Genomic DNA, 57,671 nt, shown 5'->3' with positions numbered 1-57,671 from the left:
GCTCGCCATCGCCGCGTTGGCCATACTGGCTGTCAGTCTGGGGCAACGCAAGAGCCGCCAGAAAGGGGAGCTGCAGCTGACCGATCTCGGTGAACAGTATCGCGAGATGCAGCGTGACATGCGCCTGGCGCGCATGGATGCCGCCGAGCAAAAGGTTTGGCTGAAACAGTTCAAGAAACAGTCCAAGGCCGACGACAAGCTGAAAAAGCAGCGCGCCAAGTCCGGCGCGGTCGAGGTGGCCAAGCCGTGCCTGTATGTGCTGGATTTCAAGGGCAGCATGGACGCGCACGAGGTGACCTCGCTGCGCGAAGAGATCTCGGCGGTGTTGGCGGTAGCGTCGGCGCAGGATGAAGTCCTGCTGCGGCTGGAAAGCCCTGGCGGAGTGGTGCACGGCTACGGCCTTGCGGCCTCGCAGCTGGAGCGCCTGCGTAAAGGCGGCATTCGCCTGACGGTGGCGGTGGATAAAGTGGCGGCCAGCGGCGGCTACATGATGGCCTGCGTCGCGGATCGCATCGTGGCGGCGCCGTTCGCCATCATCGGCTCGATCGGCGTGGTGGCGCAGATCCCGAACTTCCACCGCCTGCTGAAGAAGAACGACATCGACGTGGAGTTGCACACCGCCGGGCAGTTCAAACGCACGCTGACGCTGTTCGGTGAAAACACCGAACAGGGGCGCGAGAAGTTCCGTGAAGATCTGAACGAAACCCACGAGCTGTTCAAGCGCTTTGTGCATGAGCAGCGCCCGTCGCTCGACATCGACAGCGTCGCCACCGGTGAGCACTGGTTCGGTTCACAGGCGAAAGAGAAGGGCCTGATTGACGCTATCGGCACCAGCGATGACTTGCTGATCGCCGAGCTGGATAACCACGAAGTGATCGCCGTGCGCTATTCGCGCCGCAAACGCCTGATGGATCGCTTTACCGGCAGCGCGGCGGAAAGCGTCGATCGCTTGCTGTTACGCTGGTGGCAGCGTGGGGAAAAGCCGCTGCTGTAACGGCGGCGATAGCGTGAATCAGCGGGGGCCGGGCGCCCCCGTTTTCTTTTCTCAATCGACCAGGTGGTATTTTTCCGAAAGCAGATGGGCCAAATGTTTAAACATATTAAATACCGCGGTGGTTTTGGCGGTGGGCAATCCGTCGGCATCCAAAAAGTATTCGCCGCGGAAAACTAAAACGCCGTTTTTTTGTTCAACGTCGGTGGCGATCATGCCGTGCAGATAATCTTCGTGTTGGCGGATGATGTTATTTGCTTCCGCCAGCAGGGCCTCGCGGCCGATAGGGGCAGTATTTGTGCGCATTTATTAGACTCCAAACTAAAAACTCTGCGCATATTCTAACGCCGGTTCGCTTTTATCCGCAAACCGACTAAGGTTTATTTGCCGTCTGGATGGCCATGCGCGGCCGCCGGTTGGCGAAATCGGTCTTTCCGTGCTAATTAGGTTGCGTGACGCTTTTTATCAGGTACAGTGTGGGATTTTGCGGCGTCGGGTGGAAGGTTTTGTTTACGCCATGAATAAAACTCACACAGCCATACTTCTGGGGCATGGGTGAATAGCAGGCAGGATCAACAACTTGCGTTCAGGTTGAGCGGTTGGGCAACCAAAAGGAAAAAATCTGTTGATCTCTTGCCAGACTGCCGCAATATAAAAAAAGAGACACGAATTGCCGCGGCACGGCGAGATAAAAGACTTCTTTTTAGAAGAAATAAATTAGGTAAAGGTAAATATGGGTAAAGCTCTCGTAATAGTTGAGTCCCCGGCAAAAGCCAAAACTATTAATAAATATTTAGGAAGTGACTACGTGGTGAAGTCTAGCGTCGGTCATATCCGTGATTTGCCGACCAGTGGCTCAGCCAGCAAAAAGAGCGCTGACTCAACCGAAGACAAAGCCAAGAAAAAAGTTAAAAAAGATGAGAAGGCGGCGCTGGTAAATCGCATGGGCGTCGACCCTTACCACGGCTGGAAAGCGCATTATGAAATCCTGCCGGGTAAAGAAAAAGTGGTCGCCGAGTTAAAATCGTTGGCGGAAAACGCCGACCACATTTATCTCGCAACCGACCTTGACCGCGAAGGGGAAGCCATCGCCTGGCACCTACGGGAAGTGATCGGTGGGGATGACAAACGCTTTAGCCGCGTGGTGTTTAACGAAATCACCAAAAACGCGATCCAGCAGGCGTTCAAACAGCCGGGCGAGCTGAACATTGACCGCGTCAACGCGCAGCAGGCGCGCCGGTTCATGGACCGCGTGGTGGGCTATATGGTCTCGCCGCTGCTGTGGAAGAAAATCGCCCGCGGCCTGTCCGCCGGCCGCGTGCAGTCGGTGGCGGTGCGCCTGGTGGTTGAGCGCGAGCGCGACATCAAGGCCTTCGTGCCGGAAGAGTACTGGGAGCTGCATGCCGATCTGCTGGCGAAGGGTGAAACCGCGCTGCAGATGGAAGTGACCCACGCGCACGACAAACCGTTCAAACCGGTCAACCGCGAGCAGACTCACGCCGCGGTCAAGCTGCTGGAAAAAGCCCGCTACACGGTGCTGGATCGCGAAGACAAACCGACCAGCAGCAAACCGGGCGCGCCTTTCATTACCTCCACGCTGCAGCAGGCCGCCAGTACCCGCCTGAGCTTCGGCGTGAAAAAAACCATGATGATGGCGCAACGGCTGTATGAAGCCGGCCACATCACCTATATGCGTACCGATTCCACCAACCTGAGCCAGGATGCGCTCAACATGGTGCGTGGCTACATCGGCGACAACTTCGGCGACAAATACCTGCCGAAGGCGCCGAATCAGTACAGCAGCAAAGAGAATTCGCAGGAAGCGCACGAAGCGATCCGTCCTTCGGACGTGAACGTGCTCGCTGAGCAGTTGAAAGACATGGAAGCGGACGCGCAGAAGCTGTATCAGCTGATCTGGCGCCAGTTCGTTGCCTGCCAGATGACGCCGGCGCAATACGATTCCACCACGCTGACGGTGAAGGCCGGCGATTATCAGCTGCGCGCCAAGGGCCGTACGCTGCGCTTTGATGGCTGGACCAAGGTCATGCCGGCGCTGCGCAAGGGCGATGAAGATCGCACCCTGCCATACGTCGAAATCGGCAGCGAACTGGATCTGCAGAAACTGATCCCAAGCCAGCACTTCACCAAGCCGCCGGCGCGCTACAGCGAAGCCTCGCTGGTGAAAGAGCTGGAAAAACGCGGCATCGGCCGCCCGTCCACCTACGCCTCCATCATCTCGACCATTCAGGATCGCGGTTATGTGCGGGTGGAAAGCCGCCGCTTCTATGCCGAGAAAATGGGCGAGATCGTCACCGATCGCCTGGAAGAAAACTTCCGCGAGCTGATGAACTATGACTTCACCGCGCGCATGGAAGATGGCCTCGATGAGGTCGCCAACAACCAGGCCGAGTGGAAAGCGGTGCTGGACGAGTTCTTCGTCGACTTCAGCGAACAGCTGGAAACGGCGGAGAAGGATCCGGAAGAAGGCGGCATGCGGCCTAACCAGATGGTGATGACCAGCATCGACTGCCCGACCTGCGGCCGCAAGATGGGTATCCGTACCGCCAGCACCGGCGTGTTCCTCGGCTGTTCCGGCTACGCGCTGCCGCCGAAGGAGCGCTGCAAAACCACCATCAACCTGGTGCCGGAAGCGGAAGTGCTCAACATCCTTGAAGGGGATGAGGCGGAAACCAACGCGCTGCGCGCCCGCCGCCGCTGCAAGAAATGCGGTACGGCGATGGACAGCTATCTGATCGACAACCAGCGCAAGCTGCACGTCTGCGGTAACAACCCGGCGTGCGACGGTTACGAGATCGAAGAGGGCGAGTTCCGTCTGAAAGGCTACGACGGCCCGGTGGTGGAGTGCGACAAGTGCGGCTCGGAAATGCACCTGAAAATGGGGCGTTTCGGCAAGTACATGGGCTGCACCAACGAGAACTGCAAAAACACCCGCAAGATCCTGCGTAACGGCGACGTCGCGCCGCCGAAGGAAGATCCGGTGCCGTTGCCGGAGCTACCGTGCGAGAAGTCCGACGCCTATTTCGTGCTGCGTGACGGCGCTGCCGGCGTGTTCCTGGCGGCCAACACCTTCCCTAAATCGCGCGAGACCCGCGCGCCGCTGGTGGAAGAGCTGGCTCGCTTCAAGGATCGCCTGCCGGAGAAGCTGCGCTATCTGGCCGATGCGCCGGTGGCGGACGCCGAAGGCAATAAAACGCTGGTGCGTTTCAGCCGCAAAACCAAACAGCAGTACGTCTCTTCTGAAAAAGACGGCAAGGCGACCGGTTGGTCCGCGTTCTACGTGGACGGCAAGTGGGTCGAAGGCAAGAAGTAAGGCCAATGTCCCGCCCGCAAGATGAAAAACCAGCCCTGGCGGCTGGTTTTTTATTGGTGAAAAGGGGGAAACGGATCTATCCTTTGCTGTTTTTACCCCTCCGTCACCGCCGTTTCACGTTGATACCAATGCAAAATAATCGTTATCATAGTGTGACGCGGATCTATACTTGAAGCTGCAACGTGGTATAGTGGTTATATAAAAATTTTTTTTATTATTAAAGCTTATTAACAACGGCGTTTTCTTCACCATCAGGGTAAAACACGGTGTTTATGGCTTGTGAGTTTCAGCATACCGGGGCGACACCGATATACCTGGCTGCGGGTAAGCCGCAGTGTTTAACCTAGGATGGTATAAGATATGAAATTGCAGCAGCTTCGTTACATTGTGGAAGTGGTTAACCACAACCTGAATGTCTCCTCGACGGCAGAAGGGCTCTATACCTCGCAACCCGGCATCAGTAAGCAGGTGCGCATGCTCGAAGATGAGCTGGGCATCCAGATCTTCGCCCGCAGCGGCAAACACCTGACCCAGGTCACCCCGGCCGGCCAGGAAATCATTCGCATCGCGCGTGAAGTGCTGTCCAAGGTGGATGCCATCAAAGCCGTTGCCGGTGAACATACTTACCCGGACAAAGGCTCGCTGTACGTCGCCACCACGCATACCCAGGCTCGCTACGCCTTGCCCAACGTCATCAAGGGCTTTATCGAGCGTTACCCGCGCGTCTCGCTGCACATGCACCAGGGCTCGCCGACGCAGATCGCCGAAGCGGTCTCCAAAGGCACCGCCGATTTCGCCATCGCCACCGAAGCGCTGCACCTGTACGACGATCTCATCATGCTGCCGTGCTACCACTGGAACCGCGCGGTGGTGGTGAAGCCCGATCATCCTTTGGCGGGCAAAAGCAGCATCAGCATTGAAGAGCTGGCGGCTTACCCGATCGTCACTTACACCTTCGGCTTTACCGGCCGCTCGGAGCTGGATACCGCTTTCAACCGCGCCGGCCTGACGCCGCGCATCGTCTTTACCGCCACCGACGCCGACGTGATCAAAACCTATGTGCGTCTGGGATTGGGGGTGGGGGTGATCGCCAGCATGGCGGTGGATCCGGTGCAGGATCCGGATCTGGTGACGGTGGATGCAAGTGATATCTTCACCTACAGCACCACTAAAATCGGCTTCCGCCGCAGCACCTTCCTGCGCAGCTACATGTACGACTTCATTCAGCGCTTCGCGCCGCACCTGACGCGTGACGTGGTCGACAGCGCGGTGGCGCTGCGTTCCAACGAAGAGATCGAGGCGATGTTCAAGGACATCAAGCTGCCGATTAAGTAATCGTTGACGATATCAAATCAAACCCGGAGAGGCGCCTGCCAAACCGGGTTTTTTAGCCCGGAAATCCGCACCTTGCTTGTTGATCATCCTGAAAAGTCGCCGTCCTCCAGGAACACTCTCTATCAGGCATCTGACTTTCATATTCTTCGGGATGTGCTGCTAAGGCGTAGCTAACCCCCGCTAAAGCCGCGAGGTCTTCCTCGCCAAAGCGCCGCCTCGTTGCAGCGTTTTCGTTGGCGCACCGCCTAACCCCTTGGCGGCGTTCGGACTTCCTTTGCGCTGATTGTTCCCGCCTATCGTTGTGATCAAATCGTGTTGTTATCAAAACGTTAACTTATCTTTGTGGTATCTTTAAACAAGACCTCAGTGATTACCCTGTTTTATCACAATAAGAAATGGAGGAGCTATGTCGTCCGATCTTCGTGAAACAAGTATGGATAAGCTGGTTGCGCTGAATAGCGAATATTACTATTACAGTCTGCCGCTGGCGGCGAAGCAGCTGGGTGATATCGACCGGTTGCCGAAATCAATGAAAGTGCTGTTGGAGAACCTGCTGCGCCATGTGGATGGCGATACCGTGCAGGTTGACGACCTCAAGGCCATCGTCGCCTGGCTGCAAACCGGCCATGCCGACCGTGAGATAGCCTACCGCCCGGCGCGAGTGCTGATGCAGGATTTTACCGGCGTTCCGGCGGTGGTGGATCTGGCCGCGATGCGCGAAGCGGTGCGGCGGTTGGGGGGCAACGTCGATCAGGTGAACCCGCTGTCGCCGGTGGATCTGGTGATTGACCACTCGGTCACCGTCGATGAATTTGGCGATGACAACGCCTTTGAAGACAACGTGCGTATCGAAATGCAGCGCAACCACGAGCGCTACACCTTCCTGCGCTGGGGGCAGAAAGCCTTCAACCGCTTCCGCGTGGTGCCGCCGGGCACCGGCATCTGTCACCAGGTCAACCTTGAATACCTTGGCCAAACGGTCTGGCACAGCGACGAAAGCGGCCGCCGCGTGGCTTATCCCGATACGCTGGTGGGCACCGACTCCCACACCACCATGATCAACGGCCTCGGCATCCTCGGCTGGGGCGTCGGCGGCATCGAAGCGGAAGCGGCTATGCTGGGCCAGCCGGTGTCGATGTTGATCCCCGACGTGGTCGGCTTCAAGCTGACCGGCAAGCTCCGCGAGGGCATTACCGCCACTGACCTGGTGCTGACCGTCACCCAAATGCTGCGCAAGCACGGCGTTGTCGGCAAGTTCGTCGAGTTTTACGGCGATGGCCTGGCCGATCTGCCGCTGGCGGACCGGGCAACTATCGCCAACATGTCGCCGGAATTTGGCGCCACCTGCGGCTTCTTCCCGGTAGATGACGTTACGCTCGGCTATATGAAGCTCAGCGGCCGCAGCGCAGAACAAATCGCGCTGGTGGAAGCTTACGCCAAGGCGCAGGGCATGTGGCGCAACCCCGGTGATGAACCGGTCTTCACCAGCTCGCTGGCGCTGGACATGTCGACGGTGGAAGCCAGCCTCGCCGGGCCGAAACGCCCGCAGGATCGCGTTGCGCTGCCAAATGTGCCGCAGGCGTTCAAGGCCGCCACCGAGCTGGATATCGGCGGTCAAAAGGCCAAAGCCGACAGCAAAACCTTTACGCTGGACGGGCAACAGCACGAACTGCGCGACGGCGCGGTGGTGATCGCGGCGATCACCTCCTGCACCAACACCTCCAACCCGAGCGTGATGATGGCGGCCGGCCTGCTGGCGAAAAATGCCGTCAAGAAAGGGCTGCGCAGCAAGCCCTGGGTAAAAACCTCGCTGGCGCCGGGATCCAAAGTGGTGACCGACTACTTCGACAGCGCCAAACTCACCGCCTATCTGGAAGAGCTGGGGTTTAATCTGGTGGGCTATGGCTGTACCACCTGCATCGGTAACTCCGGCCCGCTGCCGGATCCGATCGAGCAGGCGATCAAAGAGGGCGATCTGACCGTGGGCGCGGTGCTGTCGGGCAACCGCAACTTCGAAGGGCGCATCCACCCGCTGGTGAAAACCAACTGGCTGGCCTCGCCGCCGCTGGTGGTGGCTTATGCGCTGGCGGGCAGCATGAAGATTGACCTGACCAAAGAGCCGCTGGGCGAGGGCAACGACGGTCAACCGGTCTATTTGAAGGACATCTGGCCGAGCAGCCAGGACATCGCTCAGGCGGTGGAAGAAGTGCGCACCGAGATGTTCCACAAGGAATATGGCGAAGTGTTCGACGGCGACGCTAACTGGCAGGCGATCCAGGTGACCGGCTCGGCGACTTATCAGTGGCAGGAGGATTCTACTTATATCCGCCATCCGCCGTTCTTCAGCACCATGAAGGTGACGCCGGATCCGGTGCAGGACATCAAAGACGCGCGCATTCTGGCGATTCTGGCCGACTCGGTGACCACCGACCACATCTCGCCGGCGGGTAACATCAAGCGCGACAGCCCGGCGGGGCGTTACCTGAGCGAGCACGGCGTGGCGCCGCAGGATTTCAACTCTTACGGCTCGCGCCGCGGCAACCACGAAGTGATGATGCGCGGCACCTTCGCCAATATTCGCATTCGCAACGAAATGGTGCCGGGCGTGGAAGGCGGCTATACCCGCCATATCCCGTCGCAGCAGCAGCTGTCTATCTACGACGCCGCCATGCAGTATCAGCAGGAAAAGGTGCCGCTGGCGGTGATCGCCGGTAAAGAGTACGGCTCTGGCTCCAGCCGCGACTGGGCGGCGAAAGGGCCGCGCCTGCTGGGCGTACGGGTGGTGATCGCCGAATCCTTCGAACGCATTCACCGCTCCAACCTGATCGGCATGGGGATTTTGCCGCTGGAGTTCCCGCAAGGGGTGACGCGCAAAACCCTGGGGCTGACCGGGGATGAGCAGATCAGCGTCGGCGGCCTGCAGCAGCTGCAGCCGGGCCAGACGGTGCCGGTGCACATCACCTATGCCGACGGGCGCAAGGAAGTGATCGACACCCGTTGCCGCATCGATACCGGCAATGAGCTGACCTACTACGAAAACGACGGCATCCTGCATTATGTGATCAGGAAAATGCTGTAATTAAGCAATAAAAAGGGCGCCGCAAGGCGCCCTGATTGTTTCCGCCGCGGCGGCGATCACTTCTGGTCGAGCAAATGGCCCATTTTGGCGGCCTTGGTCGCCAGATAGTGTTCGTTCTTCGGGTTACGGCCGACGATCAGCGGCACGCGCTCGCTGATGTTGATGCCGGCTTCGGTCAGGATCTCGACCTTTTTCGGGTTGTTGGTCAGCAAACGCACCGCGTCGACGCCCAGCAGTTTGAACATGTCGGCGCACAGGGTAAAGTCGCGCTCGTCGGCGGCGAAGCCGAGCTGGTGGTTGGCTTCCACGGTGTCTGCGCCCTTATCCTGCAGGGCATAGGCGCGGATCTTGTTCAACAGGCCGATATTGCGGCCCTCCTGGCGATGATAAAGCAGAATGCCGCGGCCTTCTTCGGCGATTTGCTCCAGCGCGGCTTCCAGCTGAAAACCGCAGTCGCAGCGCAGGCTGAACAGGGCATCGCCGGTAAGACATTCGGAATGCACGCGCGCGAGCACCGGCGCTTCGCCGGAAATATCACCGAATACCAGCGCCAGATGGTCATGCCCGGTCGCCAGTTCTTCGAATCCTACCATCAGGAAATCGCCCCAAGGTGTCGGCAGTTTAGCCTCTGCCACCCGTTTAAGCTGCATGTCACTCTCCACAAAAACCTACGATTCAATCATTGTCGCGCATCCTAAGTCCGGTTCGGTAAATTGACCAAGACTAAAACGTGCTGCGCCGATCTCTATTTCGTTAATTATCGGCTATTTTGCCACAACTTCTTGCCGGGCGGTGCTCAGCAAACCAGCAGATGGCGTTTTCCGGCTACCTATTATTGCGATAGGTTGCCTATCTGTTTAATTTTTCGCGTGTTATCAAGATTACACTCTTGTTACACTGCAGTCTGATTCACGCAGAGGAAAACGGGAATGTATGAGATAGCAAAACGCACGGCGGGCGGCGCGCTGCTGCTGCTGTTGATGCCGCTGGCGGTCTGGGTATCCGGCTGGCACTGGCAGCCCGGCGGCAATGATCGACTGCTGAAAGCGCTGTACTGGGTGACCGAAACCGTGACCTCGCCGTGGGGCATTTTGACCAGCGCTATCCTTTGCGGTTGGTTTTTGTGGTGTCTGCGCTTTCGGCTCAAGGCGGCCATCGGTCTGGCGATCCTGCTTTCCGCCGCGTTGGTGATTGGGCAGGGGATCAAGTCGCTGATCAAGGATCGGGTGCAAGAACCGCGGCCGTTTGTGGTATGGCTGGAGCAAAACCACGGCGTGGACGGCAAATACTTCTATTCGCTGCATCGCAAAGAGCGCAGCGCGCTGGTGCGCGAGCAATTGCAGGATCAGACCCTGGTGCCGAACTGGCTGCGCAAGCACTGGCAGTTTGAAACCGGCTTCGCTTTCCCGTCGGGGCATACGATGTTCGCCGCCACCTGGGCGCTGTTGGGCGTAGGGCTGCTGTGGCCGCGCCGCCATTATAAAACCGTCGCGCTGCTGATGGTGTGGGCAACGGGGGTGATGGGCAGCCGTTTGCTGCTGGGCATGCACTGGCCACGCGATCTGGCGATGGCCACGCTGATCAGTTGGCTGTTGGTGGTGGTCACCTGCTGGCTGGCGCAGCGCTGGTTTGGCCCGCTGACGCCGCCGCCGCAAGAGCAGCAGGAAATCGCGGCGCGCAAGCCGGAATAAGCATTCTTCTCGCAGGCGCCCGTCAGGCGCCTGCCACCAACACCTTTACTCCCACCTTCTCAAAGGCCTGTATGGCGGTATTGCTGATACCGTCGTCGGTGATCAAATAGTCGATATGCTGCCAGTCACAGGGCAATGCGAACATCGACACCTTATCGATTTTGCTGGAGTCGGCAACCACATACACCGTGTTGGCTGCGTTGATCATCGCCGTTTTCAGTTTGATGTCGGTCTCGCTTGGGAAACTGAGGCCGTGGCGGGGTGAGATGCAGGCCGTTGCGAGGAACAGTTTCTGGGCCAGCACGTTCTCGAAGAAGCCGGCGGCTTTGTCCCCCGAAGTGGAAAGCGTCGGAAATTTGAACGAGCCGCCGGTCAGCAAAATGTTCACGCCCGGTTCGCCGCCCAGCTGCAGCGCGATATTGACGCCGGTGGTGATAACGGACAGTTTCTTGATGTGGCTCAGATGATTGGCGATAGCCGTGGTGGTGGTGCCCGAATCAAGAATGATGGTGTCGCCCGGTTCGATAAAACCGGCGGCGAGCTTGCCGATGCGATCCTTGGCGGTCAGGTTGACCTGGCGTTCCAACAGCATGGCATGGGTGTTTTGCTTGCCATCGACCAGGGTTGCGCCGCCGTGGAAACGCTGCACATAGCCTTGTTGCTGCAGGACCCGCAGGTCGGTGCGAATGGTCGCTTCGGTCAGCTTGAAGGTATCGGTCAGCATTTTGACCGTCGCCGAGCCGTCTTCGCGGATCATGTCGAGGATCTTTTCGCGTCGTTGCTGCATTTCCGCCAGCTGTTCGCTTTTGCTTTTCAATCGAAAGACTCCTGCACCTGTCAGTTCCCGCCGGGCGGTTTCCCACGGCAACTCCTTATTGATGCGCTGAATTTTAGCTCGCGATTATTGATAAAGCTATGGATAAACCCGGTCAATCCCTATTGATTTTTATTCGAAAGTCTATGGTGTCAGCAAAAGTCACCGGGTAAAACGAATTTTAAGTTGTTTGAATGCTTTTATTTAATTGTTATTCATTGCTTTTTGTGAATTGTGATTCCGCCGGCTGCGTGCTTTTGCTTGAAATTTGATCTTGCCCACATTAATTATCGTTTTTGCTGCATATGATTTCCATTCGAAAATCAATGGCGGGTTAGCGGATCGTTTTAGAGGCGATAACGATAATCAATGTGCTCAAGCAGAGGTGACGATGGACTTCCAGGCGATTAAAAACACGGCGCGCCAGGCGCGCCGATATGTGGTGACCATGAACCATAAGGCAGGCAAGGGCCATACCGGCGCCGATCTGTCGGAAATCGACATCATCTGCACCTTGTATATGGCGGTGATGGATCGCGGCAATGCCCGGCCCGATCAGGATCGGTTCATTTTGTCTAAAGGGCACGGCGCCGGCGGTTTTTACTGCAGCTGCGCGGCGATGGGCCTGCTCGATCCGGCGGTGCTCGATCAGTTCATGGGCGACGACACCTTGCTGGCCGGGCATCCGGTGCGGCAGAAGCTGCCGGAGCTGGTGGAGATCAACTCCGGCGGTTTGGGGCATGGCCTGCCGATCGCCGTGGGGCTGGCGCTGGGCAACAAACTGGCCGGGCGCGCACATCGCCGCGCTTTCGTGCTGCTGGGCGACGGCGAGCTGGCGGAGGGATCCAACTGGGAGGCGGCGATGGCGGCCAGCAAATTCAAGCTGGATAACCTGATTGCCATCGTCGATCGCAACCGGCTGCAGCTGGCGGGCAAGACAGAGGCCATCATGCCGCTGGAGCCGCTGGCTGAAAAATGGAGCGCTTTCGGTTTCGAAACCCTGGAGTGCGACGGGCACGATCCGGCGGCGCTGGTGGCGGCGATCCAACGCCCGAGCCAGGACAAGCCGCGGGTGATTTTGGCCAATACCGAAAAGGGGCACGGCGTGTCGTTTATGGCTAACGTTGCCGCCTGGCATCACGCGGTACCGGACGAACAACAGCTGGCGCAGGCGCTGGCAGAACTGGAGGGGTGAACATGCAGGATTTACGCGATGCCGTGGTGACGGCGTTGATCGAAGAGCAGCTGGCGGGGGCAGATCTGAGCGTGATGGTGGCGGACTCCACGTCCACGTCGAAAATCGCGCCCTTTGAGCAGGTTTATCCGGAGCGTGTGGTGAACGTCGGCATCGCCGAACAAAATATGGTGGGCATGGCCGCCGGCATGGCGCTCAGCGGCCGCACGGTCTTTACCGCCAACGCCGCGCCTTTCCTGTTCGCCCGTTCTAACGAGCAGATGAAAAACGATGTTTGCTACACGGAAACCAACGTGAAAATGCTCGGCCTGAATGCCGGATTCGGCTATGGGCCGCTGGGGGCGACGCACCATTGCATGAACGATATCGCCATCGCCCGCACGCTGGGCAATCTCAGCGTCTATGCGCCGGCGGATGCGCGACAAGCGGCAGAGATTGTCCGTTATGTCATCGCGCAACCCGGCCCGGCCTATATCCGTATGGACAGCGACAAGCTGCCGGTGCTGAACGCGAGCTATCACTTCCGCCCCGGAGAGCCGGAGGTACTGCATCAAGGATCTGACAGCCTGGTGTTTTGCCTGGGGACGGTGGCGCATGAGGCGATGAAGGTGCTGGAATTGGGCGATAACCCGACCATCGTCTCGCTGCCTTCGCTCTGGCCACTCAATGAGGCGGCGGTAGTGGCGTTGATGCGTTCGCACCGCCGGGTGCTGACCATGGAGGAGCACGCTCTCAGCGGTGGCCTGGGCACCATCATCGGTGAGCTGTTGCTGCGGCATCAGCTGCCGCGGCCGTTTACCGCGCTGGGCGTGCCGGCTTATGAATTTACCCACAGCAGCAGCCGGGCGGCGCTGCGGCGGCAATACGCCATCGACGCCGCAGGATTGCATGCTCAGTTAACGCCATAGGGGGAATGCGATGGAGCAGAACGAATACGACGTTAATTTACGCTACGGTGTCGATAGCCGGATGTCGCTGGCAGGGAAAGTGGCGGTGATCACCGGCGGTCTGGGCGGCATCGCGATGGCCGCCAATCGCCTGCTGCTGGAGAAGGGCGCGCGCCTGGTATTGATGTATCCGGCCTTTGAACAGGACAAAGCCGCGGCGGTGCTGCGGGAGTTGGGGGAAGAACAGGTGTGCTGCCAGGTGTGCGACGTGACCGAACCCGGCTCGGTGGCCGCCGCCTTCAACGCGGCGCAATCTCGCTTTGGCCGGCTCGATATCCTGGTCAACTGCGCCGGCTACGTCAATCTGCAACCGGCGACGGAAGTGACGCTCGAGGAGTGGCAGCGCCATCTGGCGGTCAACCTCACCGGGCCTTTTTTGTGCTCGCAAGAACTGGCGCGCCGCGCGATAGCCGCCGGCCACGGCGGGAAAATCATCAACATCGCGTCGCAGGCGGCCTCCATCGCCATTGACGATCACTGCGCTTACACCGCCGCCAAGGCAGGGCTGCTGGGCATGACCAAGGTGATGGCCAAAGAGTGGGCACCGCACGGCATTACGGTCAACACGTTATCGCCCACCGTGGTGCTGACGCCTATGGGAGAGAAAGCCTGGCGCGGCGAGAAGGGCGAGGCGATGAAAAAGCTGATCCCGCTGGGGCGTTTTGCTTATACCGACGAAATTGCGGCGGCGATCCTGTTTTTTGCCAGCAACGGCAGCGACATGATCACCGGTGCGGACCTGATGATCGACGGCGGTTTTACCATTTGGTAAGCGGCAACCGCAGCGATCGCCAACACCAGACGATGTTCAACACAACGATAAGAGAACACCATCATGAGAAAAATAGCCACTTACCTTACCCTGCTCACCGGTTTTGCCTGCACCTCTGCCATGGCGGCGGAAAAAGGCACGATCGCCATTCTCGTCAATTCGCTGGACAACCCTTATTACTCCGCAGAGGCCAAGGGGGCCGAGAGCAAGGCCAAGTCGCTCGGCTATCAGACGCTGGTGCTGTCGCACGGCGAAGACGTTAAGCGCCAGGGGGAGCTGATCAGCCTGGTTATCGGCCGCAAAGTACAGGGCATCATTTTGGATAACGCCGATTCCCAGGCCAGCGTCGCCGCCGTGCAGCAGGCGAAAAACGCCGGTATTCCGGTGGTGCTGATCAACCGCGAGATCCCGGTCGATGGCGTAGCGTTGGCGCAGATCACCCATAACAACTTCCAGGCCGGCTCGGACGTCGCCAACCAGTTTGTCGAAAAAATGGGGGAAACCGGCAAATACGCCGAGTTGACCTGCAACCTGGCGGACAATAACTGCGTCACGCGCTCGCAGTCGTTCCACAACGTGATCGACCAATACCCTGAGATGGTCAGCGTGGCGCGTCAGGATGCCAAGGGCAATCTGCTGGAAGGGAAACGCATCATGGACAGCATTCTGCAGGCGCATCCGGACATCAAAGGCGTGATCTGCGGCAACGGCCCGGTGGCGCTGGGCGCAGTGGCGGCGCTGAAGGCCGCCGGCCGGCAGGATGTCACCGTGGTGGGTATCGACGGCAGCAACGATGAACGCGACGCCATTCTCAACGGCAGCCTCTACGCCAGCGTGATGTTGCAGGCGCAGGCGATCGCCGCGCAGGGCATTGAAATCCTCGACGGCTATTTCCAGTCCGGCAGCTATACCGGCAAGGAGCGCGTGATGTTCCGCGGCATCCTGATCGGCAAAGACAATGCGCAACGGGTCAGTGACTTCAACTTCAAACCGTAATCCGCGCTGAGCGGCGTCTTTCACCACCCCGTCCCGGCGGCGGGGTGCGATCGGAGGTGTTGTTATGTCGATGCGCATTGCGCTGGCCGTCACCGTCGTCCTGGCGTTGAGCGGTTGCCGTATCGTTTCGGAGAAAAAGCTGGCGGAGCTTCGCTCCCCGGTGAATCCGCATGTGGCGCAGGCGGCGGAAATTTACCGCGGCCAAATCGCTCCGCAAGCGGTCAAAACGGCGCAGCCGCTGGGCGAGCTGCTCGCCCGGATCGCCCAGGCCAAGGATTTTGACAGCGCCTGCGGTCTGCTGGGGTACCGCGCTCAACCGGAGTTTCCATGTTATTTCAACGTTAAGGTCAGCGGTGAAGTCGCGGCGGTCAACACCCGTTCGCGCAGCGGAAAATTAACGCTCAAGCTGACCGATGCACCGCTCAGCAGCGTGGAGGTGCAGATCGGGCCGGTTTATCGCGGTACGGCATTGCGCGACAGCTATCGCGGGCTGAGCTACAGCGATTTCAATGACCAAGCGCTGTTCGGCGATTTTGCCAGGGCGATTAATCAGGCTTCGATCGACGAACTGGCCGGATCCCCGCCCAAGGTGGGTGACCACATTACCGTGTACGGCGTATTCAGCAGCTGGCAGGCGCCTGCCGAGCCGCTGTTGATCACGCCGGTACGCATTCAACCTAAGGGGGCGTGATGAGCGATCCGGTCATTATTCAAACGCGCAACGTTTCGCGTCTCTATCCTGGCGTCACCGCGTTGGATAGCGTGAGTTATCAAGTGTTTCGCAATCAGGTCAACGTGCTGATCGGCGAAAACGGCGCCGGCAAGTCGACCATGATGAAGCTGCTGGCGGGGGTGGAAACCCCGTCCTCCGGCACCATCGAGCTGGAGGGTAAAGCGGTGACGCTAACTTCCACGCAGCAGGCGGAGCGGCTCGGGATCAGCATTATTTTCCAGGAGCTGAACCTGTTCCCCAACCTGTCGGTGATGGACAACATTTTTATGGCCAACGAGTTCTTCCAGCGTGGCCGCATCAATGTGGACTATCAATATCAGCTGGCCAAATCCTTGCTGCAGCGGCTGGAGTTGGACATCGATCCGCATACGCCGTTGGGCAGTCTCGGCATTGGACATCAGCAGCTGGTGGAAATTGCTCGCGCCTTGGCGAAGGACACCCGGGTGCTGATCATGGATGAGCCGACGTCGGCGCTGAGCCAGGCTGAAGTGCGCACGCTGTTTCGGGTGATCGCCGATCTGAAAAAACGCGGCGTCACCATCATCTACATTTCTCACCGTCTGGAAGAGCTGATGGAGATTGGCGATCGCATCACGGTATTTCGCGATGGGCGTTTTGTTGCCGCCGAGCCGGTCTGCAACGTCAGCATCCCGTGGATCATCGAAAAGATGGTCGGGGAAAAGAGCAAGCACTTTGATTATTGCGCGGCAGAGCAAGGGGATGAAGTGCTGAAGGTTGAGCAGTTGACGCTGCCGCGTGAAAACGGCGGCTATTGCCTTAACGACGTCAGTTTTTCACTGCGTAAAGGGGAAGTGATCGGCATTTATGGCCTGTTGGGCGCCGGCCGCACCGAACTGTTCAAGGTGGTCAACGGCGTGATGCGCCAGACGGCAGGCCGCATTCTGCTCAACGGCAAAAGCGTGGAGCGGTTGGGGTTTCGTCAGCGCATGGCGTTGGGCATGGCGTTGGTGCCGGAAGACAGGCAGGCGGAGGGCTTGGTGCAGATGATGTCGATCAAGGCCAACATGACCCTGGCCAGCCTGGGGCGCAACGCGCTGCGGCCGTTGGCGTCGGCCGGGGAGTGTGCGTTGGTCGACGGCATGATCGAAAAACTGGCGATCAAGGTGAGTGACCGGGAGCTGCCAATCACCAGCCTGAGCGGCGGCAATCAGCAGAAAGTGGTGTTGGGCAAGGCGCTGCTGACCGGGCCGCAGGTAGTGTTTCTCGATGAGCCGACGCGCGGAATCGACGTCGGCGCCAAAACGGACGTTTATCACCTGATTGGCGCGATGGCACGCCAGGGGCTGGCGGTGATGTTCTCTTCGTCGGAGCTGGATGAGGTGGTCTCACTGGCCGACCGGGTGATGGTGATGGCGGACGGGAAACTGACGGCCGATCTGCCGCGCGAACGGGCCGATCGCGAAACGCTGATCCGCGCCTCAACCCCACACGCATAAGGATAAGGCAATGCAAACCAAGTATCGGTTGTATATGTATTTGCTGCAGGCGCGCACCTTCATCGCCCTGTTGCTGGTGGTGCTGTTCTTCAGCAGCATGGTGCCGAATTTTCTGACCGTCTCCAATCTGCTGATCATGACGCAGCACGTGGCGATTACCGGGTTGCTGGCGGTTGGCATGACGCTGGTGATCCTCACCGGCGGCATCGATTTGTCGGTCGGCGCGGTGGCGGGCCTGTGCGGGATGATCGCCGGTGCGCTGTTGACCGTCGGTATCCCGCTGTGGGATGGCAACCGGCTGTTTCTCAACGTTTTCGAAGTGATCGGCGCGGTGGCGCTGTTGGGCGTGTTGTTGGGTTTGGTCAACGGCACGCTGATCACGCGGCTCGGCGTTGCGCCGTTCATCTGCACCCTGGGCGCAATGTACGTGGCGCGCGGAGCGGCGTTGTTGACGGCGGACGGCAAAACCTATCCCAATCTGGTGGGCATGGAAGCGCTGGGCAACACCGGTTTCGCGGCCCTGGGATCCGGCACCTTTCTCGGGATTTACAACCCGATTTGGCTGATGTTGGCCATCGTGTTGTTGGGGATCTATCTCACCAAGAAAACGCCGCTGGGCCGTTATATCTATGCGATTGGCGGCAATGAGCCGGCGGCGCGGCTGTCGGGGGTGCCGATCGTCAAAGTGAAAATGTTCGTCTATGCCTTCTCCGGGCTGTGTGCGGCGCTGGTGGGGCTGGTCATCGCTTCTCAGTTGCAAACCGCGCACCCGATGACCGGCAATATGTTCGAGATGGACGCCATCGGCGCGACGGTGCTGGGCGGTACGGCGCTCAGCGGTGGCCGCGGCAGGGTATTCGGTTCGATCATCGGCGCCTTTGTGATCGTTTTTCTGGCGGACGGTCTGGTGATGATGGGCGTCAGCGAGTTCTGGCAAATGGTGATTAAAGGGCTGGTGATCGTTACCGCCGTGGTGATTGACCAGTTCCAGCAGCGTTTGCAGAGCAAGGTCATTTTGATGCAGCGGCAGGATAAAAAAGCGGTGCAGCCGCTGGCTGAGGTGAGCCATGGTTAAAGCGGATTGCATTGTCGCGTTGGACGAAGGCACCAGCAACGCCAAGGCTGTGGTGGTGGATGCGCAGGGGGCGATCGTCGCCAGAGCCAGCAGGCCGTTGACGCTGCAGACGCCGCAGCCCGGTTGGGTGGAACAGCGGGGCGAGGCCTTACTGGCAGCCTCTCTGGCGGTGCTGCGGGAAGCGATTGCGTTGGCCGGCGCATCCCGTATTGCCGGTATCGCCATCAGCAACCAGCGTGAAACCGCCATTGGTTGGCGGCGTTCCGACGGCCAGCCGATCGGTCCGGCCCTAACCTGGCAATGCGCGCGCGCCGCCGATTTCTGTGAACGGCTGCGGCACGATCGGCAGGCCGAAGTGGTGCGTCGCGCCACCGGTCTTCCGCTTTCACCGCTGTTCTCGGCGGCGAAAATGCGCTGGTTGCTCGATCGCTGCGAAGGGGGGCAACGGATGGCGGAGAACGGAGAAATCTGCCTTGGCACCATCGATGCCTGGCTGCTTTGGCAGTTGAGCGGAGGACAGGCATTCGGCTGCGATACCTCCAATGCCGCTCGCACCCAGCTGTTGAACCTTGCCTCCGGCGATTGGGACGAGCGGATGCTGGCGCTGTTCAACATTCCCCGCCAGGCGCGGCCGAAGATCTCCCCCTCCAGCCATGTGTTCGGCGCGACGTTGGGATTGGAAGGCATTGCCGACGGCATTCCGATTGGCGCGATGGTCGGTGATTCGCATGCGGCGCTGTACGGCCATGCGCTCGGCCAGGCGGGGCAGGTTAAGGCCACCTATGGCACCGGTTCATCGGTGATGGCGCCGATCGCCGAAGCGCAATGCGACACGAGCGCTCTGGCAACGACCGTCGCCTGGCACGATGGCGAGCGTATGCAGTATGCGCTGGAGGGCAATATTCCCCACACCGGCGACGCCATTGCCTGGATGCTGGATATCACCGCCATGCCGGCGGGGGGCGAGACGCCGTTAAGTGAACTGCCTGTTTGCGTGGCCGACAGCGGTGGCGTCTATTTTGTGCCGGCACTGACCGGGGTCGGCGCACCCTGGTGGGATGAGCAGGCGCGCGGCGTGATCTGCGGCCTCAGCCGCGGCACGCGGCGGGAACATTTGGTGCGGGCCGCATTTGAGTCGGTGGCTTATCAAATCGCCGATGTGATCGGCGTATTGCGGCAACAGCCGGGTTTTGCATTGCAGGGGTTAATGGCCGATGGCGGCCCCAGCCGCAATGACTGGCTGATGCAGTTTCAGGCCGATCTGCTGGGTTGCCCGGTGTGGCGCAGCAACACGGCGGAACTCTCGGCGCTGGGGGCGGCGCTGATGGCGATGCGCAGCCTGTGGGGGACTACCGATCGGCAACTGGCGGCATTGTTGCCCCAACATGATGAATTTAAACCCGATATGCAGCGCCACCGGCAGCTGCAGGAAAACTACAGCGCCTGGCGGCAGGCGGTGCAACGCACCTTGTGGCGGCCGCAGGCGAGCTCATTGATGACAGGAGAACAACCATGAATCGTGATTTCACGGGGAAAACCGTGGTGATTACCGGCGCATGCCGCGGCATTGGGGCCGGCATCGCCGAGCGCTTCGCCCGTTTGGGCGCCAATCTGGTGATTGCATCGAATGCGGAACGCATTCTGACCACGGCGGAAACGCTGCGCCAGCGTTATGGTGTGGAGATTCTGCCGGTGATCCTCGACGTCACCGATGAGGCGCAGGTGGTTGATTTTTATCGTCAGGCTTGGGAGCGATTCGGCGCGATCGACGTTTCCATTCAAAACGCCGGGGTGATCACTATCGATCGTTTTGACCAGATGCCCAAAAGCGATTTTGAGAAAGTGTTGGCGGTAAATACCACTGCAGTGTGGCTCTGCTGCAGGGAAGCGGCTAAATATATGGTCGGCCAGCGCAAGGGGCGGCTGATCAACACCTCTTCCGGTCAGGGGCGTAACGGATTCATTTACACACCGCATTACGCCGCCAGCAAAATGGGCGTGATCGGCATTACGCAAAGTTTAGCGCTCGAGCTGGCACCGTATGGCATTACCGTCAATGCATTCTGCCCCGGCATCATTGAAAGCGAGATGTGGGAATATAACGACCGCGTTTGGGGAGAAATTCTCAGCGGGCCGGAAAAAACCTACGGCAAAGGGGAGTTGATGGCCGAGTGGGTGGCGGGCATTCCGCTCAAGCGCGCCGGTCAGCCCGAGGACGTGGCGGGTCTCGTGGCCTTTCTTGCCTCGGACGATGCCGACTACATCACTGGCCAAACCATCAATGTGGACGGCGGGTTAATCATGTCATGACGTGACTGTGTCACAAAAACGCGGCGTCGGATCGGCGCCGCATTAACCGCTTACATTTTCCCGCCATTGCAATCCGCGCCGTCGCCCCCATATCCTTATAAATTCGACGTTTTGAGAAGCTTTCTCATCAATTTGTTCGCTAAGGCCGTTTACTGCCGAATATGCCAGCAGATATGTGGTTTTATCGTGCCGCAGGGTTTCCCTGCCGCAGTGGGAAATGCTAACTTAAGGGTTAGGGACGCCACGTTTTGGCATCGTTCATCCGATTCACTCGGCATCGCGGGAAAGAATGTGAAATATTTGCTGATTTTTTTGTTGGTTCTGGTGATCTTCGTGATTTCCGTCACCTTGGGTGCGCATAACGATCAGGTGGTCAATTTCAACTATCTGGTTGCGCAGGGGGACTATCGCGTATCGACCCTGTTGGCCACGCTGTTTGGTGCCGGTTTTGTTCTCGGCTGGATCATTTGCGGCCTGTTCTACCTGCGCACGCGCATTGCGTTGGGCCGCGCCGAGCGCAAGATCAAAAGGCTGGAGCTGCAGCTTGAGCAGCCCGCTGAACCGGCGGCTCAGCCCGTTGTCAGCAAGGAATAATCCTCTATGTTAGAACTGCTGTTTCTGTTGCTGCCCGTGGCTGCCGCGTACGGTTGGTACATGGGGCGCAGAAGCGCTCAGCAGGATAAACAGCAAGAAGCCAACCGCCTGTCGCGTGAATACGTGGCAGGGGTGAACTTTCTGCTTTCCAACCAGCAGGACAAGGCGGTCGATCTGTTCCTCGACATGTTGAAAGAGGACAGCAACACCGTTGAAGCCCACCTGACGCTGGGTAACCTGTTCCGTTCGCGCGGCGAAGTCGACCGCGCCATCCGCATCCACCAGGCCTTGATGGAAAGCGCCTCTCTGACCTTTGAACAGCGCCTGCTGGCGGTACAGCAGCTGGGCCGCGACTATATGGCGGCCGGGCTGTACGATCGCGCGGAAGACATGTTCAGCCAGTTGACTGACGAAGCGGATTTTCGCGTATCGGCGCTGCAGCAACTGCTGGTGATCCATCAGGCCACCAGCGATTGGCAAAAAGCGATCGACGTGGCGGAAAAGCTGGTCAAGCTGGGTAAAGAGAAACAGCGCGTCGAGATCGCGCACTTCTATTGCGAACTGGCGCTGCAGGCGATGGGCAGCGACGATCTCGATCGGGCGATGAGCCTGCTCAAACGAGCGGACGCAGCCGATAAACAGTGTGCGCGCGTGTCCATCATGTTCGGGCGCATCTACATGGCGCAAAACGACTACGCCAAAGCGGCAGAGTCGCTGCAACGCGTGCTGAGCCAGGATAAAGAGTTGGTCAGCGAAACGCTGCCGATGCTGCAGGAATGCTACACGCATCTGCCGGAACAACAGCACAACTGGGTTGAATTCCTGAAACGCTGCGTGGAAGAGAACACCGGCGCCACCGCCGATCTGATGCTGGCCGAGATCATCGAACAGCACGAAGGGCGCGACGTGGTGCAGGTCTATATCAACCGCCAGCTTCAGCGCCATCCGACCATGCGCGTGTTTTATCGGCTGATGGATTATCACCTGGCGGACGCCGAAGACGGCCGGGCGAAAGAGAGCCTGCTGCTATTGCGCGATATGGTCGGCGAGCAAATTCGCACCAAGCCGCGTTACCGCTGCCACAAATGCGGCTTCACTGCGCACTCGCTCTATTGGCATTGCCCGTCGTGCCGAGCCTGGTCATCGGTCAAACCGATCCGCGGTCTGGACGGGCAATAACGTGGCGGCGCGGCAAAAAAAACGGGGCGATTTATCGCCCCGTTTTTTTTCGTTTGCCGCTTACTTTTTCTTGCCGCCTTTGGCGCCGGTTTTCAACAGCTGGCGCAGTTTCTTCAGTTCTTTCTGGCTCAGCGGCTGTTCAACCTCTTCTTCGGTGCTTTGATTGTCGATCTCTCCGTGGTGCAGCTCATCCGCCTTTTTGGCCGCTTTTTCTACCTTGGCGGCGGGCGCGTTGAAGCTGTTTTCCAGGCGCTGGCATACTTCCACGCTCAACGAAAATTCGTTTTCAGCGGCGGCGGCGCGGATTTTTTCCTTCAGTTCCAGAGGAATTTTGATGGTAAGTGTCGATATCTCGCTCATTTTGAAAGCCTTTCTGCAGGAAGATGCCTTCAAGCTAAGCCACTGGCGATCGGGTGTCTAGTGTGTAATAAAAATTTAATATTTATGTAACAAAGAAGGGTGAGGCAAACGCGGGTTTTTTAGGCGAGAAACAGAGGCAGGGCCCGAGCGTGCGGGCCCTGTACCGGAAACATTATTTATAGATGATCGCGGTGCCGCTCAGCATGTTGTTACCGCCGGCGGAGATGATGCGGTAGCTGCCGGCGCCTTGGGCATCGGCTTTAGCGGCCAGTTTTTTCTCCAGGCTGCTGAGGGTGGTCGCATGGCCCGCGGAAACGATGCCGGTGGCGGTCAGGCTGTCAGCCTGTTGGCTGTTGACCGGCTCAGCGGCGAAGGTAGCGAAAGAGGTCAGTGCGATAGCGGTAGCGGCTGCAAAATATTTGATGGTTTTCATGGGTGACTCCAGTCTGTTTATTTAGGAAGGAAGCCATTTGCTTCCGATGTGGTGAATAATAAAGCATCTGCGCCGTTTGAAAATCTGATAATGCTGAGCAAGTTGTTCAAAATGTTTGATTGATAATTTACGCATCTTTACGACGTTTTACGCTGCGTGGTTTATCGCTGACGCGCTTTCGTTGACGCGCCATGACAAAGGTGAGAGGTAACATGACAGAGCGGCGGTACGCGCTGCGGCTGGGATTTCTGGCCCCCGGCATGTAGAATGCGGCGGTCAGTTTCGCGGGTGAGTACCTGATTATGTCCATTTTACAGAAGGTAGAAGAAATGAAGTCTGAAAATAACACTAATAACAATGACTTAAGATCATCTCCAATCGTTGTGGCGTTAGATTACGCCGATAAGAACGCTGCGCTGGCGTTCGCCGACCGTATCGATCCGCAAGACTGCCGGCTGAAAGTGGGCAAAGAAATGTTCACGCTGTTTGGGCCGCAGCTGGTGCGCGATCTGCACGGGCGCGGTTTCGACGTGTTTCTAGACCTGAAATTCCACGATATTCCCAATACCACCGCGCATGCGGTTGCGGCGGCGGCCGAGCTGGGCGTTTGGATGGTCAACGTCCATGCCAGCGGCGGCGCGCGCATGATGACCGCCGCTAAAGAAGCGCTGCTGCCTTACGGAGCGGATGCGCCGCTGCTGATCGCCGTGACGGTGCTCACCAGCATGGAAGCGGAAGACCTGCGCGGCATTGGCATCGAGGCCAGCCCGGCGGAACACGCCGAGCGCCTGGCGCGCCTGGCCCGCGACTGCGGGCTGGACGGCGTGGTCTGTTCGGCACACGAAGCGCAGCGCCTGAAGGCCGCCTGCGGGCAGGCTTTCCAGCTGGTTACGCCGGGGATCCGCCCTGAAGGCAGCGCGGCGGGCGATCAGCGCCGTATCATGACCCCGGTGCAGGCCCAGGCCGCCGGCGTGGACTACATGGTGATTGGGCGTCCGATCACCCAATCTGCGGATCCGGCCGCGACGCTGCGCGCGATCCGCGCCTCTTTGGCCTGAGGAGGCAATGATGAATGACGATAACAGCCGCCTGGTGTATTCCACGGACACCGGCCGCATCAAGCAGGAAGACGTTAAACCGCAACGCGCCAAGGGCGACGGCATCGTGCGCATCCAGCGTCAGACCAGCGGCCGCAAGGGGAAGGGGGTATGCCTGATCGCCGGCGTCGATCTGGATGATGCCGCGCTCGACAAACTGGCGGCCGAGCTGAAAAAGAAATGCGGTTGCGGCGGTTCTGTGAAAGACGGGATTATCGAGATCCAGGGCGATAAACGCGATCTGCTCAAACAGCTGCTGGAAGCCAAAGGCATGAAGGTCAAACTGGCGGGCGGTTGAGGTGAATCGCCATGCCGCGGTGCAATACTGCGGCATGGCTTGAGGTTGTTGCTGCCGGGGGTTAGCCCGTTAACGGCAAAAGAACCATAGACTTAAAGTAAAACAGACCTGAAATCATCGTTATTCTGGTTAATACGTCAAAGCGCCGAGGCGCTTTTGCCAGCCTGTCGGCCGAGGTCTCTCGGTCAGGTTATTTGCCAACCTGGTGACCGATGATGCCCCCTACCGCAGCCCCACCCAGCGTGCCCAGCGCGCTGCCGTCTGTCAGCACTGCGCCGCCGACTGCACCGGCGCCGGCACCGATAGCGGTGTTGCGATCGCGTTTGGACATGTTGGAACAGGCGCTGAGTGAAAACGCCAGAGTCAGTGCCAGCGCGGCGGTGGCGAAACGTTTATTGATAATCATCATAATGACTTCTCCTTAGCATTGGCTATATGGAAGTGCCCTATAAGTATAGGCGTTAACCATAAATCAGGCCTGCCGTTGATTCCCGTACAGTATCGATATAAAAAAATGGCATTTTTTGTTAACGGCCGAATAATTAGCAAGTTACGGCCCAAAAGGCGCCGAAACTGAGTATAGGTTTCTCGGGAAGGATAAACAGGTAAATAGTCTTAAAATCCCGCTGCGCAAGGGGAAGGCGCGCGGTGTAGCCCGCGCGGTGCGGCAGTGACCTGCGTTATTCGTTGACCAGCTCCACCTGTACGCCCTGGCGTTTCAGCTGATGCTGATACTCCAGCGCCAAGCGCGAATCGGTGATCACCCGGCTGATCTGGCCGGGCTGCGCCAGCGGGTTGGGCTGGATCTGGCCGAATTTGCTCGAGTCCGTCAGCACAATATTCTCCACGCCCTTGGCCAGCACCGCGCTGACCACGTCGGCGCGCATCATGTCGCGGCCGGTAAAGCCGGTTTCGGCCTGAAAGCCGTCAATGCCGATAAACGCCTTGTTGAAATGCACCTGCTGAATGCACAGCCGCGTAAGCGGGCCGACCACGGTCTCGCTTTTCTTCTGGTACATGCCGCCCAGCACAATCACGTCGCAGTCGGTTTCTTTCAGCAGGTTGGCGATGTAGTGGCTGACGGTGATCAGCGTAATGCGCTTGCGTTCGGCGATGTAGCGCGCCAGCAGGGCATTGGCGCTGCCGCTCTCGATGAAGATCGTCTCGCCGTCGTTGACCTGCGCGGCGGCATATTGCGCCAACCGTTGTTTGAGGGTGAAATTGGACATCATGCGGGCGTCGACGTCGTCGCTCTCCAGCGCCACGGCGGAACCGTGTACCCGCTTCAGATAACTGCGCTTTTCCAGCAGGTTGAGATCCTGCCGGATGGTGACTTCCGAGACGCCCGAGGCGCGCGCCAGCTCATTGACGCTGATCCGCCGGCGATCGTTAACCAACTGCAATATGGTCTGTTGTCGTAAATTCATATCGGCCTGATGATGCGGCCGCCAAGGTGCGGCCGCTAAGAGTCAAAGGTTTAAAGAGTATGTTCTGTGCGCGCAATAATATCATCCTGCGCCTCAGGGGATAATGCGGTAAAGAAGGCGGAATAGCCAGCTACGCGAACCACTAAATCACGATATTGGTCAGGGTGTTGCTTCGCCGCCAGCAGCGTTTCGCGCGACACGATGTTGTACTGTACATGCCAGCCGCGATAGCTCTCGAAGAAGGTGCGCAACATCAGCATCAGCTTTTCCCGATCGCGCGGGTTGTCCAGCGTCGCCGGGTTCAGCTTTTGGTTGAGCAGCACGCCGCCGAGGATTGCCTCGGTAGGCAACTTGGCGAGCGAATTGAACACCGCGGTCGGCCCCAGGTGGTCGGTGCCGGACGCCGGGCTGGCGCCTTCCGCCAGCGGCTGGTGCGCTTTACGGCCATCCGGGGTCGCCAGGGTGGCGGCGCCGAAGGGCACGTTGGCCGAAATAGACGAGGTGCCGGCGTAGTAGCCGCCGCCGATCGGCCCGCGGCCGAAGCGGGTGTTGCGATACTGCTTCAGTTCCTCGATGTAGGTTTGGTAGGCGCGCACCAGCAGCCGATCGACCTCGTCCACGTCGTTGCCGTATTTGGGCGCGGCGTTGAGCAGCCGCTGGCGCAGCTGTTCGCCATCCAGCCCGGCGAAGTCGTCGGCCAGCGCCGCCGCCAACTGCTGCTGGCCGATTGCCCCTTGCTCGAATACCAGTTTGCGCACCGCCGCCAGGCTGTTGCCGAGGTTGGCGATGCCGACCTGCAGGCCGGAAACCCAGTCGTACTTGGCGCCGCCTTGCTTGATGCTTTTGCCGCGTTCGATGCAGTCATCCACCAGCGCGGAGCAGAGAATATCGTGGGCGTTCTCCTCCAGCACGCTGTCCACCACGCATTCGATCTCAATTGACTTGCGTGTGTAGTAACGGATTTGCCGATCCCAGGCGGCCATCACCTGCTCGAAATCGGCGAAGTTTCCTTTGGACAGCGCCTGTTCCTGCGGCAGGAAAATCTGCCCGGAGGTGGCGTCGCGGCCCTGTTCCAGCGCCGCCAGCATCACGCGGGCAAAGTTGATGAAGCTCATGCCGGTGCAGCGATAGCCCCATTTGCCGCCGACGGCGGTCTCGATGCAGCCGATGGCGGCATAGTCGTAGGCGTCCTGCGGTTCAACCCCCAGCTTGATGAACTCGGGAATGACGATTTCGTCGTTGTTGAACGCCGGCATGCCGAAGCCGCAGCGGATCACCTGTACGCAGGCGTCGAGGAAATCGGCGCTCATTCCTGCGTGGTAACGCACGCTGAGGTTGGGTTGGGTGGAGCGCAGGCGGCCGCAAGATTCGAGGATGGCGTAGGACAGCGGGTTGACCGCGTCGCACGGCCGGCCGTCGAGCAGCTTTTGGCCGCCGATGGTGACGTTCTGGTACAGCGGGCTGCCGGCGGAGGCCTTGGAGTGCGTGCCGGAGCGGATCTTGTTGACCTCCAGCAGCTTCAGCCAGCAGCTGTGCAGCAGCTCGATGGCGTCTTCCCGCGCCAGGTTCTGCTCCAGCTCGACGTCGCGCCGATACCAGGGATAGAGATATTGGTCGAGGCGGCCGAAGGAAACCGAATGGCCGTTGGATTCGATCTGCAACGTCAGCTGGATAAAATAGCACAGCTGCAGCGCCTGCCAGAAGGTGTGCGGCGGGCGATGGGCGATCAGCTCGCAGTTGTCTGCGATAGCCAGCAGCTCGGTGCGCCGCCAGTCGCGGGTTTCGCGTTGCGCCATGTCGCGCGCCAGGCGAGCGAAGCGCAGGATGTGCTCGCTCAGCGCCGCCAGCACGATGTCGATGGCGTTGAGAAACTGCGCTTTGTGCAGATCTTCCCACTCGGTCAGGTGCAGGCGGCTGCGGCGCGCGTTCACCTTTTCACGCAGGCCGTCGAGGCCTAGCGCCAGCAGCAGCGGGAAGTTGACCGCCAGGTGGGCGTCGCCGGAGGTCATGTTGCCCTCGGCCTTGATGATGCCGGTGGCGAGCAGCGCCTTCTGTTCGTCGGTAAACATGCCATAGCAGCGATCCTGCACCGTTTGGCCGCGCCACCAGGGGCAAAGACGGTGCAAAATCGCCTTGTTCTCTTCGCTGACCGAGAAGCCGGCGCCCGGCCGGTCTGCCAACTGGTCGATCTCGTTTTCTATCCAGCCGACGGTGTATTCGGGGAAGATCGGCGCGGCGCGCAGCTCGCTGGCCTGGTTGCCGACGATCAGCTCGTCGTTGGCGATCCAGATGCTGCGCTTCGCCAGATGGTTGGCCAGCGCCAGCGCGCGGCGCACCGGCAGCGGCCGATCCTGATGCTGTTGATAGGCCTCGGTATAGTGCTGAGCGCGTTCGGTGCACACCGGCGGTTTGACGATGTGAATCAGCGCGTTCTTATGCGCCTGAATGCGGGCGCTGAGGGTGGTCAAATCCAACGTAGTCATGGCGTTATCCTCGCAAAATGGCGCTCAGGCCTTTGGCGCCGGCGTACGCTTCGGCGAAGGCCAGCAGATCGGGCGCGTCCAGCGGCGTGCGGGCGGCGCGGTAAGGTTCGCCGAGCAGGTGATACTTGTTGATGCCCAGCGTGTGGTACGGCAAAAAATGGATCTCCGACACGCCGATCTCGTCGGCGGCGAAGTCGACAATCGCGCGGACAGAATGGCGATCGGCATTGAAATCGGGGATCAGCGGCACGCGCACGGTCATTGGCACGCCGTGCGCCGCCAGACGGCGAAAATTGTTCATCACCCGACGGGCGGAGCCGCCGGTCCAGGTTTTGAAACGCGCTTCATCGGTGTGTTTGAGATCGGCCAACAGCAGATCCAGCCAGGGCAACGAAGGGGTGATGTAACGCCAGGGAACGTGCAGACAGGATTCGACGGCGGTGTGGATGCCGGCTTCGCGGCCGCGCCGCAGCAGCTCCGCCGCGACCTCCGGCTGCATAAAGGGTTCGCCGCCGGACAATGTTACACCGCCGCCGCTGCGCAGGTAGAAAGGCTTATCCCGCATCACCTCGGCCATGATATCGTCGGGGTTGACCGCGCTGCCGCACAGGCTGAGCGCGCCGGTCGGGCAGACGGCGGCCAGCGCCGCATAGTCGTTTGCGCTGATGACGTCGCGCCGCAGCGTCAATGCTCCCTCGTCACGCCGCAGGCCTTGCGGGCAGCGCTCGGCGCACAGCGTACAGCCGCTCAGGCACAGGCGTTCGTCAAACAGCAGATCCGCGTGGCGCGAACGGCTTTCCGGGTTCTGACACCAGCGGCAGCTCAGCGGGCACCCTTTTAAAAAGACCACGCTGCGGATACCGGGGCCATCATGGGTCGAGTAGCGCTGCAGATTGAAGTACATGAGTCACCCGTTTGGCGTTGCTGAATCTTTCGCCATTAAAGGTGTTTCGAATGAAAGTTGAATTGATTTTGGTCAAAAGTTTGCGGGGTTTTTGCCCTATGATGATCAGAGTTTGAATCCGCCCACACAACATGACACAGGAGTCCGTGATGGAGCTTTATCTCGATACCGCCGATGTGACGGCGGTAAAACGCCTGGCGCGCATTCTGCCGCTGCACGGCGTCACCACCAACCCGAGCATCGTGGCGAAGGAAGGCAAGCCGATCTGGGAAGTGCTGCCCGCGCTGCGCGACGCCCTCGGCGGCACCGGCAAGCTGTTCGCGCAGGTGATGGCGACCGATGCCGAGCGCATGGTGGCGGAGGCGGCGCTGCTCAGCCAGCGCGTACCGGGGCTGGTGGTCAAGATCCCCGCAACTGCCGAGGGGCTGGCGGCGATCAAGAAGCTTAAAACGATGTCCATCCCGACGCTGGGCACGGCGGTATACGGCGCCGGGCAGGGGCTGCTGGCGGCCTTGGCCGGGGCGGAATACGTGGCGCCTTACGTCAATCGGGTAGACGCGCAGGGCGGCGACGGTATCGAAATGGTGCACGAGCTGCAGCAGCTGCTGAGCCTGCACGCGCCGTCGGCGCAGGTGCTGGCCGCCAGCTTCAAGACGCCGCGCCAGGCGCTGGAATGCCTGCTGGCGGGCTGCCAGGCCATCACGCTGCCGGTGGATGTGGCGGAGCAGTTCCTGAGCGCGCCGGCGGTGCAGGCCGCGGTCGAGAAATTCGAACAGGATTGGCAGGGGGCGTTCGGCAGCAATTTGCTGGGCTGATAGCTGTCCGTCTCGTTTTCTCCCGATCGACAATTAATTTTAAAGGATGGCGCATCATGGCGTCATCCTCCCGCCGTTTCGCCATTCTTCTCATGCCCGCCGCCTCCCTTATGGTTTTGTGAATCGCAGTGCCATAAAGCTGTTGATTTTTCCCCCTCGAAGCTCATAATTCGCCCAAGAGTAAGTTTTATTTACATTAATTTACTTAACTTATAATTTTGACCAAATAGATAACTATAAGTAACGGTGAGGAGCCAAGGATGCGCTCAGATTCAGATAGTGCTCGTGCTTTACTTTATTCTATCCGCTGCGGGCTGTCGGGATTATTGATCGGCGTTGTACCCCTGTTTTCCGCTTCGGCGTCTACCAGCGATGGAATGGCGTCCATTGATGCCCGCGAACAGCAGCGCCAGCAGGAGCGCGAGCGCGCCCTGCAACAGCAAAATGCCCCGCAGGCCGATGCGCGCCTTTCCCGTCCCGACGTTGTGCTGCCCGATTACCCAACCGATGAACGCCCTTGCTTCATCATCAATCGGCTAACGTTGGTCGGCGAGTCTGCCGATCGCTTTCAATGGGCGTTGAACGCCGCGGCGGATGCCAGGGGCCGCTGTCTGGGTAGCCAGGGCATTGTGCTTGCCATCAACAAGGTGCAAAACGTCATACTGGCCAAGGGCTATGTCACCACACGCGTGATGGCGCAGGAGCAGGACTTAACCACGGGCGTATTGACGCTGACGCTGCAGCCGGGGCGTATCGGTGAGATCCGCTTTGAGGATCCGGTCTCCTGGCGTGGGCGGCTGTGGAACGCTATTCCGGCCTCACGCGGCGATATTCTCAGCCTGCGCGATATCGAACAGGGGCTGGAGAACTTCAGGCGGGTGCCCAGCGCCAATGCCGATATTAAAATCGTACCCGGCGCCGAGGACGGAACCAGTGACCTGCAGGTCAACTGGCACGAAGGGCGCCCGGTGCGGCTCAGCCTGGGGCTGGACGACAGCGGCTCCAAAAGTACCGGGCGTTATCTCGGTTCGGCCACTCTGGCTATCGATGCGCCGTTTGCACAGAATGACCTGTTTTACGCCAACATCGGCAAGGATGTGTTCCAGCACGGGCCGTTCGGCAACCGTTCACATACGCTGAACTACTTTTTCCCGGTGGGATATTGGGCTTTCTCGGCCAATTACAACGACTACACCTATCACCAGAACATCCCCAACGCCAATGAGGTGCTGCGCTACAGCGGCAAGAGCGACAACATGCAGTTGACCGTCTCCCGGTTGCTGTACCGCGACCAGTCGCACAAGTTAACGCTCAACCTGCGCGGCTACCGCAAGCACTCGACTAACGCCGTGGACAACGTTGATATTGTGTCGCAAAAACGTCGGACCGCCGGCTGGGAGATAGGGCTGAATCAGCGCAGCTACTTCGGTACCACTACGCTGGACGCCAATATCAACTGGCGGCGCGGCACCGGCGCATTCAATGCCCTGCCTGCCCCGGAAGAGTCGCGTCATGAAGGCAGCGCACGTACCGGCATTTTGCTCGGCGACCTGGGCATCAACCGGCCGTTCTCCTGGGGCGATCAGCCCTGGCGGGTATATACCAGCGTAAGGGGGCAGTGGAGCCCGAACGCGCTGACGCCGCAGGAGCGGATGGCCATTGCCGGGCGTTACACGGTGCGTGGCTTTGACGGCGAACAGATGCTGTCCGGCGAAAAGGGCCTGCTGTGGCGCAATGAAATCGCCTGGAACGTGTTTTCTCGCGGGCATGAATTGTATCTGGCCGCCGACTACGGTCGGGTGGACGGCCCAAACACCCGCCACTTGGTTGGCCATCAATTGGCGGGCAGCGCGCTCGGCGTGCGCGGCGCGCTGTGGGGGCGATTCAGCTATGACCTGTTTGCCGGCGTTCCGCTCTACAAGCCTGCGTGGTTCCACACCTCCGGTGCGACCGCGGGTTTTAGCGTAAATCTGGAAATTTGAACATCGCGATACCGGCAGCGTTGCTGCGCTGACCTGAACGGACTGACTTTTCTCACGGATGTGACCTATGAACAAACATTGCTATCGCCTTATCTTCAGCCGCACCCACGGGGAGTTGCGGGTGGTGTCCGAATTGGCCCGCAGCTGCAGCAGCGAGCCGGGGCAACGCATCGGTTCAGGAATAACAGGTGGAAGTCGTCTGTGGGTCACCGTGCGTCGGTCAGTGTGGCTGCTTGGGCTGTTGATGTTCGCCGGCCCCGTCATGGCAGACGGCATTGTCGCGGACGGCGGTGCCAATCCTTCCCAGCGGCCGGAGGTCATCACTACCCAGAACGGCTTGCCGCAGGTCAACATCACCGCCCCCAACCAAGCTGGGGTCTCACATAACCAGTATCAGCAGTTCGACGTCGACGCCAAAGGCGCCATCCTCAACAACTCGGCGGTGATGACCGCGACCCAGATGGCCGGGATGATCCAGGGTAACCCTAATCTCAATCCCAATTCCGCGCCGGCTCGCGTCATCCTCAACGAAGTCAACAGCAACAATCCCAGCCAGCTGCGCGGTTTTATGGAAGTGGCCGGCGGCAAGGCGCAGGTGATTGTGGCCAATCCCGCCGGCATTGTCTGCAACGGCTGCGGCACCATCAACGCCGGACGCATGACGCTGACCACCGGCAAACCGCAACTGAATGCCGATGGCAGCGTGGCGGGCTACCAGGTCGAGCGTGGCGTGGTGCGCATCGAGGGCGGTGGGCTCAACGGCGATACCCGTCATGATACCGAGTACGTCGACATTCTGGCGCGCGCGGTGGAGGTCAACACCGGCGTCTGGGCTAAAGAAGGCGTGACGCTGGTGGCTGGCCGCAATCGCGTGAGCGCGGACGGCAAAACCGCCGCGCCGCTTTCGGGCGACGGCAGCGCCAGGCCTGAGCTTGCCATCGATATGGGGCAGATGGGTGGCATGTACAGCGGCAGTATCCGCATGATCGGCACCGAAGCCGGCGTCGGCGTGCGTAACCAGGGCGGGCAGGTCCGGGCGGGCAAAACGCTCACCGTGAGCAGCGAAGGCAAGCTCAGCTGGCGCTCTGATGCGCCGGATGCGGCCACCCAGGCCGGCGGTAATATTCAGCTGGCGGCAAAAGGCGACATCGAGACGCACGGCAAAGTGTACAGCGGTGGCCAACTGGCCGTGCAGAGTCGCGAGGGAATGTTAACGCAATCCGGTACGCTGGCGGCGGCCGGGAATGTGCACCTGAACGCCGCGCGCGGCATCCAAAGCAGCGGCCACCTGCTGGCGGGCAGTAATGCCGAAAGCGCGCTGGTCCATGATGCCAATCTGCAGCTTGATAGCCAGGGCGAAATTCGCGCCAGTGGCAGTCTGCTCGGTAAAAAGAACGTCAACGCGACCGGGCGGCGGGTGGATATCAGCGGCGCGCAGGTTGCGGCCGGCCGCACCGCGCTGGCGGCCCGCGAGGGCGGGGTGGCCTTACGCCAGTCCACCGTAGACAGCGGTGAGCTGGCCGTGAGCACGAAGGGGAATGTGGATGCACAGCAGGCCAAAGTCAAGGCCGGGCGCTGGACGGTGGATGCCGACAACCTGTTCAACCAACAGGCGACCTGGTCTCAGACTGGTGACGGTGAGAATCGCTTCACGTTGGCGGGCGCGATGGATAACAGTGACGGCACCATCGAGACGCAGAACCTCCGGCTTTCGGCCGGTCAGTTAGTCAATCAGCGTGGCCGTCTGGTGGCGCTGGGCGGCGCGGCGCAGCACTGGCAGGTCGGCGGCCTGCTCGACAATGCCGGCGGGACGGTGGGCAGCAACGGCGACCTGCGCCTGGATGCCGGGCGCCTCGATAACCAGCGCGGCACGATAAAAACCCAGGCGGGGTTCACGCTCCATGCTGATGGCGCGGTAAATAATGCCGGGGGCAATCTGCTGGCGGGGAACGGCCTGACGCTTGAGGCCGGTAGCGATCTGAATAACCAGTCCGGCACCCTGAGCGGCGATGATGTGCGTCTGGCGGTACAACGGCTGGATAACGCGCAGGGGCAGGTCATAGGCCAGGGAAATCTCGAAATGACGGCCGGCCGCCTGGATAACCAACGCGGCCTGATTGGCGCCGGCAAGGCGCTGAATGTGCACGCCGGCGACTGGGACAACCGTGGCGGCACGGCGCAAGGCGAAACGGCCGTGACGGCAACGGCGAGCAATCTCAACAACGACGGCGGTAAGCTGCTTTCAGGTCATGCATCCACCCTTACGACCTCGGGTAATGCCACCAACCGCGGCGGCGAAATCAGTGCCACGGTGCTGACGGTGCAGTCTGACCGTCTCGACAACACGCAGGGCAAGGTGATTGGCCGACAACGGCTTGAGCTGCATGCCCGTCAGGGGCTGGACAACACGCAGGGGCTGCTGGGCGCCGGTGAGATGCTGACGGTGAGCAGTGAGGGCGAGCTGAGCAATCATCACGGTAGGGTGCAGGGTAATGGGCAAACCACGGTGTCAGCGCGAGACATCCACAACGAGGCCGGCAAGCTGCTGGGCGGGCAAAGGCTCTCTCTCACTGCGTCGGGCGTGCTTGGCAACCGCGAGGGGGAAATCAGCGGCGAGTCGCTCACGCTAACGGCGCAGCGCCTCGATAACGCTCAGGGCAAGGTGGTCGCCAGGCAGGATGCGAACCTGGCGGCGAAGCAAGGGTTGAGCAACGCCGCCGGCTGGCTTGAAGGCGGCAGCACACTCGCCGTCAACACCGATGGCGATTGGGACAACCAGGGTGGCACCGCACAAGGTGGCCGGCAGGTCACCGCCAGCGCGCAGTCGCTTGACAATACCGGCGGGCGGCTGCAGTCCGGCGGAGGCCTGACGCTGGATGCTACAGGCAATATCCTCAATCGCACCGGCAAACTGACCGCGCAGCAAGCCCTTGCCGTTAACGGCGGTGCAGCCAGCCTGTTCGATAATGATGGTGGCTCACTGCAGAGCGGTGGCGACCTGTCTCTGCAGGGAGGCCAGTTGACCAACCGCGCCGCAGGGGTGGTGCTGGGCGGCCAGGCGCTTTCTCTGAATCTGGCGGGGGGCTGGGATAACCAAAACGGCACCTTGACCGGCAATGGCCGCACGCAGGTGCGCGCCGCCAGTCTGCTCAATGCTCAGGGCGCCATCAACGCGCTGGATAGCCTGGACATGCAGTTCACCGGTAAGCTGGATAACGGCCAGGGGCGGATTTTTAGTCAGTCGTCTCAAATGCTGCAGGCGCAGGACATTTTCAACGCCCAAGGCTGGATGGGCAGCCAGGGGGGCTGGCGGGCCATAAGCGGCGGTTTTGACAATACTGAAGGCAGTATACAGAGCCTGCAGGCCGCACAGCTTACGGCTGACTGGTTGGATAACGCCCAGGGCGTGATGCAATCGGCGCAAAACCTGGCGCTGCGCATCAAACAGGATATCGATAACCGCAGCGGTAAGGTCTCGGCGCAGGGGCAACTGACCGTACAAGGGGCCGCTGACGGCGATCACGCCGGCGCCATCAATAACACCGGCGGCGAATGGCTGGCGGGCCAGGCGCTGACTATCGCTGCTCGCAGCCTTGATAACGCCCAGGCGGGGCAACTCTACAGCCAGAAGCAGCTGCGGCTCAATTTGAACGGCGGGCTCGACAACCGCGGCGGGAAAATACAGGGCGGCGATGCGCTGACGTTTGATGCGCAGGCGCTGAATAATGCCGGCGGGACGATAGACGGCCAGCAACGCGTGGCGCTGCGCATTCTTGGCCTGCTGGAGAATACCGGCGGTGCAGTGCGCAGCAATGGCGGGCAAGAGGTGTCGGCCGTCGGTATCAATAATACACGCGGCGTATTCAGCAGCCGCGGCGGCATCACGGTGGCATCAAAGCAGCTGAACAACGACGGCGGCACGCTCATCAGTCAGGGGGCGGGCATCTACCGACTCGACCGGCTTAACAATCAGCATGGCAAGGTGCACAGCGGCGACGCGCTCACGCTTGAGGGGGCGCAGGTCAACAACCGGGGTGGGCAACTGGTATCGACTCAGGGCCTGACGCTCAAGGCCGGGGCGCTCGATAACAGCGGTCAGGGCACGCTCAGCAGCCAGGCGGAACTGGATGTGCAGGCCGAGCGCCTGAACAATCGCGATGGCGGGTTGATACTGGGCACCACGCGCACCGATATCACCTCTCGTGATATCGACAATACCGCAGGCCGCCTGCAGAGTAGCGGCCAGATGACCCTCGCGGGGGTAACGCAGCTGGACAACCGCCAGGGGCGGATCCTGGCCAACGGCAACCTCAATATCAATACTGACCGGTCACAGACCGACTCGCCGCTGGCGCTGCTCAACCAGGGCGGGCGAGTGGAGAGCGCCGGGCAACTTACCTTGCATGCGCGTACCTTGGATAATCAGAACGGTACCCTGCTGGGGCTGCAGGCGCTGACGCTGTCCGCGCAGCAGGACTACATCCATCAGGCCGGCGAAACGATCAGCAGTAACGGTACGGTGACGTTCTCCCTGAGCGGCGCCTTTACCAACCTGGCGGATTGGTTGCTGCCCGGCAAGCTGGCGCTCAATGCGGCCAGCATCACCAATCCGGCGGCGCTGGTGGGCAAAACGCTGCAGCTGACGACCGGAGCCTTGCAAAACACCGGGCGCCTTGAGGCGGACAGCATGACGCTGAACGTCGATACCCTGGACAACACCGCGGCGCTGATGGGCGACGACATCACCGTGAACGGGCGCATTATCGACAACCACGGTGCGCCTGCGGTGATGGCGGCGACCCACAGCCTGACGGTGCAGGCCGGTGAGCGGCTGACCAACCGCGAGGGAGCGCTGATTTACAGCGCCGACCGTCTGCACCTGCACAGCGATGACCTGATTGAAAACCGGGCCAGCTTTCTCGAAGCGGACGGTGATGCCATAGTGGAAGCGCGTCGCCTGAACAACCTGCGCGAAGGGCTGGTGATTGAGCGTAACGCCGAGAAGAGCGACTACAAATGGCACCGCTACAACTACTACTGGCGCTCCTACGGTTCAAAGGTCAATCCCGAAAAAAGCACCATGGCGCCGACCACCCAGCAGCTGACCTATCAGGATGACGCGGCGGCGCAAACCAACCGCTACGGCACTCTGCTGGCCATTGATGCGGCGGGCAAGCGCGCACAGGTGCGGGTCAAGGACAATAAGGGCCAACTGACCGACCTGTGGGTCAACTACCTGGCGCTCAAGCCGAATGCCGATGGCAGCTATGCGATGACGTTCTATGAAACGCGTGGGGGCAATCAGCTGGCGGCCATCCCGACGCCTTATCAAAACGGCTTCCATTGGGAGCACGACTGGACGCAGGTGATGACCTGGGATCCCGAAAAGCATGTCGATATCGACAGCGCGCCGTTCATCACCGATTACAACAACTTCCGCGAACGTACCGAGAGCGGCACGGTAACGCGCGACAAGCTGGTGAGTGAGGGGATCGGCGCGCGTATTCTGGCCGGCGGCAACATGGTGCTGCGCATCACGGGAGCGTTGCTCAATGACGCCAGCGTCATTACCGCCAACGGCAACCTGACGCAGGACGGCGGCGGCAGCGTGGACAACCGCGGTTACTCGGTTAACGAGCGGCGTCAGGCGGCTATCGTTGACCATTATGACAAGGACACGCATCACTGGTACCCCACGTTCAATCGGGACGAAACCACGGCGCTGGCGACCGTTGACGGGGTGATCACCGGCAATGGCACGGTCACCATCAACGGAGCCCGCATCACCAACACCACGGTCAATCAGGCGCAAATCAGTCAACTTGATGCGGCGTTAAAGGCGGTGGATGCCGAACGCGCCGAGCTTGAGCGCAATCCGCTGGCCTTCACGGTAGAGGGCGCTGCCCGCCCTGACGGCGATACGACGCTGGCGCCGGGCGAGCAAATGACAAGACCGGGCGCCGCGCCGTCCTCGCCGCTGGGGCGCCCACTGCTGCCGTCTGAGCTGGCGCTGACGCAGTTACAGCATCTGGGCAATGTGGCCACCGCCATCCCCAATAACGGCTTGTTTAGTCAACATACGGCGATCGGCAGCCCGTTCCTGGTGGTGACCGATGAACGCTTTACCCGCCGCGACAACTTTATCAGCAGCGACTATATGCTAGAACGCGTAGGGTATGACCCCGCGCAGGCCCATAAGCGCCTGGGGGACGGCTTTTACGAGCAGCGTCTGGTGCGCGAGCAGGTGCTGGCGCTGACCGGCAAACCGTCCGTCAAGGGCTGGGATGCGATGGAGCAGTATCAGCAACTGATGAACAACGGCAGCAAAGTCGCCCAGGACTTCCATCTGGTGCCGGGCGTGGCGTTGACGCCGGAGCAGATTGCGGCGCTGCAACAGGATATCGTCTGGCTGGTGAGCGAGACGGTGCAAACGGAAGGCGGCCCGCAAACGGTGTGGGTGCCGAAGGTGTATCTGGCACAGACTACGCTGCGCCTGACCGGCGATGGCGCGGTAATTGGCGGCGGCGACCTGCAACTCTCGGCAAACAGCATCACCAATGCCGGCAACCTGTTTGCCGAAAAAGCCCTGACGGTTGACGCCGGGCAGTTCCTGCATCAGGGCGGCGACGTCAGGGCAGGCAGCATTGACGTGCAGGCAGACAGTCTGGCCATGAGCACTAACCTGCAGGACGCCCTGCGCCAGGCGACCATGAGCGCCGGCGACATTCGCCTGCGCGGCACCGATATCACGCTCACGGGGGCGAAACTGGATGCGACCGATACGCTCAGCCTGAGCGCGCGTCACGATCTGACCATCACCGCCGCGAAAAGCAGCCATACCGCCGATCTTGAGGTTATCTCCGGTTCAATGGGTAACCGCACCCGCGGCGGCACGGAAGTGGCAGGCTCCCGGATGGCGCACGTCAGCGGCGAATGGCAGCAGGCTCTGGGGAGTGAGCTTAACGCCGGCGGCAACCTCGCGCTCAATGCCGGGCGAGACGTCACGTTCACGGGCAGCCAGGCCAGCGCCGCCGGCAGCACCCGCGTGCAGGCCGGCGGCGATATCAACATCAGGGCCGAAAGCACCACCAATACCACGCACCTGGACGCCAACAGCCGTACTTCATCAGTCAGCAATGACCGCCAGGAAGAGCGCCTGACAGTAAGCGCACTCGGCGGAGACCAGGGCGTCACCCTGGTGGCGGGCAACCGCCTGTTGGCCGAAGGCGCGCAGATTGACAGTAAAGAGGGGCGTATTGGCGTCAGCGCGCGGGACGTGACCATTAAAGACGCGCGCACCCGCACGCAGGACCAGGACAGCGAAAACAAGCGCGAAGGCAAAACCAAAAGCCATCGCGAAGAGCAAACCGAGCGCGAAATCAGCACCGGCAGCACCTTCAGCGGGCGCGAGGGCGTGACCGTGATCGGGCGTGAAGGCGACGTCACGGTTACCGGCAGCGCCCTGCACAGCGGCCAGGGCGCCATCGCGCTGCAGGCGAAAAACGATGTGATCCTTAACCACACCACCGACAGCGAGCATCGCGTCTCCAACGAGGAAAGTCGCGGCCGGAAAACTAAAGGTGAGCGCGCCGAAGCAGTCCTGCGGGAAAACGTGGTGGGCAGCACCCTCAGCGGGCAGGGCGGCGTCACGGTGGTAGCGCAGGACGGCAGCATCATCGCCACGGCAAGCGCCCTGCACAGCGACCAGGGCGCCATCGCCCTGCAGGCGAAGCAGGATGTGACCCTCAATACCGCCACCGAACGCGAGTCGACCCTCAGTGAAGAGCGGTCACAGAAAAAAGGTTTCCTGAAAAAAAGCAGCAGCCACAGCGTGGCGCATGACGCCACCACACGCGAGAAAGGCAGCCTGCTCAGCGGCAACAGCGTCAGCGTCAGCGCCGGCAACGATCTGACGGTCACCGGCTCGGCCATTGCCGCAGACCAGGACGTGAACCTGCAGGCCGGCCGTAACGTCGACATCGGCGCGGCCACCGAGACCGACACGCATTACCGGCTGGAAGAGAAGAAAAAAAGCGGCCTGCTGGGCAGCGGCGGCATCGGCTTCACCATTGGCAAACAGTCGAGCAAACACGAAATCGACGAGAAAGGCCGGACCCAAAGCCAAAGCGTCAGCACCGTCGGCAGCAGTCAGGGCAGCGTCAACGTCACGGCGGGCAACCAACTGCACATCGGCGGCGCCGATCTGGTGGCGGCCAAGGATCTGGCTCTTACCGGCGACAGCGTGACTATCGATCCCGGCGTTGATGCGCGCACGCGTAAAGAGACCTACGAGCAGAAGCAGAGCGGACTAAGCGTGGCATTATCGGGCACCGTGGGCGGCGCGCTCAACACCGCCGTCAGCTCGGCACAGCAGGCGCGAAAAGAAGGCGATGGGCGCCTGACCGCGCTGCAAAACACCAAGGCGGCGCTGTCCGGCGTGCAGGCTGCACAGGCTGCTGAACTCGACAAGCTCAACACAGATGCGGGGAAAAGTGCCACCAACACGGTAGGCATCAGCGCCTCCTACGGCAGCCAATCGTCGAAGAGCGAAACCCGCACCGACAGCCACCAGTCGCAGGGCAGCACGCTCACCGCCGGGCAAAACCTGTCGATAACGGCGAGCGGCAAGAACCACAACGCGCAAAGTGGCGATATCGTCGTCACCGGCAGCCAGCTGAAAGCGGGCAAAGATCTGTCGCTCGATGCGGCGCGGGACATTACCCTGCAGTCGGCGCAGAACCGCGAAAGCACCGTCGGCAAGAACAGCAGCAAAGGCGGCAACGTCGGTGTCGGCATCGGCGCAGGTTCGGGCGGGTACGGCATCAGCGTCTCGGCAGGCGTCAATGCCGGCAAGGGGCATGAGAACGGCAACGGCCTGACGCATGCCGAAACCACCCTGGATGCCGGCAGTAATCTCAAGGTGACCAGCGGCCGCGACACCCGGCTTACCGGCGCGCAGGCGAGCGGGGAAAAGGTCACCGTCGACGTGGGCCGTAACCTTCGGCTTGAAAGCGAACAGGACAGCGACCGTTATGACGCCAAACAGCAAAACGCCAGCGCGGGCGGCAGCTTCACCTTCGGCTCGATGACCGGCTCAGCCAACGTAAGCGCTAGCAAGGACAAGCTGCACAGCAACTTCGACTCGGTGAAAGAGCAGACCGGGCTGTTTGCCGGCAAGGGCGGGTATGACGTCAAGGTCAAAGAACACACCCAGCTCGACGGCGCTGTGATTGCAAGCCAAGCGGACAAAGAGAAGAACCGCCTCGATACCGGCACTTTGGGCTGGACGGACATCCACAACCAGGCGGACTACAGCGCGACACACAGCGGCGGGTCATTCAGCACCGGCGGGCCGGTGGGCAAGGATCTGCTGACCAACATGGGCGGCGGCATGCTGTCGGGCGCCAACCACAGCGGGCACGCCGAGGGCACGACAAAGGCCGGGGTTAGCGAAGGTACGCTGATAGTTCGCGACACCGGCAAACAGCAGCAGGATGTGGCGCAGCTGAACCGGGATACCGAGCATGCCAACGCCGGCAGCATCAGCCCGATATTCAACAAGGAGAAGGAGCAAAACCGGCTCAAACAGGCGCAGCTTATCGGCGAGATTGGCGGCCAGGCGATGGACGTCATCCGCACGCAGGGGGATATCGCCGGGCTGAAGGCGCAGAAAGACCCGGCGGCGCTGGCGCAGGCCAGGGAGCAGCTTGAGAAGAACGGCAAACCGTTCCGCGAGGCGGACGTGTTGCAGCGCGCATACGACAACGCGATGCGGCAATACGGCACCGGCAGCGACCTGCAGAAGGCGGCGCAGGCGGTGACGGGGGCGCTGACGGCGCTGGCGGGCAATAACCTGGCGGGGGCGCTGGCAAGCGGCGCCTCGCCGTACCTGGCGACGGAAATCAAGAAGCGGGTCGGTGAAGATAACATGGCCGCCAATGCGATGGCGCATGCAGTGCTGGGCGCGGTGACCGCGCAACTGAATAACCAGTCGGCCGCAGCAGGGGGACTGGGTGCAGGTGGTGGCGAACTGGCGGCGCGCTACATTGCCGGGCAGCTGTTCCCGGGCAAGACGGCGCAGCAGCTGAGCGAAAGCGAGAAGCAGCAGGTGAGCGCACTGAGCCAGCTGGCCGCAGGGCTTGCAGGCGGGCTGGCGACGGGGGATACTGCGGGGGCTGTGACCGGCGGGCAGGCTGGGAAGAATGCGGTGGAGAATAACTATCTGAGCAGTAAGCAGATAGATGCTTGGTCGGCAGAAATGAAATCCTGCCAGGCTGGCGGTGGTGACTGTACTGGGATCATTAAAAAGTACGAAGAACTGAGTACCGCCCAGCAGCAACTGCTAATCAGCGATTGTGCAAGCAGCCCAACAACCTGTCAGAAGAAGTACGGTGAGGTCCTGGCGGACAGTCTGGCAGTGAAGCAGGCTATAGATCGTGCCTTGGGTGAAGATATCCCGATCAAGATGGTCTATGATCTGACGGCGACCTGGATGCATCAAATGCAGGTCGACGGAGTTATCGCAACCAATAAAGTCTCTGAAGCTCTCCAGAAAGAATATGGACTGGATGAAGTTCAGGCTGGCATTATAGCAAGTACAGCGGCTTCGGCATTTGGGGGAATTAGTAAGGCTGGCAAGCCTAATTACACCTTAAATAAAAATGGTGCTATGCTCGGTATAAATGGCCCAATGGTTCCAAGTAAAACATTGTGGATGGGTAAAGGGAAGGAGAGAATTGATGTTGAGAATCCTGCACCAGGAAAGAGAGCAGGCCAAATACATTATCAGGATAATAAAAACAACAAGTACTATTATGACCCTGTTACACAAACATTCCCTGAAGCACCTAAAAGTGTGAATGATAAGTTGAAAGATCCTGATTTCAAAAACGCTATAGATAAAGGTATGACTAAATATCTGGGAGAGAAATAAGATGTTAGTTAACTACTTAATGCTCCCTCATCTTGAGGCTGTTTGTTGGGGGGATATAGAGAAACTTAATCTTCCTTATGAGTTAAACGAGATTGTAGAACAAGGTTTTGTTGAGTTACATGGTTGTTTTTTTTCAAAAAAATTACTTGCTTATTGTAACTCGGTTACTCCTGATGCTTTCGAGGATGAAATTGCCTTCGAATGTTTTGTAAATTCTATTCATATAGAGGATTACGTAAGTGAAAAGTATTTTCAATACTCAATTGTTTTTTGTAATTCAATAATTAAGAAGTGGAATGAAAATTATGTTGACTGTTTGAATGTTATCATATCGTTAGATGATGAAACATTATTGCCAACAGTAAAGTACCATTTAAAAAGAAAAGGTGTCTCATGGTTGGATGAAGATAATCTTGACTCAAGTATTCAAGCTGTTTTAGTAACTGTGAATGAAATTAATAAGAATAAATTATAAATTATCAAATTTGCTGATTAAGAAACCCCGGCCATCTGGCCGGGATCTTTGCTTTTACGCCTCGAAAACTTCCTCTTTCCGTCGCTGCAATAGGAGCACACCGGGCGCAGCGGTCACTTCCTGTTGTTCGGAGCTGGCAATGCCGGACTCGGTGAGCCAGTCGCCGCCGATCACCAACTCACCGTTCTGCCGCACTCAGTCGGTGCCAAGGTCGTGGCGGTACTGGCTGGCTTCACAGAGCGCTTCCCATATGGCTTCGTCAGTGACGACAGTGTTCCAGAGTGTGTGATGCTGAAACGTCAGTTGTCATGAGGACCGGGGTAAACTCGAGTGTAGTGATCGCGTCTGCTGAGGCGAAAAACGCCGCTGCCGGCTTGCAGCCGGGAGACGAAGGTGCGGCGCAGGGCGCCACCAATACGGTGGGTATCAGCGCCTCCTACGGCAGCCAATCGTCGAAAAGCGAAACCCGCACCGACAGCCGCCAGTCGCAGGGCAGCACGCTCACCGCCGGGCAAAACCTGTCGATAACGGCGAGCGGCAAGAACCACAACGCGCAAAGTGGCGATATCGTCGTCACCGGCAGCCAGCTGAAAGCGGGCAAAGATCTGTCGCTCGATGCGGCGCGGGACATTACCCTGCAGTCGGCGCAGAACCGCGAAAGCACCGTCGGCAAAAACAGCAGCAAAGGCGGCAACGTCGGTGTCGGCATCGGCGCAGGCTCTGGCGGTTATGGCATCAGCGTCTCGGCCGGCGTCAATGCCGGCAAGGGGCATGAGAACGGCAACGGCCTGACGCATGCCGAAACCACCCTGGATGCCGGCAGTAATCTCAAGGTGACCAGCGGCCGCGACACCCGGCTTACCGGCGCGCAGGCCAGCGGAGAAAAAGTCACCGTCGACGTGGGCCGTAACCTTCGGCTTGAAAGCGAACAGGACAGCGACCGTTATGACGCCAAACAGCAAAACGCCAGTGCGGGCGGCAGCTTCACCTTCGGCTCGATGACCGGCTCAGCCAACGTGAGCGCCAGTAAGGACAAACTGCACAGCAACTTCGACTCGGTAAAAGAGCAGACCGGGCTGTTTGCCGGCCAAGGCGGGTATGACGTCAAGGTCAAAGAACATACCCAGCTCGACGGCGCTGTGATTGCAAGCCAAGCGGACAAAGAGAAAAACCGCCTCGATACCGGCACTTTGGGCTGGACGGACATCCACAACCAGGCGGACTACAGCGCGACGCACAGCGGCGGGTCATTCAGCACCGGCGGGCCGGTGGGCAAGGATCTGCTGACCAACATGGGCGGCGGCATGCTGTCGGGCGCCAACCACAGCGGGCACGCCGAGGGCACGACAAAGGCCGGGGTTAGCGAAGGTACGCTGATAGTTCGCGACACCGGCAAACAGCAGCAGGATGTGGCGCAGCTGAACCGGGATACCGAGCATGCCAACGCCGGCAGCATCAGCCCGATATTCAACAAGGAGAAGGAGCAAAACCGGCTCAAACAGGCGCAGCTTATCGGCGAGATTGGCGGCCAGGCGATGGACGTCATCCGCACGCAGGGGGATATCGCCGGGCTGAAGGCACAGAAAGACCCGGCGGCGCTGGCGCAGGCCAGGGAACAGCTTGAGAAGAGCGGCAAACCGACGAACGATGCGGCGGTGATGCAGCGGGCATGCGACAACACGATGCGGCAATACGGCACCGGCAGCGACCTGCGGAAGGCGGCGCAGGCGGTAACGGGGGCGCTGACGGCGCTGGCGGACTATAACTTGGCGGGCGCACTGGCGAGCGGTGCTTCGCCGTACCTGGCGACGGAAATCAATAAACGGGTTGGTGAAGAGAATATTCCTGGGGGCGACATCTTCAGACAAACTGTCGTCCGTTAACGGCCCAACCCCTTAAGCAGTGCTCTGCTCAAGAGGCCGGCCGTTTCTCCTAACGGCGAGACTCAGCCGCGGCCGGTCTCCTCCCGCAGCGCGGCGCTGACCTCATGCGTCGTCGGCTGTTCGGAGCGCAACGCCCGGCGGATCGCGAAGAAGGCGGCGATCAGCATGGTCACCGCCACCAGCATAAAGAACCCGCACAGCGCGGCGTTGATTTGGTTGCTGAATACGATGGTTTCCATGTCTTTCAGCGATTTGGCCGGCGCAATGATCGTGCCTTGCTCGATGCCGGTGGAAAATTTCTTCGCCTGCGCCAGGAAGCCGATGCTCGGTTTCTCATGGAAGATCTTCTGCCAGCCGGCGGTCATGGAGGTGACGAACAGCCAGGCGGTCGGCAGAATGGTGACCCAGGCGTAACGCTGTTTTTTCATTTTGAACAGCACCACGGTGCCGAGGATCAGCGCCATTGACGCCAGCATCTGGTTGCCGATGCCGAACAGCGGCCACAGGGTATTGATGCCGCCGAGCGGATCGACCACGCCCTGATACACGAAGAAGCCCCAGCCGGCCACCGCCACCGTGGTGCCCGCCAGGTTGCCGAACCACGAACGGTTGTTGGCCAGCTGCGGCACCGCCACGCCCACCAGATCCTGCACCATAAAGCGGCAGGCGCGGGTGCCGGCGTCGACGGCGGTCAGAATGAACAGCGCTTCGAACAGAATGGCGAAGTGGTACCAGAAGGCCATCATCGCCCGGCTGTTGAACACCTCGCTGATGATGTGTGCCATGCCCACGGCGAAGGTCGGGGCGCCGCCGGCGCGCGACAGGATGGAGTTCTCACCCACCTCTTTGGCGATCAGCGCCAGCGTTTCCGGCGTGACGATAAAGCCCCAGCTGTTGATGACCTGCGAAGCATTTTCCACCGTGGTGCCGATCAGCGCCGCCGGCGAGTTCATGGCGAAGTAAACGCCCGGATCCAGCACCGAAGCGCAGATCAGCGCCATGATGGCGACGAAAGACTCCATCAGCATGGCGCCGTAACCGATAAAGCGGATGTGGCTTTCGCGCTCCACCAGCTTGGGCGTGGTGCCGCTGGAGACCAGCGCGTGGAAGCCGGAAATGGCGCCGCAGGCGATGGTGATGAACAGGAACGGGAACAGGGCGCCGGCGAACACCGGGCCGCTGCCGTCGATGAAGCGCGAAACCGCCGGCATTTTCATCTCCGGCATGGCGAAGACGATGCCGATGGCCAGGCCGATGATGACGCCGATTTTCATAAAGGTGGAAAGGTAGTCGCGCGGCGCCAGCAGCAGCCACACCGGCAGCACCGAAGCGACGAAGCCGTAGATCACCAGCACCCAGGTCAGGGTAGTGCCGTGCAGCGTGAAGAACGGCCCCCAGTAGGGATCTTGCGCCACGTTGCCGCCGTAAATGATCGCCAGCAGCATCAGCACGAAGCCAATCACCGAAATTTCAGCGATCTTACCCGGCCGGATAAAACGCATGTAGATGCCCATGAACAGCGCGATCGGGATGGTGGCGGCGATGGTGAATAGCCCCCACGGGCTGTCGGCCAGCGCTTTTACCACCACCAGCGCCAGCGCCGACAGGATGATGATCATCACCCCCAGCGCGCCGAGCATGGTGATCACCCCGGCGAAGGCGCCCAACTCTTGCTTGGCCATTTCCCCCAGCGAACGCCCGTCGCGGCGCGTGGAAATGAACAGCACCAGGAAATCCTGCACCGCGCCGGCCAGCATGACGCCGACCAGGATCCAGATGGTCCCCGGCAGGAAGCCCATCTGCGCGGCCAGAATCGGCCCCACCAGCGGGCCGGCGCCGGCGATGGCGGCGAAGTGGTGGCCGAACAGCACCCATTTGTTGGTGGGCACATAGTCCAGGCCGTCGTTGCGGCGTTCGGCCGGGGTCAGACGGCGGTCGTCCAGTTCAAAGACCTTGTCGGCAATGAACCGGCTGTAGAAGCGGTAGGCGATGCTGTAGCAGGCGACGGCGGCGATCACCAGCCAGACGGCGTTGACGTGTTCGCCGCGGCTGAGCGCCAGCATGGCGAAGGCGAAGGCGCCGACCAACGCCACCAGCAGCCAGATAAGTCCGGACCTGATGTTTTTCATGAAACAACTCCTTGGCGTACAGAGGTAAAAATCGACGTTGTTATTTGGAATGACGTTTTAACAGTAGAAGTTTTGCCGCTGAACCGCGGCAGGTCGGATGAGAAATGTGAAGCAGGTGGGGTTTTAGTGTAAAAACAAAGTGATGAAACAGCGTTGGCGCAGGCTACCGCCCACAGAATCCCGGGCAGTTATTCATTCTGCATTTTCGCGGCGCGTACAGCGAATCATTGTCGTTTTTTATCTGGATACGGCGTCTGGCGGATTATTATTTTATCTGTCGAGGCGAGCCGAAATAAAATTATTCATGCCGTGTTATACCTTTATTTTCACCCTCAGGTTTATTCATTCACCAAATAAATAATAAAATCACGAAAGGAATGTAATTATGATAAATAAAATCATCGAAGGGTATTTACCGCAGCTCACGGCTATTCGGCACGATATTCATCAGCACCCCGAATTGGGTTTCGAAGAGTTTCGCACCAGCGATCTGGTCGCGGATTATCTGAGTTCGTGGGGTTATGAGGTGCACCGCGGATTGGCGGGCACCGGCGTGGTGGGCACGCTGCGGGCGGGCGACGGCGTGAAAAGCCTCGGGCTGCGCGCCGATATGGATGCCTTGCCGATCGAGGAGAACACCGGCAAACCCTGGAGCAGCAGCGTGGCCAACCGCATGCACGCCTGCGGCCATGACGGCCATACCACCATGCTGCTCGGCGCCGCCCGTTACCTGGCGCATACGCGCAACTTCAACGGCACGCTGCACCTGATTTTCCAACCGGCGGAAGAGATGCTGAACGGCGGCGCGCGCATGGTGGAACAGGGGCTGTTCGAGCGCTTCCCCTGCGACGCCATCTTCGCCATGCACAACATGCCGGGCATGCCGCTCGGTGAGTTCTTTTTCCAGCATGGCCCGTTTATGGCCTCGATGGATCAGTTCAACGTGCGGGTGCAGGGGCGTGGCGGCCACGGCGCCATCCCGCAGCTGACGATCGATCCGGTGCTGGTGGCCTCGCATATCACCGTTTCCCTGCAGAGCATCGTCTCGCGCAATATCGATCCGCTGGAAGCGGCGGTGATCACCGTTGGCAGTATCAAGGCCGGTGAGGCGGCCAACGTGATCCCGGACAGCGCGGAGATGAAGCTCAGCGTGCGCTCGCTGGATCGCCAGGCGCGCGCCACCTTGCTGGCGCGCATTCCGGCGCTGATCGAGGCGCAGGCGGCAAGCTTCGGCGCTCACGCGGTGGTGGAACATGTTAACGGCACGCCGGTGCTGGTCAACGACGAAGGGATAACCCGTTTCGCCCACCGCGTGGCACAGCAGCAGTTCGGCGCCGCCCGCGCGCACTATGGCGCCCGGCCGCTGATGGGCAGCGAAGATTTCGCCTTCATGCTCGATGCGCACCCGCAGGGTTGTTACCTGATCATCGGCAACGGCGATGGCGAAGGCAGCTGCATGGTGCATAACCCGGGATATGACTTTAACGACGGCTGTCTGGTGGCCGGCAGCCATTATTGGGCAGCGTTGGCGAAAGCGTATTTAAAATAAACGCGAAAAATAATAACAGGGAAGATAATGATGAGTGAAAATACGGCTGAAACTCAAACGGCAATAATATCGGCTCCGAACGCCAGCGGCAAAAAGGTCATATTCGCCGCCTCCTTCGGTAATGCGCTGGAGTTTTTTGACTTCGGTATTTATAACTTCTTCGTTATTTACATCAGCGTATTGTTCTTTCCACCGTCCAGCGATCCGCATTTGGCATTGCTGTTGGCGTTCGCGACGTTTGGCGTCAGCTTCTTCATGCGGCCGCTGGGCGGCATTCTGATTGGCGCCTATGCCGATCGCTGCGGCCGCAAACCGGCGATGATCCTGACGATTTCCTTGATGAGCCTGGGCACGGCGATGATCGGCTTTGCGCCGACCTACGCCAGCGCCGGCTACTGGGGAACCGTCACCTTGGTAGCGGCGCGCCTGATCCAGGGCGTGGCGGCGGGCGGCGAAGTAGGGGCGTCGATGTCGTTGCTGGTGGAGTCGGCGCCGCCCAACCGGCGCGGCTTCTATTCCAGCTGGTCGTTGGCGACGCAGGGCATCGCCACCGTGGTTGGCGGCGTCACCGCGCTGGCGCTCAGCGCGGCCTTGCCGGTGCATTCCGGCGAGCCGAACGCCATGGCCGAGTGGGGATGGCATATTCCTTTCTTTATCGGCGTGGCGCTGGCGCCGCTCGGTTGCTGGCTGCGTCTCGGGCTGGAGAGCGATCGGCCGTCGGTGCCGCGGGCGCACGAGCCACCCGCGCAGTTGCGCAAGCACTCGCGGGCGGTGGTGCTCGGCGTGATGCTGACCATCGGCGCCACCGTCGCCACCTACATCTCGATGTATTATCTCGGCACCTACGCGGTGAAATACTTGGGGATGGCGCAGGCCTACGGCTATGCCGCGATGCTGCTGGCGGGACTTGTCACCTTCGGCGGCAGCCTGCTGGTCGGGCACTGGTGCGATCGTTACGGCCGCTTGCCGCTGATCCGTTGGTCGCGGATCGCAATTCTGATCGTGGCCCTGCCGGCGTTTTGGTGGCTGAGCGCGGTGCCGCATCCGGCGGTGCTGTTGCTGATTGTCGCGCTGCTGGTCGGGTTGACCACGCTCGGTTCGGTGCCGACCATGCTGATGATTTCGGAGCTGTTCCCGCAGCGCATTCGCGCTTTGGGGTTTGCCTTGGTCTACAGCCTCGGGGTGGCGATCTTCGGCGGTTTTGCCCAGTACATCGCCTCGCAGTCGATCGCGCTGAGCGGCTCGCTGCTGGCGCCCGCCGTCTATTTGATGCTGGCGACGCTGGCTTCGCTGGCGGTGCTGCCGCTGCTGCGCGAAACCGGCGGCGAGCCGCTGCGCTAGCCGGAATGAGGCGAAAAAAAACGCCGGCGGTTTTCACCGTCGGCGTTTGGCGCTGCTACCGTTTCAGGTTGGCGTTCAGGCCGCAGGGCGGGCGATCACGCTGCGGGTTTCCATGCGCACTTCGGCGATGGTGACCTGCAAGGTGTCGCTCTGGCGGTAAACCACTTCACCCTTGATTTGCACGGTGCCTGTTTCCTGGCTGCACTGCATCTCGTCGCGCACCGCGTGAATAAACGGCGCCGGAATGAAGGCAACCGCGCCGTTGTCCAGCAGGCGCACGCGCAGGCCGCCGCGGGTCACGTCGATGATCTCGGCGTTGAAGCGGGTATCGGTACCGGCCTTGTCCTGCAGGAAGCGAGCGTACAGCCAGTCGCCGACGTCGCGCTCCGCCATGCGGTTCAGGCGGCGGCGTTCCGCCAGCTGCACCGTCACGTCATCCTGCGGTTTTTCCGCCGGCTGCTGGTTGATGATCGCCTTCAGCAGGCGATGGTTGACCATATCGCCGTATTTACGGATCGGCGATGTCCAGGTGGCGTAAGCCTCCAGCCCCAGACCGAAGTGTGGCCCCGGCGTGGTGCTGATCTCCGCGAAGGTCTGGAAGCGGCGGATGCGGCTGTCGAGGAACTGGGTCGGCTGCGCGTCCAGGTGGCGGCGCAGTTCGCAGAAACCGTCGAGGGTCAGCAGCTTGTCGGCTTCGGCTTCCACGCCGTTGGCCTGCAATACGGTGACCGCTTGCTCGACCAGCGCAGGATCGAAACCGGTGTGCACGTTGTACACGCCGAAGCCCAGGCGATCGCGCAGCACGATGGCGGCGCAGACGTTGGCGGCGATCATGCACTCTTCAACGATGCGGTTAGCGCTGCGGCGCTGTTCGGTAACGATCTCGAGCACGTCGCCTTTTTCACCCAGCACGAAGCGGTAGTCCGGGCGATCTTTAAACACCAGCGCATGCTGGTGGCGCCAGGCGTTGCGCGCGTCGCAAACGCGTTTCAGCAGGGTGATTTGTTGCGCGATGGCGTCGCTCGGCGGCTGCCAGCCGGCAATGCCTTCCAGCCAGTCGGAGACTTCGTCGTACACCAGTTTGGCTTTGGATTCGATCTCGGCGGCGAAGAACTGGATATCTTCGCCCAGCGCGCCGTCGGCGGCGATGGTCACGCGGCAAGCCAGCACCTGGCGGCGCTCGTTAGGGCGCAGCGAGCACAGGTTGTCCGACAGATCGCGCGGCAGCATCGGGATGTTGAAGCCCGGCAGGTAGTTGGTGAAGGCGCGCACGCGGGCGATATCGTCCAGCTTGCTGCCTTGTTCGACGTAGGCGGTCGGATCGGCGATGGCGATGGTCAACTGCAGCGAACCGTCGCCGTTGTCGGTCACGTACAGCGCATCGTCCATGTCTTCAGTGCTGGCGCTGTCGATGGTGACGAATTCGAGCGCGGTCAGATCTTCACGCGCCGATGCGGCGGCCGGTTCGCTGAGAGCCAGCATCTCCGGCGCCTCTTTTTCCAGGTTGTGACGCGCCAGCGTCACCCACCACGGGGCGAAATGGTCTTCACCGTCGGTGATAAACTGGGTCAGATCGGCGTTGAAGCCGCGATCGCCTTTCAGCGGATGACGGCGCATTTCCGCCACCGCCCAGTCGCCGGCCTGGAAGTTGTGGGTCAATTCACGCACCGGGCGGCACGGAATCGCCTCTTTCAGCAACGGATGATCGGGCACGATGGACAGACGGTCGTCGCGCTTTTGCACGCGGCCGACAAAGCGCGACAGGAACGGCTCGACCAGGGTTTCCGGCTCGGCGATTTCGCGCTCTTTCTCGGTGTGCAGGGTGGCGATAATGCGATCCCCGTGCATGACTTTCTTCATGTACGGCGGAGGAATGAAGTAACTTTTTTGACCGTCTACTTCAAGAAAGCCAAAGCCTTTCTCAGTCCCTTTCACGACGCCTTCAACGCGCGGGGTTTGAGAGTGAAGTTGCTGTTTAAGCTGCGCCAGCAGCGGGTTATCTTGAAACATATCGTCCAGTGAATGGGTTGTGAGTGGCAAGATTTGCGGCTGACAGTTTTACGCGAATCACCCGCTGCGAGCAAGCCTAACGTCACTGAACCCCGCGTTGCCGCGCGATTTTGCGCAAGATTGGTCAATCGAAACGCTATCGATGAAAAAACCCGGCGCGAGGGCCGGGGTGGAGGGCGGGTGACCGTCAGTCTTGCAGCGGCGTCGGCTGCAGGATTTCAATCCAGTAATCGTCCGGATCGCGAATGAACGCCACGTAGTTCATGCGGCCTTCATGCAGGCGTTTCTGGAAGGTGACGCCGAGGCGCTCAAACCGCTCGCAGGCGGCGCGCACGTCCGGCACCGTGACGCACAGGTGGCCAAAGCCGCGCGGCTCGCCGTTGCCGTTGTGATAGTGGAAATCCGCCTGATTTTCGGTGCCGTGGTTATGGGTCAGCTCGAGAATGCCCGGCTGGCTCAGCGCCCAGCGTTTGCGCTCGTCGTCGTCCTGCGGGATTTGCTCGCGCGGGCTGCGCGTCAGGTAGCAGATGGTGAAGGCGGCTTCTTCGAACGTTTCCAGATAGACCGGGGTAAAGCCCAGCACGCGGGTGTAGAAATCCAGCGCCTTGGTCAGATCCTTCACGCGGATCATGGTGTGGTTGAACACGTAACCGTCGGTTACCGCATCCGGTTGGGCCGCCACGCCGGGCAGCGTCAGTAGGTCATTCAGTGGCATCAGAGATCCTCCTCAGGGTGTCGGCAGACTGTAGGTGAAATCGATGCTAATCTAAAGTGATTGTTTTTAACTAAAACACTAACTAAAAGTGAATAATAGATGAAGCTGAGCCAGCTGAAGTTTTTCTGCACCGTAGTGGAACATAAAACCATCGCCGCCGCCGCGCGCGAGCTGCACTGCGTGCCTTCCAACGTCACGCTGCGGCTGCGCGAGCTGGAGGAGTCGTTGGGCGGCGAGCTGTTTTTCCGCGACAAGAACCGGCTGTACGTCAATCCCAAAGGGCGGCTGTTCTACCAGCAGGCGCGCGACATTGTGGCGCAGGCGGAGCGCAGCAAGCAGCTGTTCGCCGGCGAACACCAACATGGGCTGCTGAACCTCGGGGCGCTGGATTTCTCGCTGGTCAGCCATTTGCCGGCGCGCATTGCCCGGCTGCGCCGTTTACAGCCTCATCTGCACATCAACGTGCTGAGCCGCGACTCGCTGGTGCTGGAACGCATGTTGATCGACAGCGATCTCGATCTGGCGATCACCGACGGCCCGATAGAACATCCGCTGCTGGCCAGCCAAAAGGCATTCGACGAACGGCTGGTATTGCTGATGCCGGCCGATGCCGGGGAACCCGACGCCGCCACGCTGGCGCCGCTGGAGTTTTACACCTTCAGCCGCGAATGTTCGTTTCGCCTGAAGGTCGATCACTGGCTGGCCTCGCGCGGGCTGAAACCGCGCATGACGCTGGAAATGGAGTCTTATGCCGCGATGGCGGCCTGCGTGCAGGCCGGTTGTGGCGTCGCCTGCGTACCCGGTTCGTTGCTGCCGCTGATCTTGCCGGCGCCGGGGCTGAAGGTGGTGGAAATGGGTGAGGAGGGGGTGAGCGACCTGTACTTCGTCTGGCGACGGCATCAGCTGTCCGACGAATTGCAGACCATCCTGGCGATATTGGCGCGCCCGGGGTGAACCGGGCGCGCGTTTTCAGGCGATGCGCAGCGAAGGTTGCTGTTCGCTGCGGCGGATCACCACCGGAATCGACTTCGAAGTCGGCGTGCCGGTACCGTCGCCGAAGCTGGCCAGCGGCACCAGCGGGTTGGTTTCCGGGTAGTAGGCCGCCAGGTTGCCACGCGGAATGTCGTAACTCACCAGCTTGAACCCGTCCACTTTACGCACCACGCCATCGTTCCACAGGGTTTCAATCTCTACCCGTTCGCCATCCTGCAGGCCCAGCGCCGCCAGATCCTCCGGATGGATGAACAACACTTCGCGTTGGCCGTAAACGCCGCGATAACGGTCATCCAGGCCATAGATGGTGGTGTTGTACTGATCGTGCGAGCGCAGCGTCTGCAGGGTAAACGGCGCTTGCTTGCCGCCCAGCTGCGGGAACAGGGTGGTCGGCAGCGCGGCGGCGCTGAATTCTGCCTTGCCGCTTGGCGTGGCGAAGCGCAGTTCGGCGGCGGCATTGCCCAGGTAGAAACCGCCGGGCTGGTCGCAGCGCCGGTTGAAATCCTCAAAGCCGGGAATGGTGGCGGCGATATGATCGCGGATCAGCGAGTAGTCGTCGGCCAGTTCCAGCCAGTCCAACTGCCGGGTGCCCAGCACCGCGTCGGCGATGCCGCAGACGATCGCCGTCTCCGAACGTTGGGTCTCCGCCAGCGGTTTGCCGATGCCTTCCGAGGCGTGCACCATGCTGAACGAATCCTCGACCGTAATGTACTGCGAGCCGCTGGCCTGCATGTCCAGTTCGGTGCGGCCGAGCGTCGGCAGGATAAGCGCGTCTTTGCCGGTCACCAGGTGGCTGCGGTTAAGCTTGGTGCTGATATGCACCGTCAAATCGCAGTTGCGCAGGGCGCGGGCGGTGCGCTCGGTGTCCGGCGCCGCGGCGGCCAGGTTGCCGCCCAGCGCGATCAGCACTTTCACTTCGCCGCGCAGCATCGCTTCGATCGCTTCCACCGTGTTGTGGCCCAGCGCGCGGTTGGCGGTAAAGTTAAAGTGGCGCTCCAGGCTGTCGAGCAGCGCTTTGGGCGACTTCTCGTCGATCCCCATGGTGCGGTTACCCTGGACGTTGCTGTGGCCGCGTACCGGGCACAGGCCGGCGCCCGGTTTGCCCAGTTGCCCGAACAGCAGCTGCAGGTTGGTGATTTCACGCACCGTCGCAATAGAGTGTTTATGCTGCGTCACGCCCATCGCCCAGGTGCAGATCACCCGTTCGGCGCCCTGATAGGTGGCCGCCGCCTGGCGCAGCTGCGCCTCGCTCAGGCCCGACTGCGCGGTAATGGTCTGCCACTCGGTGGCGTCCACCTGCGCCAGATAAGCCTCTACGCCGACGCTGTGCCGCTCGATAAACGCCAGGTCGAACAGGGCGGGCTCGCCGGCGGCCAGACGCTGGCGGTGGGTTTCCAGCAGGGCTTTCACCATGCCGCGCACCGCCGCCATATCACCGCCCAGATTCGGTTGGTAATAGGAAGAGCTGATCGGCGAGGATTTTGGCGTCAGCATCTGTACCGGATCCTGCGGATCGGCGAACCTTTCCAGCCCACGTTCGCGCAGGGTGTTGAAGCTGACGATGCGCGCGCCGCGTCGGGCGGCGTTTTTCAGGCTGTGCAGCATGCGCGGGTGGTTGGTGCCGGGGTTTTGACCGAACACGAAGATGGCATCGGCCTTTTCGAAGTCATCGATGCGGATGGTGCCTTTGCCGACGCCGATGCTCTGTTTCAGCCCGACGCCGCTCGCCTCGTGGCACATATTGGAGCAGTCGGGGAAATTGCTGGTGCCGAGCATGCGGCCGAACAGCTGATAAAGGTACGACGCTTCGTTGCTGGCGCGGCCCGAAGTATACAGCTCGATCTGGTTCGGGTTGTCCATGCCGTTGATGTGCTTGGCGATCAGCGCCAGCGCGTCCGGCCAATGGATAGGCTCATAGTGATCGGTTTCGGCGTTGTAGCGCATCGGATGGGTGAGGCGCCCCTGATACTCGAGGAAGTAGTCGCTTTGCTGCTGCAGGGTGCTGACGCTGTGGGCGGCGAAGAACTCTGGCTCGACGGCGCTGCGCGTCGCTTCCCAACTGACCGCTTTGGCGCCGTTTTCGCAGAAGCTGAAGGTGCTGTGGTTGTCGTCGCCCCAGGCGCAGCCTGGGCAGTCGAAGCCGCGAGCCTTGTTGACGCGCATCAGGTTGCGCATGTTTTTGAGCGTTTGTTTACTGTCGAGGACAAAGCGGGTGGTGGCTTCAAGCGAACCCCAGCCGCCCGCCGGGCCGGTGTAAGGCTTGATTGACGGTTTAAATTTCATGATGACACTTCGCAGGTGGTTGTAGCTAAAAAGTAAACGCTTTTTTATGCGTCTTGCGTATTTATGTCACAAGTTTAGGGGGGCTGCCGGGTGGCGTCTAATCGAATGGGGCAATGGCGGCATAGAGCTTATCTATCGCCGGCGGGCGATGACGTAAACAAATGGTTGCATAAAGACACCCGCTGCAAAAGAGTAATGGTTTCGTCTGAAAGTGAATTCATGCAGTCTATCTCGCGGATTATATTGGTATTTTATTTAGCCTGCGGGCCTGAGGAACACAGCGTGAAGCGTTCAGTATCAGTGGTGATCGGCGGCATATTGCTGCCTTTAGCGGCGCAGGCGGCGGGAACGACGCCCCATTTTCCCACCATGACCCCGCCGGCGATAGACGCCGCCTCTTACGTTTTGATGGATTACACCACCGGCCAGGTGTTGGCTGCCGGCAATGCCGATGAACGGCGCAACCCGGCCAGCCTGACCAAACTCATGACCGGGTTGGTGATCGACCACGCGCTCGACCAGCACAAGATTGGCCTTGACGATGTCGTCACCGTGGGGAAAGACGCCTGGGCGCAGGGCAACCCGGTGTTCAAGGGGTCTTCGTTGATGTTCCTGAAGCCAGGTGACAGGGTCACGGTACGCGATCTCAGCCGCGGCATTATCATCGATTCCGGCAACGACGCCTGCGTGGCGATGGCGGACTATGTGGCGGGCAGCCAGGCCAACTTCGTCAAGCTGATGAACGAGAAGAGCGCGCAGCTGGGCCTGCAGAACACCCATTTCGAAACGGTACACGGGCTGGATGCGCCGGGGCAGTTCACCACCGCCGGCGATCTGGCGGTGATTGCGCGTGCCATTATCATGAGTGAACCGGCGGAATATCATATGTACAGCGAGAAGTCGCTGACCTGGAACGGTATCACGCAGCAGAACCGCAATGGCCTGCTGTGGGATAAGACGCTGCACGTCGACGGGCTGAAAACCGGGCACACCGCCTCGGCCGGCTTCAACATCATCGCCTCCGCCACCGAAGGGGATCGCCGCCTGATTGCCGTGGTGATG

General features: G+C 60.3%; 39 protein-coding genes and 1 pseudogene (2 of these 40 cut by a window edge). 27 read left to right on the top strand and 13 right to left on the bottom strand.

Annotation, left to right across the window (positions count from 1 at the left end; genetic code table 11):
• On the top strand, nucleotides 1–994 hold the 3' portion of the coding sequence (sohB, locus tag ACK3CV_RS13925; protein WP_164038891.1) for a protease SohB. The gene continues 53 nt to the left of window position 1, outside the view; the window shows 994 of its 1,047 coding nt (coding positions 54–1,047); the start codon falls outside the window, past its left edge; it ends in the stop codon at nucleotides 992–994.
• Nucleotides 995–1,045: 51 nt separating this feature from the next.
• On the opposite strand, the gene ACK3CV_RS13920 is transcribed toward sohB, so the two are convergent.
• A complete protein-coding gene (locus ACK3CV_RS13920; protein WP_033634749.1) occupies nucleotides 1,046–1,297 on the bottom strand; it encodes a YciN family protein in 252 nt (83 codons plus the stop codon).
• Between the two features lie 427 nt (nucleotides 1,298–1,724).
• Here ACK3CV_RS13920 and topA point away from each other — a divergent pair, with 427 nt between their 5' ends.
• The 3 genes from topA (at nucleotide 1,725) to acnA (ending at nucleotide 8,736) form a co-directional block, all read left to right on the top strand.
• Nucleotides 1,725–4,322: a type I DNA topoisomerase gene (gene topA / locus ACK3CV_RS13915; protein WP_033647571.1), complete on the top strand. Its 2,598-nt coding sequence runs from the start codon at nucleotides 1,725–1,727 to the stop codon at nucleotides 4,320–4,322.
• A gap of 360 nt (nucleotides 4,323–4,682) precedes the next feature.
• Nucleotides 4,683–5,657, top strand: coding sequence for an HTH-type transcriptional regulator CysB (gene cysB / locus ACK3CV_RS13910; protein WP_033634747.1), 975 nt, complete (start codon nucleotides 4,683–4,685; stop codon nucleotides 5,655–5,657).
• Nucleotides 5,658–6,063: 406 nt separating this feature from the next.
• On the top strand, nucleotides 6,064–8,736 hold the full coding sequence (gene acnA / locus ACK3CV_RS13905) for an aconitate hydratase AcnA (RefSeq protein WP_033634746.1): 2,673 nt from the start codon (nucleotides 6,064–6,066) through the stop codon (nucleotides 8,734–8,736).
• A gap of 56 nt (nucleotides 8,737–8,792) precedes the next feature.
• On the opposite strand, the gene ribA is transcribed toward acnA, so the two are convergent.
• On the bottom strand, nucleotides 8,793–9,386 hold the full coding sequence (ribA, locus tag ACK3CV_RS13900) for a GTP cyclohydrolase II (RefSeq protein WP_019452695.1): 594 nt from the start codon (nucleotides 9,384–9,386) through the stop codon (nucleotides 8,793–8,795).
• A gap of 279 nt (nucleotides 9,387–9,665) precedes the next feature.
• On the opposite strand from ribA, the gene pgpB reads away from it, so the two are divergent.
• Entirely contained in the window at nucleotides 9,666–10,427 is a 762-nt protein-coding gene (gene pgpB, locus ACK3CV_RS13895) for a phosphatidylglycerophosphatase B (protein WP_033647569.1), read from the top strand.
• A 22-nt stretch (nucleotides 10,428–10,449) separates the two neighbouring features.
• On the opposite strand, the gene ACK3CV_RS13890 is transcribed toward pgpB, so the two are convergent.
• Nucleotides 10,450–11,244: a DeoR/GlpR family DNA-binding transcription regulator gene (locus ACK3CV_RS13890; protein WP_033647568.1), complete on the bottom strand. Its 795-nt coding sequence runs from the start codon at nucleotides 11,242–11,244 to the stop codon at nucleotides 10,450–10,452.
• 388 nt (nucleotides 11,245–11,632) lie between these two features.
• Between ACK3CV_RS13890 and ACK3CV_RS13885 the strand changes: the two genes are divergently transcribed.
• From ACK3CV_RS13885 to lapB, 11 genes are all read left to right on the top strand, one after another.
• Nucleotides 11,633–12,436, top strand: coding sequence for a transketolase (locus tag ACK3CV_RS13885; RefSeq protein ID WP_041035347.1), 804 nt, complete (start codon nucleotides 11,633–11,635; stop codon nucleotides 12,434–12,436).
• 2 nt (nucleotides 12,437–12,438) lie between these two features.
• Nucleotides 12,439–13,344, top strand: coding sequence for a transketolase family protein (locus ACK3CV_RS13880; protein ID WP_041035345.1), 906 nt, complete (start codon nucleotides 12,439–12,441; stop codon nucleotides 13,342–13,344).
• A gap of 10 nt (nucleotides 13,345–13,354) precedes the next feature.
• The gene (locus tag ACK3CV_RS13875; RefSeq protein WP_041035343.1) at nucleotides 13,355–14,155 is read left to right on the top strand and encodes a GolD/DthD family dehydrogenase; all 801 of its coding nucleotides are present in this window, start codon (nucleotides 13,355–13,357) and stop codon (nucleotides 14,153–14,155) included.
• A 63-nt stretch (nucleotides 14,156–14,218) separates the two neighbouring features.
• Entirely contained in the window at nucleotides 14,219–15,151 is a 933-nt protein-coding gene (locus ACK3CV_RS13870) for a D-ribose ABC transporter substrate-binding protein (protein WP_048321653.1), read from the top strand.
• 64 nt (nucleotides 15,152–15,215) lie between these two features.
• The gene (locus ACK3CV_RS13865) at nucleotides 15,216–15,842 is read left to right on the top strand and encodes a DUF2291 family protein (RefSeq protein ID WP_164105001.1); all 627 of its coding nucleotides are present in this window, start codon (nucleotides 15,216–15,218) and stop codon (nucleotides 15,840–15,842) included.
• Nucleotides 15,842–17,341, top strand: a complete 1,500-nt coding sequence (locus tag ACK3CV_RS13860) for a sugar ABC transporter ATP-binding protein (RefSeq protein ID WP_164105000.1) — start codon at nucleotides 15,842–15,844, stop codon at nucleotides 17,339–17,341. Before ACK3CV_RS13865 ends, ACK3CV_RS13860 begins: the two co-directional genes overlap by 1 nt.
• A 10-nt stretch (nucleotides 17,342–17,351) precedes the next feature.
• Nucleotides 17,352–18,416, top strand: coding sequence for an ABC transporter permease (locus ACK3CV_RS13855; protein ID WP_049212680.1), 1,065 nt, complete (start codon nucleotides 17,352–17,354; stop codon nucleotides 18,414–18,416).
• Nucleotides 18,409–19,932, top strand: coding sequence for an FGGY family carbohydrate kinase (locus ACK3CV_RS13850; RefSeq protein WP_489009867.1), 1,524 nt, complete (start codon nucleotides 18,409–18,411; stop codon nucleotides 19,930–19,932). Before ACK3CV_RS13855 ends, ACK3CV_RS13850 begins: the two co-directional genes overlap by 8 nt.
• Complete coding sequence (locus tag ACK3CV_RS13845; RefSeq protein WP_033653021.1) at nucleotides 19,929–20,726, top strand: SDR family oxidoreductase; 798 nt, start codon at nucleotides 19,929–19,931, stop codon at nucleotides 20,724–20,726. The genes ACK3CV_RS13850 and ACK3CV_RS13845 overlap by 4 nt, the downstream gene beginning before the upstream one ends.
• Nucleotides 20,727–21,017: 291 nt before the next feature.
• Nucleotides 21,018–21,320 carry a LapA family protein gene (locus ACK3CV_RS13840; protein ID WP_004930650.1) on the top strand — a complete coding sequence of 101 codons (303 nt, stop codon included), beginning with the start codon at nucleotides 21,018–21,020 and terminating at the stop codon, nucleotides 21,318–21,320.
• Between the two features lie 6 nt (nucleotides 21,321–21,326).
• Nucleotides 21,327–22,499: a lipopolysaccharide assembly protein LapB gene (lapB, locus tag ACK3CV_RS13835; RefSeq protein ID WP_164141578.1), complete on the top strand. Its 1,173-nt coding sequence runs from the start codon at nucleotides 21,327–21,329 to the stop codon at nucleotides 22,497–22,499.
• Between the two features lie 60 nt (nucleotides 22,500–22,559).
• Here the strand turns inward: lapB and ACK3CV_RS13830 are convergent, their stop codons facing one another.
• Together ACK3CV_RS13830 and bhsA are read right to left on the bottom strand one after the other, a co-directional pair.
• Entirely contained in the window at nucleotides 22,560–22,859 is a 300-nt protein-coding gene (locus ACK3CV_RS13830) for an Arc family DNA-binding protein (protein ID WP_164141576.1), read from the bottom strand.
• 172 nt (nucleotides 22,860–23,031) lie between these two features.
• Nucleotides 23,032–23,292 carry a multiple stress resistance protein BhsA gene (bhsA, locus tag ACK3CV_RS13825; protein WP_033634720.1) on the bottom strand — a complete coding sequence of 87 codons (261 nt, stop codon included), beginning with the start codon at nucleotides 23,290–23,292 and terminating at the stop codon, nucleotides 23,032–23,034.
• A 329-nt stretch (nucleotides 23,293–23,621) separates the two neighbouring features.
• On the opposite strand from bhsA, the gene pyrF reads away from it, so the two are divergent.
• Both pyrF and yciH read left to right on the top strand, forming a co-directional pair.
• Nucleotides 23,622–24,350 (top strand): orotidine-5'-phosphate decarboxylase, encoded by a 729-nt coding sequence (gene pyrF, locus ACK3CV_RS13820; RefSeq protein ID WP_172904750.1) that lies wholly within the window; start codon nucleotides 23,622–23,624, stop codon nucleotides 24,348–24,350.
• 10 nt (nucleotides 24,351–24,360) lie between these two features.
• Complete coding sequence (yciH, locus tag ACK3CV_RS13815; protein WP_033647552.1) at nucleotides 24,361–24,687, top strand: stress response translation initiation inhibitor YciH; 327 nt, start codon at nucleotides 24,361–24,363, stop codon at nucleotides 24,685–24,687.
• A 190-nt stretch (nucleotides 24,688–24,877) separates the two neighbouring features.
• Here the strand turns inward: yciH and osmB are convergent, their stop codons facing one another.
• The 4 genes from osmB to ACK3CV_RS13795 all read right to left on the bottom strand — a co-directional run bounded on the left by osmB (nucleotide 24,878) and on the right by ACK3CV_RS13795 (nucleotide 29,501).
• Entirely contained in the window at nucleotides 24,878–25,096 is a 219-nt protein-coding gene (gene osmB / locus ACK3CV_RS13810; protein WP_004945176.1) for an osmotically-inducible lipoprotein OsmB, read from the bottom strand.
• A gap of 271 nt (nucleotides 25,097–25,367) precedes the next feature.
• On the bottom strand, nucleotides 25,368–26,114 hold the full coding sequence (locus tag ACK3CV_RS13805; protein WP_004930631.1) for a DeoR/GlpR family DNA-binding transcription regulator: 747 nt from the start codon (nucleotides 26,112–26,114) through the stop codon (nucleotides 25,368–25,370).
• 50 nt (nucleotides 26,115–26,164) lie between these two features.
• The gene (locus ACK3CV_RS13800) at nucleotides 26,165–28,597 is read right to left on the bottom strand and encodes a formate C-acetyltransferase/glycerol dehydratase family glycyl radical enzyme (protein ID WP_164141572.1); all 2,433 of its coding nucleotides are present in this window, start codon (nucleotides 28,595–28,597) and stop codon (nucleotides 26,165–26,167) included.
• A gap of 4 nt (nucleotides 28,598–28,601) precedes the next feature.
• Nucleotides 28,602–29,501, bottom strand: coding sequence for a glycyl-radical enzyme activating protein (locus ACK3CV_RS13795; RefSeq protein WP_164141570.1), 900 nt, complete (start codon nucleotides 29,499–29,501; stop codon nucleotides 28,602–28,604).
• Nucleotides 29,502–29,650: 149 nt separating this feature from the next.
• On the opposite strand from ACK3CV_RS13795, the gene fsa reads away from it, so the two are divergent.
• From fsa to ACK3CV_RS13770, 5 genes and pseudogenes are all read left to right on the top strand, one after another.
• Nucleotides 29,651–30,316 carry a fructose-6-phosphate aldolase gene (gene fsa / locus ACK3CV_RS13790; RefSeq protein WP_033634713.1) on the top strand — a complete coding sequence of 222 codons (666 nt, stop codon included), beginning with the start codon at nucleotides 29,651–29,653 and terminating at the stop codon, nucleotides 30,314–30,316.
• Nucleotides 30,317–30,693: 377 nt separating this feature from the next.
• Entirely contained in the window at nucleotides 30,694–32,298 is a 1,605-nt protein-coding gene (locus ACK3CV_RS13785) for a ShlB/FhaC/HecB family hemolysin secretion/activation protein (protein ID WP_489009866.1), read from the top strand.
• Between the two features lie 67 nt (nucleotides 32,299–32,365).
• Nucleotides 32,366–43,231, top strand: coding sequence for a hemagglutinin repeat-containing protein (locus ACK3CV_RS13780; RefSeq protein ID WP_164141567.1), 10,866 nt, complete (start codon nucleotides 32,366–32,368; stop codon nucleotides 43,229–43,231).
• Nucleotide 43,232: 1 nt separating this feature from the next.
• A complete protein-coding gene (locus tag ACK3CV_RS13775) occupies nucleotides 43,233–43,706 on the top strand; it encodes a hypothetical protein (protein ID WP_164040383.1) in 474 nt (157 codons plus the stop codon).
• 332 nt (nucleotides 43,707–44,038) lie between these two features.
• Nucleotides 44,039–45,364, top strand: a pseudogene (locus ACK3CV_RS13770) (hemagglutinin repeat-containing protein); the annotation flags it as partial.
• Nucleotides 45,365–45,651: 287 nt separating this feature from the next.
• On the opposite strand, the gene ACK3CV_RS13765 reads toward ACK3CV_RS13770, so the two are convergent.
• Nucleotides 45,652–47,718, bottom strand: a complete 2,067-nt coding sequence (locus ACK3CV_RS13765; RefSeq protein ID WP_164040385.1) for a carbon starvation CstA family protein — start codon at nucleotides 47,716–47,718, stop codon at nucleotides 45,652–45,654.
• Between the two features lie 385 nt (nucleotides 47,719–48,103).
• On the opposite strand from ACK3CV_RS13765, the gene ACK3CV_RS13760 reads away from it, so the two are divergent.
• Nucleotides 48,104–49,267 (top strand): M20 aminoacylase family protein, encoded by a 1,164-nt coding sequence (locus tag ACK3CV_RS13760; RefSeq protein ID WP_164040387.1) that lies wholly within the window; start codon nucleotides 48,104–48,106, stop codon nucleotides 49,265–49,267.
• Between the two features lie 30 nt (nucleotides 49,268–49,297).
• On the top strand, nucleotides 49,298–50,608 hold the full coding sequence (locus tag ACK3CV_RS13755) for an MFS transporter (RefSeq protein ID WP_489009865.1): 1,311 nt from the start codon (nucleotides 49,298–49,300) through the stop codon (nucleotides 50,606–50,608).
• A gap of 75 nt (nucleotides 50,609–50,683) precedes the next feature.
• On the opposite strand, the gene ACK3CV_RS13750 is transcribed toward ACK3CV_RS13755, so the two are convergent.
• Nucleotides 50,684–52,618 (bottom strand): exoribonuclease II, encoded by a 1,935-nt coding sequence (locus tag ACK3CV_RS13750; protein WP_049212556.1) that lies wholly within the window; start codon nucleotides 52,616–52,618, stop codon nucleotides 50,684–50,686.
• A gap of 187 nt (nucleotides 52,619–52,805) precedes the next feature.
• Nucleotides 52,806–53,333: a lactoylglutathione lyase gene (gene gloA, locus ACK3CV_RS13745; protein WP_004930603.1), complete on the bottom strand. Its 528-nt coding sequence runs from the start codon at nucleotides 53,331–53,333 to the stop codon at nucleotides 52,806–52,808.
• Between the two features lie 99 nt (nucleotides 53,334–53,432).
• On the opposite strand from gloA, the gene ACK3CV_RS13740 reads away from it, so the two are divergent.
• Nucleotides 53,433–54,287, top strand: coding sequence for a LysR family transcriptional regulator (locus ACK3CV_RS13740; protein ID WP_033648464.1), 855 nt, complete (start codon nucleotides 53,433–53,435; stop codon nucleotides 54,285–54,287).
• Nucleotides 54,288–54,302: 15 nt separating this feature from the next.
• Here ACK3CV_RS13740 and ACK3CV_RS13735 read toward each other — a convergent pair whose 3' ends face one another.
• Entirely contained in the window at nucleotides 54,303–56,609 is a 2,307-nt protein-coding gene (locus ACK3CV_RS13735) for an FdhF/YdeP family oxidoreductase (RefSeq protein ID WP_164040389.1), read from the bottom strand.
• Between the two features lie 282 nt (nucleotides 56,610–56,891).
• Here ACK3CV_RS13735 and dacD point away from each other — a divergent pair, with 282 nt between their 5' ends.
• Nucleotides 56,892–57,671: the 5' portion of a serine-type D-Ala-D-Ala carboxypeptidase DacD gene (gene dacD / locus ACK3CV_RS13730; protein WP_033634700.1), read on the top strand. The gene runs 390 nt beyond the window's last position; only the first 780 of its 1,170 coding nucleotides appear in the window; the start codon lies at nucleotides 56,892–56,894; the stop codon falls past the right edge of the window.

The organism is Serratia sp. TSO36 (genome assembly GCF_057808395.1).
Note: the sequence above shows the minus strand (reverse complement) of the source record. Positions and strands in the feature narration are given on the sequence as shown.

What these genes read in the sequence shown, in the direction of transcription:
- acnA (WP_033634746.1), top strand. Translation starts at nt 6,064, where the DNA reads ATGTCGTCCGATCTTCGTGAAACAAGTATGGATAAGCTGGTTGCGCTG.
- ACK3CV_RS13805 (WP_004930631.1), bottom strand. Translation starts at nt 26,114, where the DNA reads ATGAATTTACGACAACAGACCATATTGCAGTTGGTTAACGATCGCCGG.
- bhsA (WP_033634720.1), bottom strand. Translation starts at nt 23,292, where the DNA reads ATGAAAACCATCAAATATTTTGCAGCCGCTACCGCTATCGCACTGACC.
- ACK3CV_RS13855 (WP_049212680.1), top strand. Translation starts at nt 17,352, where the DNA reads ATGCAAACCAAGTATCGGTTGTATATGTATTTGCTGCAGGCGCGCACC.
- ACK3CV_RS13800 (WP_164141572.1), bottom strand. Translation starts at nt 28,597, where the DNA reads ATGACTACGTTGGATTTGACCACCCTCAGCGCCCGCATTCAGGCGCAT.
- cysB (WP_033634747.1), top strand. Translation starts at nt 4,683, where the DNA reads ATGAAATTGCAGCAGCTTCGTTACATTGTGGAAGTGGTTAACCACAAC.
- pyrF (WP_172904750.1), top strand. Translation starts at nt 23,622, where the DNA reads ATGAAGTCTGAAAATAACACTAATAACAATGACTTAAGATCATCTCCA.
- fsa (WP_033634713.1), top strand. Translation starts at nt 29,651, where the DNA reads ATGGAGCTTTATCTCGATACCGCCGATGTGACGGCGGTAAAACGCCTG.
- ACK3CV_RS13785 (WP_489009866.1), top strand. Translation starts at nt 30,694, where the DNA reads ATGGCGTCCATTGATGCCCGCGAACAGCAGCGCCAGCAGGAGCGCGAG.
- gloA (WP_004930603.1), bottom strand. Translation starts at nt 53,333, where the DNA reads ATGCCACTGAATGACCTACTGACGCTGCCCGGCGTGGCGGCCCAACCG.
- topA (WP_033647571.1), top strand. Translation starts at nt 1,725, where the DNA reads ATGGGTAAAGCTCTCGTAATAGTTGAGTCCCCGGCAAAAGCCAAAACT.
- ACK3CV_RS13740 (WP_033648464.1), top strand. Translation starts at nt 53,433, where the DNA reads ATGAAGCTGAGCCAGCTGAAGTTTTTCTGCACCGTAGTGGAACATAAA.
- ACK3CV_RS13885 (WP_041035347.1), top strand. Translation starts at nt 11,633, where the DNA reads ATGGACTTCCAGGCGATTAAAAACACGGCGCGCCAGGCGCGCCGATAT.
- ACK3CV_RS13750 (WP_049212556.1), bottom strand. Translation starts at nt 52,618, where the DNA reads ATGTTTCAAGATAACCCGCTGCTGGCGCAGCTTAAACAGCAACTTCAC.
- ACK3CV_RS13765 (WP_164040385.1), bottom strand. Translation starts at nt 47,718, where the DNA reads ATGAAAAACATCAGGTCCGGACTTATCTGGCTGCTGGTGGCGTTGGTC.
- ACK3CV_RS13850 (WP_489009867.1), top strand. Translation starts at nt 18,409, where the DNA reads ATGGTTAAAGCGGATTGCATTGTCGCGTTGGACGAAGGCACCAGCAAC.
- ACK3CV_RS13830 (WP_164141576.1), bottom strand. Translation starts at nt 22,859, where the DNA reads ATGAGCGAGATATCGACACTTACCATCAAAATTCCTCTGGAACTGAAG.
- ribA (WP_019452695.1), bottom strand. Translation starts at nt 9,386, where the DNA reads ATGCAGCTTAAACGGGTGGCAGAGGCTAAACTGCCGACACCTTGGGGC.
- yciH (WP_033647552.1), top strand. Translation starts at nt 24,361, where the DNA reads ATGAATGACGATAACAGCCGCCTGGTGTATTCCACGGACACCGGCCGC.
- ACK3CV_RS13880 (WP_041035345.1), top strand. Translation starts at nt 12,439, where the DNA reads ATGCAGGATTTACGCGATGCCGTGGTGACGGCGTTGATCGAAGAGCAG.
- ACK3CV_RS13865 (WP_164105001.1), top strand. Translation starts at nt 15,216, where the DNA reads ATGTCGATGCGCATTGCGCTGGCCGTCACCGTCGTCCTGGCGTTGAGC.
- ACK3CV_RS13755 (WP_489009865.1), top strand. Translation starts at nt 49,298, where the DNA reads ATGAGTGAAAATACGGCTGAAACTCAAACGGCAATAATATCGGCTCCG.
- pgpB (WP_033647569.1), top strand. Translation starts at nt 9,666, where the DNA reads ATGTATGAGATAGCAAAACGCACGGCGGGCGGCGCGCTGCTGCTGCTG.
- ACK3CV_RS13845 (WP_033653021.1), top strand. Translation starts at nt 19,929, where the DNA reads ATGAATCGTGATTTCACGGGGAAAACCGTGGTGATTACCGGCGCATGC.
- osmB (WP_004945176.1), bottom strand. Translation starts at nt 25,096, where the DNA reads ATGATGATTATCAATAAACGTTTCGCCACCGCCGCGCTGGCACTGACT.
- ACK3CV_RS13875 (WP_041035343.1), top strand. Translation starts at nt 13,355, where the DNA reads ATGGAGCAGAACGAATACGACGTTAATTTACGCTACGGTGTCGATAGC.
- ACK3CV_RS13795 (WP_164141570.1), bottom strand. Translation starts at nt 29,501, where the DNA reads ATGTACTTCAATCTGCAGCGCTACTCGACCCATGATGGCCCCGGTATC.
- ACK3CV_RS13775 (WP_164040383.1), top strand. Translation starts at nt 43,233, where the DNA reads ATGTTAGTTAACTACTTAATGCTCCCTCATCTTGAGGCTGTTTGTTGG.
- ACK3CV_RS13780 (WP_164141567.1), top strand. Translation starts at nt 32,366, where the DNA reads ATGAACAAACATTGCTATCGCCTTATCTTCAGCCGCACCCACGGGGAG.
- ACK3CV_RS13920 (WP_033634749.1), bottom strand. Translation starts at nt 1,297, where the DNA reads ATGCGCACAAATACTGCCCCTATCGGCCGCGAGGCCCTGCTGGCGGAA.
- ACK3CV_RS13735 (WP_164040389.1), bottom strand. Translation starts at nt 56,609, where the DNA reads ATGAAATTTAAACCGTCAATCAAGCCTTACACCGGCCCGGCGGGCGGC.
- ACK3CV_RS13870 (WP_048321653.1), top strand. Translation starts at nt 14,219, where the DNA reads ATGAGAAAAATAGCCACTTACCTTACCCTGCTCACCGGTTTTGCCTGC.
- ACK3CV_RS13760 (WP_164040387.1), top strand. Translation starts at nt 48,104, where the DNA reads ATGATAAATAAAATCATCGAAGGGTATTTACCGCAGCTCACGGCTATT.
- lapB (WP_164141578.1), top strand. Translation starts at nt 21,327, where the DNA reads ATGTTAGAACTGCTGTTTCTGTTGCTGCCCGTGGCTGCCGCGTACGGT.
- ACK3CV_RS13860 (WP_164105000.1), top strand. Translation starts at nt 15,842, where the DNA reads ATGAGCGATCCGGTCATTATTCAAACGCGCAACGTTTCGCGTCTCTAT.